Below are 57,671 nucleotides of genomic sequence, written 5' to 3'. Positions count from 1 at the left end.
ATGAATGCAATAACAGAATTAATGGATAACAAAAAATTTGGAGATGCTGGAGAAAAGGTTGTTCTTGAAGAGTTTTTAGTTGGCTGGGAAGCCTCAATTCACATAATTACAGATGGAAATGATTATATTATTTTGCCAAGCGCAAAAGACCATAAAAAGATTTACGACGGAGAAAAAGGGCCAAACACAGGGGGAATGGGGGGCGGTATCTCCCTCACCTCAAATAAACGCAACAACGAAAGAAACAATTAAAAATAAAATTATAGAACCATTTATGGAAGGCTTGAAAAAGGAAGGAATTAATTTCAAAGGAACTGTATTCTTCGGTCTTATGCTTACAAAAAAAGGACCTTTTGTTCTTGAATTTAATGTAAGGTTTGGCGACCCTGAAACACAGGTAATACTGCCGCGAATTGAAAACGATATTGTGCCTTTGCTTTTGTCTGTTGCAAAGGGCAAGCTTGAAGGGAATATTAAAATATCAAGCAATGTGGCTGTTAATGTTGTTGCAGTCTCAAGGGGTTACCCTGGAAAATACGAAAAAGGCTTTGAGATAAACCTGCCTGAACCCACAAGTTCAAACATAATTGTATTTCACGCAGGAACAAAATTAAATGAAGAAGGGAAACTTGTAACAAATGGCGGAAGGGTTTTATCAGTAACAGCCCTTGCACCAGATGTTGAATCAGCAAGAAAAGAAGCGTACGGGTTTTTAAAGCAGATTAAATTTAAGGGAATGTTTTTCAGGAAAGATATAGCAGTAATATGAAAAAAGTAACTGCAGAAATAATAGCAATAGGGAGCGAATTGTTAGGGGCTTCAAAGGTTGACACAAACTCCCTTTTTATAACAAAACACCTGAACAAACTTGGAATTGAAGTCTCTTTCAAAACTGTTGTTGGAGACAATTGGGAGAGTTTAAAAAACGCATTTGAAACAGCAATAAACAGGGTTGATATAGTCATCTCAACAGGGGGATTGGGACCCACTGAAGACGATTTCACAAAAGAGGTGGTTGCTGAACTTTGCAAAGTGTCCCTTAAACTTGATGAAAAAATACTTGAAAATCTGAAGGAAAGGTTTAAAGTCAGGGGGATTGCATTTCCTGAAAACTCTAAAAAAATGGCTTTAATCCCTGAAAATGCTATTCCAATTCCAAACGGGCCCGGGGCTGCACCTGGAATATTTTTAGAATGCAATGGGAAAACAATTATTCTCCTTCCTGGAGTGCCAAGGGAAATGCAGTATATGATTGAAAACTTTGTCATTGAAAGACTTAATAAAAAATACAAATTGCCACAAAGATTTTCAATCTCAATGAACTTTGCATCAATCCCTGAAGCAATAATTGACAATACATTAAAGGAAATAGATTTTGAAGAAAATGGGATAACTTATGCAATTTTAGCGTCTTTAAGAAAGGTTCAGGTAATACTTTCTGGCTTTGACAAAGAAAAGGTGGAAGAATTTTCAAAAAAGGTAATATCAAAATTTCCTGACGTTTTTTTTGGATACGGAGACATATTCCTTGAAAATGCGGTTCTTGATTTGCTGATTGAAAAAAACAAAACTGTTGCCTTTGCTGAATCCTGTACAGGGGGATGGTTAGGCAAACTTATAACAGACATTCCCGGAAGTTCAAAGGCTTTTTTAGGCGGGATTGTAAGTTATTCAAATGAGGCAAAGATAAACATACTGAATGTTCCTGAAAAAACAATTGAAAAATTTGGCGCTGTATCTGCACAAACTGCATTTTTTATGGCAAACAATGTTAGAAAACTATTTAACTCTGACTTTGGAATAGGGATAACCGGAGTTGCCGGCCCCTCTCAATCAGAGAAAAAGCCTGCTGGTCTGGTCTATATTGCAGCATCTTCAAAAGAAAAAACTGTTGTAAAAAAATACAATTTCAGAGGCAATAGAGAAATGGTAAGGCAACAATCAACATCCCGCGCATTTGACTTATTGAGAAAGGAATTCTTAAAATGAAAAAAAGGCTATTTTTAGCCCTTGAACTTCCTGAAAACATTAAAAATGAACTGATTATTCAGCAAAACAACCTTGTAAAAAAATTAGGTGTAAAAGGAAAAACACATAGAGATGCATTGCATTTAACATTAAAGTTTATAGGGGATTTTGAGGAAGAAAAAATAGAAAGCCTTTCAAGTGAAATTGAAAGATTTACAGAAAAAATCCACCCCTTTACCCTTACACTTGAGAAACTATCCTGTTTCCCTGATTGTTTTAAACCAAGAATAGTATTTGTATCATCAATCCCCCTTCAACCTATAAAAGCAATAGCGGAAAGCCTTGACTCAATCTGCGAAAGATTTGGAGTTAAACCTGAAAAAAGGCAGTTTAAACCCCACATCACAATTTACAGGGTAAAAAAACAGGCAAAGATTGAAGAAAAAAAGGTTAATCCACTTCAATTTACTGTAAACTCTATAACCCTATTTGAATCCATCCTAAAACCAGACAGAGCGTATTACAAGGTTGTAAAATCTTTTAAACTATCTGGCGAATAAAGGAGAAAATCCCTTATTTAACTACAAATTACAAATTTAAAACACAAAACCAATTACACCTTAAACCTTTAAAACCACCTCAAATTATGATATTCTAATTAAAATTTAATTTGCGGGAGGGGTTATGAAAATAGCGGTAATTGGAGCTGGAAGCTGGGGAACCGCATTGGCATTATACCTTGCAGACATTGGTCATAGGGTAAGACTCTGGGTTTACAAGGAAGAAGGTGCTGAAGATATTATAAATAAAAGAGAAAATGTAATTTACCTTCCTGGATTTCCTTTTCCAGAAAACCTGACGCCATCATTTGACTTTGAATTCTGTCTTGATGAAGCAGAGGTGGTTTTAACTGTTGTTCCAACTCAAGTTTACAGGCATGTAATTCCACAATTCCTTCCATTTGTAAAAAAAGATATGATTTTTCTCTCTGCATCCAAGGGAATTGAAAATAACACATTAAAAAGGGTAACAGAAATCTTACATGAATTTTTAGACCCAGTTGGAGTTGAGCATATAGGGGTAATTTCAGGCCCTTCATTTGCCAAAGAGGTTGCAAAAAAATACCCAACAGCAGTTACAGTTGCATTTCCTGACGAAGAAACAGCAAAAGAGGTTCAACACGCTTTTGCAAGCGAATACTTTAGATTATATAGAACCACAGATGTTGCAGGCATTGAGGTTTGCGGTGCTTTAAAAAATGTAATAGCCCTTGCATCTGGTATGGTTGATGGATTGGGCTATGGTGCAAACACAAGGGCTGCCCTTATAACAAGGGGGCTTGTGGAAATAACAAGGATAGGGCTTGTTTTAGGAGGAGAGCCTGAAACCTTTCCCGGATTGGCAGGAATGGGAGACCTTGTATTAACCTGCACATCAACCCTTTCAAGAAACTTTTCAGTTGGCAGGGAATTAGGCAAAGGCAAGACAATTGAAGAGATAATGTCCCATATGAGAATGGTGGCAGAGGGTGTAAAAACCGCTATCTCAGTGAAGCAACTTGTTGAAAAAACAGGGGTTGAAATGCCAATATCAGAAAAGGTTTATGAAATTATTTATGACAAAAAAGACCCGAAATTAGGGGTAAAAGAGTTAATGACGAGGAGTTTAAAATCGGAAAAAGAGATATTTTAATTCTAACTTCAACAAAAAAAGAAAAAAAGTCACTTGCCTCTCATCAATTTACTAAAAGGTTAATAGAGGAAAAGAAAATTGAGATTATTGACATTGGAATAGGGGAAAATTGCATTGAAAACCTTGAGAAAATCCCTTTTGAAGATTTTAAATTTATTATTAATGCCGGGGTATGCGGAAGTGTAAATCCTGAACTCTCTCTCTTTGAAACAATTTTCCCTGCAAAAGTAACAGTATATTCTAAATTCAACACAGTAATCCCTCTTAAAAGCAATGAGCAATTTGCTTTAAAGAAAAATTTATCCCTTGCAACGGTTAGAAAACCTGTATTTAACAGAGAGGAAAAAAACTCTCTTTTTCAAGCAGGAATTGATTTAATTGATATGGAATGCTTTTACATTGCAAAGAAGACACCTGACTTAATAGCAATTAAAACAGTTACAGACACACTCAACACTGAAGAAAACCAAAAATCTCACTTTGAAAATATTCCAACAGGCCTTGAAATACTAAAAAACCGTCTTTCAGACCTTTTGAAAAAAATTCTGAAATAAAAAACAAAAACCTTTAATTATTTTTTCATAGTCTTAAACTAAATTACAAAAAAATAAGGGGGCTTAATGCCCCCTGCAAACTTTAAAATTACTCTTTTACAGTTCCTTTTTTGTACTCGTAAATATCGGTATAACCTTCAAGTGTTTCCTCAGGATTCATCAAATCAACCGCCTCTAAAAGCAATAATCCTGTTTCATTTACCGTGTTTACCCCAACAAAACCAGCCTTTTTGCAAATATTAAATGCCTCTGCGAAAACTTCTTCTGACAAACCACTTTTCTTAACAGCCTCTTTGTATTTTTTAGGTAAAATCCTTACCTTTTTCTCAGTTTGATAGAGAGAACCAACCTCTTTTAAAGCCTTAATCACCCTGTACATTACAGGGGTAACCGGTGTTGCAAAACCAGAGGCAACTCCACCTAATGCCTTATCCATTAATTTTCCCGCCTCTGTCTCAACAATATTGCCGTCAGGCAAGATTTCTATAAAATGCCTTGCCTCTAATTTTTCTAAAGCCCACTTTAATTTTCGTTTTTCATCATCATTTTTTGCTTTAGACAAAACTTCATCAACGGTTACTCCTTTTTCAGGAATCATTTTAAATATCTCGTGCTCATACTTTGTTAAATACGGTTTTCTTTCAATATTTTCAGCAAGGTAAGCATAAAAATACCCAGATTTTGTAGGTTCATTGCTTCCTATTAAGCCTTCTTCCTTTGCTTTTTCATACCACTCAATATTCGGAGAAGAGAATTCCTTTCTCGTCATTGTAATTGACTTAACAGAACTTGAACTAATCTCTCTTCTTTTAATCTTCTGGTCTTCAAGCACCTTTTCTCCATACTCTGTTAAAGAGAACAATTCCTTAAAATTATCGTTTGTCACTGTTTCAATCAAGTTAAAAGACTCAAGGGAAAACAGAGCAATCCTTAAATTAAAGTTATCGTCAAACCATTTTTCATAGTTTTTAGCCTCTGCAAACTCTTCAGCAATCTTTCTGTATTTTTCAGGCATTTCTTTAATCTTTTTACCATATTTATCAAGAAGCTTTTTATACTCTTTAATTTTTCTATCAACAAGTTCCTTTTTTATCTGTTCAAAAGTTGGGGCTATTTCGGGATTTTCTTTATTTTTCTTCCACAAAATTTCAATTACCTCAAGAACTGCAACCTCTTCCTCTTCCAGAGAAAAACTCCACAAATCAGTCCTTGCCTCTTTCTTCCACAGCCTGTAAGCCTCCATAGCCCATTCCCCTGCAGGTAGGAGATTCTTTTCAGAATCAACAAAGGCAAGTGCCTGCAACCAGGTTAAAGCCTTATCAGAAATCTCATTTCCATCAATTAACTCAGCAAGAGAAATGAGAATGTCTGGTGTTATCACATACCCTTCAGAAACAAACCCACCTGTTTCAAGGGCATTTTTAACAGCCTGGCCTAAAGCTGTAAAAGCAAAAATATCAGAAGATGGAACACTGTAAGCAATTAACCTCATTGCCTCTAAAAGGTGTTCATAATATTTATTCCCTGTTATTCTTGAAGAAAGTGTTGGTCCCGCAGGCAATTCTCTAATAAAATTTGCAAGCTCAGAAGAAATAACAAGCAGTGGACTTGCCTTTTTAAACAAATCTAAAATAACTTTTCCAGCCTCATTAACCTGATAAAACTCTTTCTTTGTTTTATCATCCTTTACCTTTTCAACAAAGCCTCTATCTTGTAAAGGCTTCAGGGATACATCTGTTACCTTTCCACCCTTTTGAGCGGAATCAAGCATTGCAATTACAGAAGAGCCAAGCCATTTCCAATCATCTTCCCACTTATCCACAGGAGACAATTTCCCACTCTCTATTAACTCATTTAAAAGAATGGCAATCCCCTCACCTGCATAGGTAAGCCTTGCGTTTAAATTAGAATCAAGGGATAATAGCCCTTCCCTTTCAAGAACCCTGATTACATTTTCATTTTTCTCTTCAAGAACAGTTAAATGCTCTCCCTTTTTTTTCTCATTTAAAAGTTTAAGCAACATCTCAGCGTGAACCTTTTTCACTATCATATAACCCTCCGTAATGTTTTCTCATTTAGAAATTAATTCCCGAGACTAAATATGTCAACAGTAAAATAAAATTATTTTATAACATCTTTATAAAATATATCCCACACAATCTACTCACAACAACTACCCCCCATCAATTTAAACACCTCAATACTGTCAATCTTTAACAATTCAAAAATCTAAAAAAAATTTTTAAAAATACTTGACAAGATTTTTATCAAGTTTTATATTAATACTGGATTTTGAAAACAAATCCTGTTAAAGGAGGTGGCTATGGCAATCACAAGGTACAATCCTTTCAGAGAATTAATGACATTATCTGAAAGACTCAACAAGATGTTTGATGAAGGATTGCTTCCAGCAACTGATGACGAATTCCTCACAGGTGCGTGGGTACCTGCTGTAGATATCTATGAAACAGAAAACGAAATTGTTATCAAGGCCGAAGTGCCTGGAATGAATGAAAAAGACATTGAAGTAACAGTTGAAAACAACATGCTAACAATCAAGGGCGAAAGAAAGTTTGAAGAAGAGGTTAAAAAGGAAAACTATCACAGAATTGAAAGGGCTTACGGTTCATTCCAGAGGTCATTCCAGTTGCCATCAACTGTTGATGTAAACAAGATTTCTGCAGAGCAGAAAAACGGAATTCTTACAATTAAACTTCCAAAGAAAGAAGAACAAAAGCCAAAGAAAATCAACATTAAGGTTAACAAATAATTTAGACACCCCCCTGAAACAAAAAAGCCCCGCTAAAAGCGGGGCTTTTTTTATAGTATAAACAAGAAATTAAATATAACTTAACCAATTATACCTATCTTCCTTTTCTCCCCTTAAAATAGAGAAAAGTTCAGACTGAATTTTCTCAGTAATAGGACCTCTTGAACCTTCTCCAACAGGGATTCTATCAACACTCTTAATTGGAGTAACCTCAGCAGCAGTACCTGTGAAAAACAACTCGTCTGCAATGTAAAGCCATTCCCTTGGAATACTTGTTTCTATAACCTTATAGCCAAAATCCTTTGCAATCTTAATAGCAGAATCCCTCGTAATCCCAGGCAAGATAGATGAAGAATAGGGAGTTGTATAAATCTTTCCATCTTTAATCAAGAATAAATTCTCACCACTGCCCTCTGCAACAAACCCCTGTGCATTTAAAAGAATACCCTCTTCATAACCATCAACAATTGCTTCCATTTTAGCCAACTGAGAATTCATATAATTTGCACCAGCCTTTGCCATTGCAGGCAAAGTGTTGGGAGCAATCTTGGTCCAGGTTGAAACTTTAACATCAACACCCTTGGTAATTGCATCCTCTCCCAAATAAGCACCCCACTCCCAGACAGCAATCATAACCTCAACTGGAGAATTAAAAGGGTTAACACCTAAAGCACCTAACCCTCTATACACGAGAGGCCTTATATAGCAAGCCTCAAGATTATTAATTTTAATAAGGTTAACAATTGCATCAATCAACTCATCACGGGTAAAGGGAATTTCAGTCCTGTAAATCTTCGCAGAATTGTAAAGCCTATCAACATGCTCTTTTAACCTGAAAATAGCAGTTCCCTTTTTTGTTTTATAAGCCCTGATTCCTTCAAAAAAAGAAGTCCCATAATGAAGTGCATGACAAAGCACACTAACCTTTGCTTCCTCAAAATCTATAATCTTCCCTTTCATCCAAACCTTCAATTTCTTACTAAACATAATCACCTCACTTTATTTTTTGAAAAAAAATTATTAACTTTCATTAAAATTTTAACATATCAATAAACTTTTCAGCAAAAAGTTTGAAAATAAAAAGAAAACTTACAACATTTTTAAATAAAAATGCGATTTTTGATTTTTCCTTTGTCAATGGTATAATCTTACAGAAAAAGATTTCAAGGAGATATTTTATATGAGCGAAAGTATTTACCTGTCTATCGTTATTCCTGTTTACAACGAAGAAGAGAATATTGTTCCTCAAACAGAGGAGATTGTTGAGGCATTGAAGGATTTTGATAAAAAGTATGAGATTGTTTTTGTTGACGACGGCTCAACAGACAATACCCTTCCCTTACTTGAACAAATGGTTGAAAAATTTCCTGATAAGGTGAGGTTTTTTTCATTTAAAGAAAATAGAGGGCAAACTGCAGCATTTTTAGCAGGCTTTGAGGAAGCAAGGGGAAAGCTTGTTGCGACACTTGACGGGGATATGCAAAATGACCCTCACGATTTGCCTAAAATGATTAAGCACCTTGAAGAGTCCGGCTTTGATATGGTTAACGGAATAAGGGCAAAGAGAAGGGACAATATAATAAGAAAGATATCCTCAAAAATAGGTAATGGCTTTAGAAACTGGATGACAAAGGAGAGTGTTTCAGATGTCGGTTGCTCTATCAGAGTTATGAAAAGGGAATGCGTTCAGAAATTACCCCCATTTAATGGAATGCACAGGTTTTTCCCAACCCTTGTTAGAATGAAGGGATATACAATTACAGAAATCCCTGTTAACCACAGGGAAAGGACAAGGGGGAAATCCAAATATGGTGTTTTAAACCGTGCATTTGTCGGATTTAACGATGTAATGGCTGTAAGGTGGATGCTGAAAAGGTATTTAAAGTGGGAATATAAAAAAACAAGCGATGACATTTTAAAAAAGGATGACAAATGAGTTTAGATAAATTTTTTCTTATCTGGGGATTTGCCGCACAGGGGATTTTTGCTGCAAGATTTATTGTACAGTGGATTGCAAGCGAGAGGGAAAAACGCAGCGTAATTCCCATGGCTTTCTGGTATTTAAGTTTAACAGGCGGTTTAATGCTTTTTATCTATGCACTTTACAGAAAAGACCCTGTGTTTATTTTAGGGCAGGCAAGCGGGCTTATTGTTTACATAAGGAATATTGTCTTTCGTTTAAGAGAGAAAAAGCAACTTGAACAGGCGGGAGAAAAACAGGAGTGAACAAAAAAACAGGGCTTATTTTATTTGCCTTACTTTTTTTTCTATTAAATTTTTTGCCTTCATTTAAAAGGGATTTGTGGGAGCCTGATGAACCGCGCTTTGTGCTTGTTGCAAAGGAGATGGTTGAATCAGGCAATTTTGTTATGCCCCACAGGAATAAAAGGCCATACCCTGACAAACCTCCGTTTTACTTCTGGACAATTGCCCTATCCTCAAAGTTAACAGGTGGATTTAATACACAGGCAGGGATTTTGCCTGTGGCTTTATCAGGGGCGTTTTCAATAATTTTAGTTTTCCTTATTGCATTAAAGTTAGGTTATTCAGAGGATATTGCCTTTGCCTCATCTTTGATTTTTGCATCATGCGTTAAAGTTTGGTGGCAGTCAAGCCATGCTCAAATTGATATGGTTCTATCCTTTCTGGTTTATCTCTCTGTTTATCTTGCACTACTTTATTTAAAAGATAAAAAAGAAAATATGCTTGTTTTATCATTCTTTATAATGGGAGTTGCCACATTAACCAAAGGCCCTGTCGGGCTTATTATCCCATTAGGCGCAATAATTACCTATCTTTTGTGGATAAATAAATGGCAAGAAACAAAACTTTTTTCTTTTAAAACAATATTTGCTTATTTATTCCCTGTCGGTTTGTGGCTTATTCTTTTAATCTATCAAAGTTTGTCAGGGGAACAAACAGCTTACCTTGAAAATATTTTATTTAAGCAAACAGTGGTTAGGTTTGCAAAATCGTGGCACCACTTTCAGCCTGTTTATTACTATGCAAAGGTTTTAATCTATGATTTCTTTCCGTGGAGTATCTTTCTTTACTATTTTTTATGGCATTTGTGGAAAAACAGGAAAGAGTTAAAACTTTCAGACAGTGAAAAATTTTTGCTTTCGTGGTTTTTATTTACAGTTGTTTTCTTTTCAATACCAAACGGGAAAAGAGGGCTTTACATTCTTCCAATGTACCCTGCAATATCAACTTTAACAGCAGAGTTTTTATTTAAGTTTAAAGAAAAAAAGTGGATAAAAACAACAGGTATTTTAGTATCAATCTTGTTTATATCAGGCTATTTATTTATTCTTTTTTACTCTATAAACAAGTCTTTTTTCAAAGACACCTCATTTGTAATTCTTGAAATTCCCATTTTAATTTCGCTTTTACTTATCCTTATTTTAAGGAAAGAAAAAGAAAAAACTTACTTTTCAAATATTATTAAGCCTGCCATTACATTCTTTTTTCTAACAGCGGCAATTTCAGGAATAATCTTCCCGCACCTAAATAAAAGAAACTCAATGAGATACTTTGTTAAAGAGTATCAAAGATTCTTAAACAAGGATTCAAAGATTGCAATAGCGCAATTCCGTTCAGCCCATGTTTTATACGGAGACAGGAATTTAGTTGAATTTCCCTATCAAAATGAAGAAGACAACATTGATTTGTTTGTAAAATACTTAAGAGAAACGCCTAACTCATTTGGAATTGTTAAAAAACTATGGTGCGAAAGGCTAAAACGAATGGGGATACCTGTTAAAGTCCTTGCTGAAAGAAAGGTTGGAAGCAAGGATTTGTGCTTTATCAAAATTGAGAAAAAGGAGAGGAATAATGGAAAAGATTAAAATAGCAATTGCGGAAAAAGACGGAAAGGTTGCAAACAGCCATTTCGGTGATTCTGAAAAAATCCTCTTTTACACAATTGATTTAGAAAACAACACAATAACATTTGAAAAGGAAATAAAAAACCCGCTTAAAGACTTCAAAGAAGAAAAGCACGGAAGTGAAGAAAAACTAAAAAATGCTTTGGAGATTTTAAAAGATAGAGAAGTTATTGCAAGCGGGAAGCCTTCGCCTAACTTTAAGAAACTTAAAGAAAAATTTGGGAAAATCCCTGTTGTAATACAATCAACAGACAACATAAACATATCCCTTGCAAGGATTGCAGACACAATAAAAGAGATAAAAGAAAATGGTGAGATAAAATTCAACAGGGGCTTTTACCTGCTGGTTTAAAAGCAAATAAAACCCCCTGTTTATAAAAACCCTTACAACAAATATTCAAAACCTGAAATTTTTACTTCACCCTCAACGCATTCATTGTCTTGTAACCCTTATCCCCCTGCACCTCAATAAATGAAACAGGCAAATCAGATGAAAAGCGCAGAGTATCACCCTTTTCAATCTGAAAAATATCACTTAAAACAAATTGCCTGTGTTCATAGGGAAGCAACTCAATAGCCCTCTCATCCTTCAATGTTCCATCTTTTGAATAAAGTTTCAAGGTTAGACTTATCCCTTTATTCAATGAATTGAAAACGGCAATCCCATTCCAGAGGTTATCCCCTTTAACAACAGGCATTGCACCTTCTGTTGATTTAGAAAAATCAAGGGGAAATCCAGCAATGCCGGCATCAAAAGTACCGTAAATTTCACACCCTGTCAAAGGCAATTCCCCTTCAACAACGCAGGAAACAACGCCTTCAGGCAAATCAGGGAATAAACCTGCAATTGTCCTTTTAAGTTTTTCATAAGGCTTTAAGGTGTAAGAGTAATCAATGTCTAATGGCATACCGTTTTTATAGTAAAAGTGGAACAGGATTTCATTATCCCTGTTAGAAAGGTTATCAATTACAATGCCTGTCCAGAATATATCCCTTTCATCAGGGATGTGGGGGATAATAAGAGTATTATTCCCTTCAGAGTTTAGAGAAAATCCAGCACCGTCACTATTGTTTTTTACAAAAAACTCAAAGCCAGCACCGTTTTCCTCATCACTTAAAGGATTGTTGCCAAAGAGATTTAACTTTCCCCACCCCTTTTGATAGTCGGCACAATCACCGCTTAACAAATCCTCAACATTCATTACATTTGAAAAGCCGTTGAAATCCTTTTTAGAACAACTGGTCTCAATCCTAAAATCCTCTTTCTTAAACGATGAAAATGCAACAATTGAATCCCAAAAATTGCTTTCCTCTGCAATGTGGGGAATTATTAAAGTTGAACCTAAACACCTGTCAGCAACGGCTGAACTCTTTTTGTTTTCCCCTTCAAGGTAAACATAAGCAGAGTAATTTCCCTCACCTGTAATCTCAATAAAGCCATCTGTTGCAGTAAAATCAAGGTCACACCTTCCCATTCCCCCAACTTCAACAGACCTGCTTTCTATTTCATTTCCACTTCCATCCTTTAAAGCAACATTAAGGTTAATTGCAGAATCTTCGTTGTTGATTAAAACTAGTTTAATTTTGTTATACCAGTTTCCAAAATTTAGAGGGATTGTGAGAGGCTTGTCTGAATACACGGTAATTGCAAGTTTCTCTGATTTTATCTCATTTCCGTCAGGAGTTTTAACTATAAGACACGGAGAATAATGCCCCTCTTTTAAATAGGTATAATCTGCAACAGGTGTTTGAGTTTGCAAATCAATTTCTCCATCTCCGTCAAAATCCCACTGAAAAACAGAATTTTCAGGATATGACTCAAGGTTTGCCTCAAAGTTTACTATTAAAGGAACAGCCCCCCTTGATTTATCTGAATTAAAGGAAGAGATTACAGGCTTATCACACTCTTTAACAACCCATATCCTTGTTGCGTGGACTAAATCAAATAGCAGGAATTTATCTCCAACCTTTTCAACATAATTTGTATCAACAGAATCGTTTAACTTTACGCTTCCAGCAGGATAAAACCTTCCCCCGTCAAAGTTGTAAAACCTCATAATATTTTTAAACACTGTAACAAGAGTATTCCCGTCAAAGTATGCATCGTCTGCTGAAAAATTATCAAATATGCAGTCAACCTTGTTTAATTCACCTTCGTTAAAAGAAAACAACTTAATCCCGTAACCACACAATAGCAGGTAATCTCCCCTTACCCTTAAAAATCCAAATCCCTCTCTCTTATAGGTGTTAACAAGGCTTAAATTCCCATTATTAAGTGTTTTTACAACATACAAATCCTCAAAAAAGTTGTTTAAAACAATGTAATTCCCCTTTTTAACCATGGAAATAAAAAAGTCATCCCTTCTATCGTTTAATTTTACACTCCCTTTTAAACTTAAATCGTAAGAATAATCCGCCTGATAGTGTTTTAGATAATATCCACCATCCTCTTTGACGACAACATAGAGGTCTCTTCCAAAAATTTCACTCTCTTCAATAAGAGAATTTTCAGGAACAGGCTTTTGTGAAACAAGGCTTAAATCGCTTTTTCTAAACACGGAAAACATCCAATTTTGCCCACCTCTCGTAAGCACATAAACATTGTTTGAATCCTGTCCCAAGGTTGACCTTGAATGCACCATACTAATGTCGTTGAATGGCAATATTGAAGCCCTCTTTTCCTCATCTATAGAATCCCCGTTAATCTTTAGTTTAACGACACTTTTGCTTGTAACATAAAAGACATTACCCCCGTCAATACAGTAATCTGAAATAAAATAGTCTGCATAAACTCTATCAAGGACAGGTAAATCTGACTCCCAGGCGTTTCTATCAATAAGGAAAAATTCTCCCCACGACTGTATAATTGACACAATGTAATCCCTGTTTAAAATCTCAATAAAATCTGAATAAGGTAAGGGAAGTTGTTTTACTATTTTAAAATTGTTTAAATCAGATATGTCAGCCTTTAAAATACTCACATCACAACCAATATAGGCATAATCCCCGTCAATATCAAAGTTGTAAATTCCGTTAAAAGAATAATTTGACAAATCTATCTCGTTTTCTCTAATTAATGTCCCGTCTGAATTCTGTTTAAACACATCTATTGCTGCATCACATCTTGCTAAAAGGAGTTTTCCCTTAACAAAGTCAAAGTAAACAGGGAAAAAGTTTAAATAGCCATCCTTTCTATTCAACTCTATTGTGTCAATTACAACAGGATTGTTTAAATCATCCATTGAAATAGTATAGAGGTATAATGTGTCAGGAGTGTTGTTTGGTTTAACCTCTTCAGTTACTATGTAAAGAAAATTGTTTTTATAGGCTATCCCTGAAATATACTTGTTTTTTTCAAAACTAATAGTTGATAATTTTACTGGATTTGACAGGTTGTAAACATCAAACACATCCACACCATAGTAATAATCCCCGTTTTCATCCTTATTAACACCTGGCACAAACAAGAGATTGTTGTATTTTGCACACAGGCTGTCCAGTACCCTAAAATTAAAATCAGTTTGCCCCTTGCCTAAATATTCAAATTTTGTTAAATCCTCATTTCCCTCAAAAACCTTAAAAAAGTAACCGCCATCACTGTATTCAAAACTATAAAAAATTCCATTCTTTACAAAAAACTGCTCAAATGGAATTTCTTTTACATCTGAAAAAGAATCCCCGTTAACCTTAACACCATAGGTTTTTTTTGTATCGTTTCTGAAAAATGTATCTCCGTCTCTCTTAATTGTTGACCGCAAAAAAGAGTAATCCCCTAAAACAGTTTTATCAACCATTACCTTGCGCCACTCAAAATCCTTCAAAAGGCAAAGGTCTAAAGAGTTGTTATAAGAATTCTCGTATATTAAATAACTATTAAATTCAGCAAAACAACCTGTCTTTTGAAAGACACTCCACTTAAGAGGGACATCTGGGATTGTTGAAAGGTCATAGCAGCGAAGAGTTCCATTTACATCCCCATAAGTTGAAACTAAAAGGTCTTGCCCGAAAATTCTCCAGAAAGTGCCGTGAATTTTCAACCTTTTAACAAAAACAGGATTTAAAGGATTGCTTATATCGTACAGGTAATCAGGGCCTTCCCCTGCAAAAAGATAGTTTCCATAAACAATTGCGCATCTTGTATCATCCCCTGTATCAAGCCTTGTAACAAAATGTGGATTTCCCTTATCCTGAACATTAAAAACCAAAACCCCCCTTTCAGGATTTTGAATAAATCTGCCTGAATAAGAGGTAACATAAAGGGCATCCCCCTTTAAGGCAATATCTAAAACAGCAGTTAAACTATAATTCTCGTAAACAATAGAGGGGTTTGATTTATCTGAAATATCAACTATTAAAAACCCATCCCCAACAGAAATGTAAAGGTAATTATCCCTGATAATCAAATCCATACTCTGGTGGCCATAGTCTATTTGAGAAACAAGGTATGGATTATTCTCATCTGAAATATTATAAATTAATGCCCTTCCTTTGGCATCTATTACATACAAATAACCGTCTTTATACCTGCACCTGACAAAAAGACCAATTGAGTCAATCTTTGAAACAGGGATAAACTTATCTTCATTAATCCTGTAGATCTGTACCCCGTTTTCCATATTTAAGGCAAAAACAAGGCCTCTCTCTCTATCAATTGCAAGGTAACTATAATCATCTACCCCTGACCATGAGTTTGCTTTATAGTTTAAGGTTGAAAAAACAGGGGAAGTGTAAGAGAGTTTAAAACTCATTTCATCTGAGGAATTAGATATATCTGTAAGTTTTACCCTGCTATCAACCCCGTTTGAAATATTTGAAGAGGGAATTGTGTCAGGAGTTAAACTTGTATTGTTTCCCTCAAAAAACAAATCTTCTCTCTTTCCTAAATCATACCAGCTTAACATATCCCCGCACCTTCTTGCAGAAATCAGGTCAACCTTTCTGTAAAAGTCCAGATTGTTGTTGTATGCCTTATCTATTATGTGCCAAACTGCAAGACCGCCTCCATCTTCACCGAAAAAGGCGTAAAGCCCCCTGTCAAAGCCCTTCTGCTGCCTGTTGGAGACAAGGAAGTACTCGCCACTTTCAGGAGTTAAAATCTTTTTAATATCTTGATTATCCTCAATTGAGTTGACAGTTACATCCCCGTAAAAAACTGTTTGCGGGGATAGAAAGCCGCAAAAAATCTTAGACCAAGCACAAAAGTGAACAGGTGTCTCCCCCGGAAAACTGTCGTCTTTAGCCATTCCCCAGGAGCCTGCACCCATAAGGCCAAAACAACCTATTCCCTGGCTTGAATAATCTGTATCGTACAAATCAATTATCCCGAACATATCGTGGGCAAGTTCGTGGCACATAATACCTATTGTTGCCTTATGCCCGTCATTTTCATTAGACTGCTGCCACTCTCCTATCTCCATGTATCCGCCTGTCTTTGCCCGGTTATCACTGTACTCCCCGACTAAAACCCCATCACAAAGAACACCAGGATAGCCGTATTCAGGATATAGTGCAGCCTTATGCCCCCATATTGAGGGGTGGTACTGGGGAGAGTAAGAACACTCATAGCCTGCAACAACTATAAAAATAGACAACTCATTAACAGAAATAACCCCATCCCAGTTTTTATCGTACTTTGAAAAATCAACATATTTGTCTGCCTTTTTTATTGCGTCTGACGCAATCCTTAAATTATCAAGTGTTATACTGTTTCCCGTATCCGGATGGTTGTAAGGAAGTGTAATCCAGCCAACAACCCCGTCGCTTTCCCCAAATGAATCTGATACAGGGACAATATTTACCTTTCCGTAAGACACCTCTTTATAATAGTTTTTAACCGTTTTCCCCTTATCTGAAAAAAAACTATTTGCCCAGTCAGACGGAGTTGTTGCAACATGGCTGAAATTTGAAAACTCAACAAGGATTACGAGAACAGGATGGTTAAAACTTCCCTTTGTATTTCCCTTGAAATTAGAACTTTCAAAAGAATAGCCCTTTTTCAAAAAATCGTTGTACATCCTTTTATAAATAAACTCTGACAGGCCCTTACCTTCCTTTTGATTTTTAAAATCATTAAAAACACGGGGGGAAGATGGCTTTTTACTTAATACATCTCTATAACTTCCCCTTTTCACCCAGAAACCCTTTTTATCCCTCTCAAGAATATTCCCGCTTTCATCAATCAGGTAATGCTTCCACTCATTTCCCACATAATGAACCTTAACAACTTTCCCATCAGGCTGCTTAACCTGTTTCAAAAAGGGATTTGCCACCATTGAAAAGGAGTTAAAGCAAACAGAAAGAGAAATCAAAAAAATTAATACATTTTTAACCATCTTCCCCCCTTTAAAAATTATTAGTAATGGACTAACTCAACAGTCCAGGTCAAGTAATCCGATTCAGGATAGTACTTTGTCACCTTTTCCCACAACATTCCAGTATAATTTTTTTACATTATACATCTAAAAGTTAACTTAAATCAAATTATAAGACGAAGGAAACAATAAAAAAGTTGGCAGAAAAATATTTTTTATTCCCCTTTCTTTTTCACTGTTCACAATAATCAGCAACAATTCCAATCCTTTTGGAAATTAACTTTTTTCAAATTTTCTCACAAATAAGAAGACAAAAAAAACACATCCATTCCTATTTATTATAAAATTTTCATACAATTTCTAAAATTTACTTAATCATTGAGATTTTTTGTAAAACATTTTTTAATTCCCTATGAATTTAAAAACTCTCTTTTGTCATCAAAGGATAAAAATGTTATATAATTTATTTATCAGTGCGAATTGTTTTAGGTTATCAACCGAAAAAATAGAGGGAGTGGGAGTATGGAATTAAAGAATCATATTCTGGAATTGATAAGGAGAGCGTCAACGGATTTGCCCCCTGATGTTGAGGAAAGGCTAAAAAGGGCTTATGAAGAGGCTGATGAAGGCTCAACTGAGAAAAGTGTGTTCAATGTTATCCTTGAAAATGTTAAGCTTGCAAGGGAAAATTCAACCCCTATTTGCCAGGATACGGGGCATGTTATTTTTTATGTAAATTACCCATACGGAATGAAGGAATGGGAAATTACTGAAGAGATTAAAAAGGCAACAATTGAGGCAACTGAAAAGAATTATTTAAGGCCAAATGCTGTTGACCCTGTTACAGGGAAGAATTCAGGCAACAATGTTGGTAAAAATGCACCTTACATAACCTATCATTGCTGGGACAAAGACTATATTGAGTTTAAACTTATGCTTAAAGGCGGCGGAAGCGAAAATGTTGGCGCCCAGTATAAACTTCCAAATGCAGAGTTAAAGGCTGGAAGGGATTTAGAGGGTGTTAGAAAGGTTATTATTGATGCCGTAACAAAGGCACAGGGCTTTGGATGTGCACCTGGAACAATAGGCGTTGGAATTGGCGGAGACAGAGGGGTTTCTTACCTTCTTTCAAAGAAAACCTTCTTTAGAAAAATGGGCTCAAATAATGAGAATCCTGTCCTTGCAGAATTTGAAGACAGGCTTGAAAAAGAGTTAAACGAATTGGGAATAGGCCCAATGGGGTTTGGCGGGAAAACAACTGTTTTAGATGTTTTTGTGGATGCTCAACATAGACACCCTGCAACATATTATGTTTCAGTTTCATATATGTGCTGGGCATTTAGAAGAAAAACCATGAGAATTATGTCAAACGGCGAGGTGGAATATGACGATTAAAATAAACCTTCCTGTTTCGGAAGAAGAGATAAGAAAACTTAAAATAGGCGACGAGGTTCTTTTAAGCGGCACAATGGTAACTGCAAGGGACCAGGCTCACAAACTTATGGTTGAAAAAAAGCCTGACTTTATAAGGCCATACCTTAAAGATAGCGTAATTTATCACTGCGGCCCTGTTGTAAAGAAGAACGAAAACGGAGAATGGGAATTTGTTGCAGCAGGCCCAACCACCTCATCAAGGGAAGAACCTTATCAGGCAGATGTTATTAGAGAGTATCAGGTGAGAGGTGTTATTGGTAAAGGCGGAATGGGAGAAAAGACTTTAAAAGGCTTGCAGGAAGTTGGCGCAGTTTACTTTCACGCAGTTGGGGGACTGGGAACATTGCTTGCCAAAAGAGTTGTTAAGGTAAAAGAAGTTTTCATGCTTGAAGAGTTTGGAACACCAGAGGCTTTCTGGGTAATTGAGGTAAAAGACTTCCCTGTTGTGGTAACAATGGATTCCCACGGAAATTCCCTTCACAAAACTGTACTTGAAAAATCACTTGAAAAGAGTAAAAAGCTTTTAGGGATAGATTAAATAAATTATTTCTTAATAGGAAAAAGAATAGGGGCTTTTATAAGCCCCTTTTTTTATTTTCTCCATGTCCAGCGTATTTTTACAGCAATCTGATTCCCGGTAAGCCTTGAATTAAAAAGAGACTCCCCGTCAAACCTCTGCCAGTTGTAATTCCATACAAAGAAAATGTCTTTTCCTGGCTCAATTGTATACCTTATCCTGTTATTCATTCCAATTTCACCACTTGAATAATTGTACTGGGTGTAACTTGAAATAACAAAATCAGGGTTGAAGGCATAAATTAGTTTCACCTGCCACAATCTCTCAATAAAGTTTCCCTCAGGCAAATAACCGTAATCATTTTCCGCTTCAACTGTAAGTTGAATTGAACCGTCTGTATTGCTCCACTGCATGTATGTTTCCCACTGGTTCAACCTTCCATTGTAAAAATCACCAAACCAGACTCTTCCACCAAATTGAAGTGATTTTGAGCGTGGCATGTTTATTTCAATCCTTTCCCTGTTAAACCGATAACCTCCTGCCGGGATAACAACCCCTTCGGCAATCTCAAAATCATCAGTTAAATATTCGTATTGAGGGGCATAGTTGAACTCAAAGTGGTAACCAGCAGGGGTAACCAGATTTATGGGAGCAGTAAAAATTCTCCAGCTTTCAATGTAGCCTTTTACATTTCTAACCTGCATTCCGAAAAATTCAAAGAAAAACTGCCTTACAAATTCGCCAAGCCTCCCCTTTGGTCTTGGCTGAATAGCAATTCCCCCGCTTAACTGCTTTGTCCCTGGCCTTGGAAGGAAACCTAATGCAGGGTTTAAATCTTTACCGAATTTTTTATAGCTAATGTTTGCGTCAATTAAATCGTTGGGGTAATCAATCTTAAACCCGTATCCGTCGGTGTCGTCTCCTGTGGTATCTCCAGAGGAATCCCCCCACCATCCTCCTATAAGAAAATTTTTCTTTTTGTGAAGGAAATTGGAAGTTCGCCAGACCGCATCAACACCTGTGAAGGTGTTATCACTTACCCCGTCAGGGTCTCCATCAGTTAAAAGAGCTCCTACCTTGAAATTATCGGTAATATCATAAGCAAGTCTTGATACAAAGAAATCGGTACCCGGCAAATTGTAAGAATCCCTTGTTTTAACATACAAACCAGCAACACTTACTTTGCCCTGTCTGCCTAAAACCTTTACTCCGTAATCAATAGGCACCTCATTCCCTTCGTAAAGCCCTATTCTCCTTGAATAAAAGGGGATAAAATCATGACCTAATCCTACGCCGAAATCAAACAAATTTGAGCCTTCAAGAAAAAACTCTCTCTTTTCAGGAAAAAATAGAGGGAATCTTGTTAAGTTTATCTGTTGAGTATCCACTTCGGTTTCAGCAAAATCAGTGTTCACTGTTAACATTGCAAAAATACCGGGGGTTATATTCCATCTTAAGTCAAAGCCCGCCTCTCCCTGCAATGTTGAATGTTTCCCATTTTCATAATTTTTGTTTATCTTTGTAACTGCATAGGGAGAAAAGGAAATCCCCTTACCCTGAGATAATCTATCAACACCTTTCATTGTGGCGGTAAGTTTAACATCGTATGGTTGAGCATCAAGGGTTGTTCCAACCCACCTGAAGGTAATTATATCTTTTGCTACAAAACAATAAAATTCAACATTGAAAAATGGATGGTGTTTTCTAAACTGCAAAGTTACCGCAGGAATTTTTATTTCAACAATCCATTTATTTTTATAAATCTTGCTCTTTGCCGTCCAGATTCCATCCCAATCTGTTGAAATATATTCAGGGTCTGATATAAGCCCGTCTCTCCTTGTACCTGCTGCATTTACCTGAAACATAAATCCTGTTTTACCGTCGCCAAAAGTATCCAGGATTAAAGCCACATAGTCGTCTCCCCTCATATTTCCGTCTCTTAGCATAGTATGGATGGTGATTGTATTTTCTGGCTGATAGCAAACAAAAGCAAAATAAAGGTTATTTTTATCGCAAAATGCTTTTACAACTGTTTTATAAGGGGTTTTTCCTCCGGGGACAGGCTCCTGCTGGGTTAAGTCATTGACTGTATAAGCATTCTCCCACTCACGCTCATTTAATTTCCCATCAATTTTAATATTTGCCTTTTCAACAAAGGGAATTTTAAAATCAAATGAAAATGAGTTAATAGCAAATAAAAAAAATAAAGAGAAAACACATAAAAATTTACTCCTGCTCACGCCCCCTCCGTTTTTTCTTTTTCAGATAATTATACTTAAAAAAAATAAAATTGTTTCTGAAAAAATCAAATTTTACAGAAAAAAGTAACTAAAAAGGGAACAAGAACACTTAAAACAATACCATGGTAAACAGAAATAATGGCAAATTCTTTGCCGGAATATCTTATTATCACAGGCAAAGTGGTATCCATTGAGGTTGCACCACCGCTTGAAATTAATGCAAACCTCCCAAATAGTGAATAAATTATAGGTGCAAAAAGGATGGTAAAAACTTCTCTTATAATATTTGCCACAAGGGCAACTGTTGCCAACCTATCACCTTTTAATCCAGCAATAATAACACTTGAGAGAGAATAGTATCCAAAGCCAGAGCCAACAGCCATTGCATCAAAATAAGAAAAATTAGTTTTAAATAAAACTATCCCCAGACTTCCGATTAAAGTGCCGACAACAGTTATTAAAGGGAAAAGAAGTGCTTTTTTCCCTATTTTTTTAATATTTTTTAAAACATTCCTGTCTGAACCTATTGAAAAACCAACAAAGAAAAGCAAAATGTACAATGTGGGAGTTATTAAATCATTTTTCTTTAAAAAATCTAAATCAGAATTCAGAAAAAAACCTGAAAAAATCCCTAAAACAAAAGAAAACGCAACATAGAGGCTTCCTGTAATAGAGATTTTATTTTCTTTGTTATTACCATTTACTTCATTTTTTATATCGTTTCTGTTGCAAACAAATCTTTCCCATAGAGAAGAAAAAACAAAACACCCTGTTAATGAAAAAACGGCAATAAGCAAAGCTTCAAAACCAATTGATGGAAAATCTGATATTAATTTTTTATTTGTTCCCGTACTAACGCCTAACAAAAAAAGTAGAAAATAAACAACTATGTTTACAGCCTTTTCAGAAATTGTTAATAGTTTTTCATTTTGGGAAAATAGCCCAGAAATTATGCCGAAAATAAAAAATAGAAAAATCCACCACATCTATCTCACCATAACAAAAGCATCAGTGCCGTCCTGATAGTATTTTTTTCTTAATCCTAATTCTTTAAATCCATTTTTTTTGTAAAAGTTAATTGCTGGGATATTGTTTACTCTCACTTCAAGGTAATAGAATTTTATCCCTGATTTTTCTCTCTCTTCAAAAAGTGCGTCAATCATTTTTTGAGCAATACCATTTTTTCTAAAATCAGGGTGCACAGCAACATTTAAAATATGGCATTCGTCAAGAACTGTGGAAAAACAGATATAGCCTACTATCTTGTTTTGATAATAAGCAAGGATAAACTTCTGGCCATATGACAAAAACATTGATTCAGACCAGGGGCATTTGAAACTTGCCCTTTCAATCTCCATAATTTCCTTCAATTGCTGCTGCGAAATGCTATTTTCTTTTCTTATCTCTATTGACTTCTGCATCTGATTTCCTGATATACAATGGCTCAATTGAAGGTTTTTCAAAATTTAACGGATTTAATATCTCCTCTGCAAGGGGTATTGCAAGGCATTCCTGAGATTGTTCATAGCTAAATTGAATTTTTAAACTTTCATCAATCACTTCTTTATACTTTAAATAGCCGTTACCGGTTATTACGATATCTTCAACCCCTGCTTCTAAAACAAGTCTTTCAATTTCATTCGGATAAATATTCTTATACCCGAATTTTTCTCCGTTACTTTTAAACAATGCAGCATAAACCTGCTTTTTTCTTGCATCAAGCAAAACAAGTGTGTCTTTGCCCTGTTTTAAAAACTGTCTTGCATGAAGGAATAACGAGGTATAGCCTTTCAACTCAATATTCGGATTTGCCGCATTTATTCCATAGGCGGTTGCAATACCTATTCTCAAGCCTGTAAAAGAACCAGGGCCTCTAACAAATCCAACAATATTTATTTCTTCAGGTTTAATATTTAATTTGTCAACAAGTATCTTTGCTGATGGAAGCAAGGTTTCATTGTGCCCGTAAATTTTGGAAAGCACTATACTCCCTGCAATTTTCCCGTCTTTTATTACTGCAACACATCCTTTTTCACCTGAAGTATCAAAACAGAGACAATTCATAAAAATCTCCCTAAAAAACAATCCATAAAAAAGTATAACTTAACAATATCAATTATCAACAAAAATAAAAAAATGGTTTAAAACTCACCAAAACCAAAACTCCGTTTTATTCAATAGAGTAAAAGTGGGGAAATAGTTTTTCTTTGAAAAACAAATTTGAAGCCTTCTGAATAGCATTTTCAATAGTTTTATTATCACAATTCAAAACCTCAACACAATTTTTCCTTGAATCAACCTGCAAAACCCTTGCCCCCGATTTTTCCAGCAATGCCACAAACCCTTTTATAAAATCTGAAACAGTTGCGTCAACGAGAAAAGAGATAAAACCCTCTCTATCCCTAATCTCTTTGTCTCTTCCTTCTTTATATTCTATGAGGTAATTTTTGGTATGTATTATCTTTCCGCTTGCTACCCTAACAGGCTTTCTCTCCGCAAGTAAAGAAAACATTTTTTTGTGCCACCTTATAATTCCCGGGATTTTATCCCTGAAGTCGTTTACAAGATGGGAGTATTCAGCCATTAAATCAGTGTCCCTCAATCCTATCGCCTTTAAAAGCAAAAAATCTCTCGTATTGAAAAAATCTTCACTTGAATAAAGCTCTACACTTTTAAAATCCCTTGCATTAGCATGGATAGCAGGCAATTCAAGGTTAAAAAATTTTACTATTTTCACCCCCTCAAAGTAGTCTTTTATCCCTTCACTGTAATTTCTCTGGTAAAAAAAACCGTTTGTATTCCACCTTGACCTGAATTGAGGGTAAAATCCTTTTTCTTTTAATTTAGTTAGAAAAAGGTACTCTTCCCTCTTTTCCTTTAACACCTGCGGAATTCTCTTTGCCTTTTCAATCTCTTTAAAATTTAATCCTCTGAAATAGTTTTCTTCTATCTCCTTCAGTGCTTTTTCAACCCTTTCACTTTCTGGGAAAAACCTCTCTGAAAAATTGAAGGCATCTATCCTTTGAATAGCGTTTTCAAGGTTAACTATTTTTCTTAACTTTTTTTTCTCAATATACTCTGATTGCACCCTGTATAGCCTTAAAAGTATTGAAGCATCCTTTGAAGCATAGGCAATTTGAGACTCTGTTAACTCTCCGCCCCAATCACTTTGTTGCTCTGTTTTATCAATTTCTTCTCCTAAAAACATTTTTGCAACATTTTTTAAACTATACTTTACATTAAGACCGCAACTTAAAACCTTTGTGCCGTTTAAGGTGCAAAAGGTGTTTTCAAAACGGCAACCATACTTTTTTATCAAATGAGACATATCAAAAAAGCCAAAGTGAAAAACCTTTGTTTTTTCTTTAGATTCAAAAACCTCTTTTAAATAATCAGGTAATGGCACCTTCAATAAATCAAACACATAAACCTCATCATCAACCGCAACCTGAACAAGCCTTATTGTCCCAAAGTCCTTTTTTTTGTAGTCAAAGGTTTCTATATCAACACCTAAAACATTGGCATTAAGGATTTTCTCTTTTGCCTTTTCAAGCTTGTAAATGGTATCGACTAAAATCATATCACCTCAAAAAAGAAAACCCCGCCTTTAAAGCGGGGCTTTCACCAATACTAATTTACTTTTTCTCTTTCAAAGCAGCCTGTGCCGCAGCAACTATTGCAACAGGCACTCTATAAGGTGAACAACTTACATAGTTAAGCCCAACCTTATGGCAGAATTCAACAGATTTCGGGTCTCCGCCGTGCTCTCCGCATATACCTAATTTCAAATTCGGGTTTGTCTTTCTTCCCTTTTCGCAGGCAATCCTTACCAGTTGACCGACACCGTCAACATCTATACTCTGGAATGGGTCGTGAGGAAGAATTTTTTTTCTCCATGTAAATCCTGATAAACTCCCCAGCATCGTCCCTTGAAAAGCCAAGTCCCATCTGGGTTAAATCGTTAGTTCCAAATGAGAAAAATTGAGCAATCTCTGCAATCTGGTCTGCTGTAATTGCAGCCCTTGGCACCTCAATCATTGTTCCCATAAGGTAATCTATTCTCTCTCCCTTTTCTTCAAATACCTTTTCTATCTCTTCAGTTAAAATATTTTTAAGGTATTCAAGTTCAGATTTAAAACCAATAAGTGGAATCATTATTTCAGGAAGCGGGTTCAAGCCTTTCTTTTTATTGTTTATTGCTGCTTCAATTATTGCCCTGACCTGCATTTTGTAGATTTCAGGATAGGTAATTCCAAGACGGCAACCCCTGTGTCCAAGCATTGGGTTCATTTCATGTAAAGACTCAACCCTTGACTTTAACTCCTCAAAAGTTACTCCTAATTCCTTTGCAAGTTCCCTGATGTCATCGTCTTCTTTAGGCAAGAATTCGTGTAAAGGAGGGTCTAAAAGCCTTACTGTAACAGGGAGTCCGTCCATTGCCTCAAAGATTCCCTCAAAGTCGCTTCTTTGCATTGGAAGTATTTTGGCAAGAGCCTTCTCCCTTTCCTCCGTTGTCTTTGCAACAATCATCTCCCTTACAGCCTTAATTCTGTCTTCTTCAAAGAACATATGCTCTGTTCTGCAAAGCCCTATACCCTTTGCCCCCAAACTTCTTGCAACTGCAGAGTCGTGTGGAGTGTCTGCGTTTGTTCTTACACCCAACTTCTTGAATTCCTCAGCCCAGGATATTATCTTTACATAATTTGAGCAGATTACAGAATCTTCAACCTTTCCTTTGCCGTGGATTAGTATTTGAATTACCTCAGAGGGCATTGTTTTTAATTTGCCTTCAATAACCTCTCCAGTTGTTCCGTCTATTGAAATGTAATCTCCCTCTTTTAAGGTTTTTCCCTTAACTGAAACTGTTTTTTTAGAGTAATCTATTTCAAGCTCACCAGCACCAACAACACATGGTTTACCCATCCCCCTTGCAACAACAGCAGCGTGAGAGGTCATTCCGCCCCTTGCTGTTAAAATACCTTCAGCAGCATCCATCCCTGCAAGGTCTTCAGGAGATGTTTCAATCCTAACAAGTATTACCTCGCCATCTTTAGCCATTTCAACAGCTTTTTCAGCGGAAAGGGCAATCCTACCGCTTGCTGCCCCAGGTCCTGCGTTTAATCCTTTTGTTAAGAGTCTTCCTTCCTTCAAAGCCTTCTCTTTGTCTTCCCTATCAAAAACAGGGGCAAGCAATTGAGTAACAGCTGCCGGGTCAATTCTCATTATTGCTTCATCCTTCGTAATCAAGCCTTCGTCAACCATATCAACTGCAATTCTTATTGAAGCAAAGCCTGTTCTCTTACCGTTTCTTGTCTGTAAAAGATATAGTTTCCCTCTTTCAATTGTAAACTCTAAATCCTGCATATCCCTGTAATGCTTTTCAAGCTTCTGGTAAACCTCAACAAGCTGCTTGAAAACTTCAGGCATTTCCTCTTCAAGAGAGGTTAATCCACTGTCTTTTGCCTGCTCTTTTGTTATTGGATGGGGAGTTCTAATACCTGCAACAACATCTTCTCCCTGCGCATTAATAAGGTATTCTCCGAAAAACCTCTTTTCTCCGGTCGCTGGGTCTCTTGTAAAGGCAACACCTGTTGCTGAATCTTCCCCTAAATTACCAAATACCATTGATTGAACATTTACCGCAGTTCCCCAATCGTCTGGAATTCCGTTTATCCTTCTGTAAATTTTTGCCCTTTCATTATCCCAGGATTCAAAAACAGCGTTTATTGCAATCCAGAGTTGCTCTTCCGGATTTTGAGGAAAATCCTTTCCTGTCTGCTCTTTATAGATTGCCTTAAACCTTTCCACAAGTTTTTTTAAATCTTCAGCATCTAAATCAGTGTCGTTTTCAACACCCTTTTCCTTTTTCATCTTTTCAAGCTCATGCTCAAAATGAGAGGAATCGATTTTCATTGCAACATTACCAAACATTTGAATAAACCTTCTGTAAGAGTCGTATGCAAATCTTTCATTTCCTGAAACCTTCGCAAGACCTTTAACAGCTTCATCTGTTAATCCTAAATTGAGTATTGTATCCATCATCCCGGGCATTGAAACCCTTGCCCCTGAACGGACAGATACTAATAGAGGATTTTCAGGGTCACCAAACTTTTTCCCAGTCTCTTCCTCAAGCCTTTTTTGGTTTTCCCTTACCTGTTCTTCAAGCCCTTCAGGGTATTTCCCCCCATTTTTGTAATAGTAAACGCAGGCTTCTGTTGTTATGGTAAACCCTGGGGGTACAGGAATCCCTATATTGCACATTTCAGCAAGGTTGGCTCCCTTACCGCCTAATAAATCCTTCATTTTTGCGTTGCCTTCCGCTCCGCCCTTAGTAAAATAATAAACATACTTTGTCATAAAACCTCCTTTAATCCCGATAAGTATTTATTCAAGATAATTATTAACTGCGATTTTTGAGAGTCTCTAAACGGCAGAGTAAATAATATCCGTTTCTCTGAATTTCTGATTCTTACAATAAACCTTGGCTTTTTCTCAACTGTTGTTTCTATCTTTTCAATCTGGTGAAATGGAATGTAAAAAGAATCTTTTTTCCCCAAAAAGGAAATCCCACCGGTTGTAAGAATAAAAGAACAGTGAAAGTTTTTTATTTGCTTTGTTCCTCCATCAATGTATTTAAAATTTGGAGAAAAGCCTTTAAAAGTTAATTTAGGCTTAACAAGCATTAAAGGCTCTTCGTTTGAAAACATATGCTTTACTTCTGATACATCTGTATATTTAGAAAAGTTTGTAATTATACTGTTTTTAAACTGTTTTAGCATATTCTTTGTCCCGCCATTATCACCAAATATATAGCCACACCCTTCACAGGATTTTCTTCCCACAGGGTTGTGAAATCCGCATTGAGGACACATTTTTAAAAGAAGATTACCACAAAAAGAGCAAAACATCTGGCCTTCAAGGTTTAACATTCCACAACTATCACACTTGTACATTTTCTGGTTTTCATCTTTATTAACAAGAGAATTGCAATTGGGACAGTAAACTAAATCTTTATCAATAAAAGTGTTGCAGAATGGGCATTTTATTTTTTCCTCTTCAAGCTTATCCACAGTTTCATCGTCAAGATATTTGAAGTAGTGATAACTTTCTCCCCCCTTATTCATGTCCCCTGCCGCCTGGGATATTTCCGCAAAATCAATCTTTTTAGAATACATTGAATGGCCTATAACAAGGGCAAGGTCTGCAATAGAAAGAATTACCCTTGGGGTACCTTCAGAAAAGTTGTAAATCCCCTTGTAAGCGGTTTCGGAAAATATTTTACTTGCATCTCCACCAGCCATTTTAATCCTGTGTTGAATTAGCCTTTTTGTGTCAGAGTAATCAAGGTTTCTCAAAAAAAACCTTACAGGAAGCCTTTGCCAGAATTCAGGCATATTCCTAATTGCAGGCTCAAGCGGCTTCTGGCCTGATAGTATAAAGCTTAAAAGAAACTCTCCCTCGTGAACAAGGTTCATTAAAATCCTTAACTCCTGAAGCATTTCAGGGTTGTTGGCAAGCATCTGTCCTTCGTCAATAATAACAACATTTTTGTATCCGTTATCTTTTAATTCTTTCAATTTTTGTTTCATTGAGTTTAAAATACTTATCTTATTTGTAACATCAATTCCCTCAACTCCAAACTGCCTTGCAATTTCAGCAAGCATTTCATTTACAGATAATGTTGGATGGTCTAAAAAGGCTATTTTAACCTCGGTTCCAACATCCTCTTTTATGGTTTCCATAAACTTTTTCAACAGTGTTGTTTTCCCATCCCCTGCATTTTCAGAGATTAAGAGAGCTCCTCCCTTGCCAGATACAACAGTAAATTTAAGGCGCAATAAGCATTCCTGATGCTGCCTGCTCATATACATCATGTCAGGATCTGGGGCAAGTGCAAAGGGATTTTTCTTTAACCCCCAATACCTGAGATATGCCGGAATTTTTTTCTCTTTATTCTCTACATTTTTATCCATAGTTCACCTGTAAATCTATTATACCAGTAAGCCTTTATTTTGAAAGGGTTTTATACTCTAAAAAAATAAAGGAGTTAAAAAGATTCGCTTGTTTTTCTATTAATCTTTTTTCAATTTATGATAATAATATCTAAAAGAACGAAAACTCATATTTAAAAGCTTTGCAGCATCTTTCATTTTCCCACCGGTTTTTTTCATTGCCTCTTCCATGTATTGAAGCCTTATACCGTCAAGGATTTTTTCAATATCAACTCCTTCTTCAGGGACTTCAAACTTTTCCTGCACAAAATTTTGAGAGGTTAAAATCTTTTCCGGCAAGTGCGATGGAAGTAAGGTATCCCCTTCCATTATTGTTAAAGCCCTTTCAACAATGTTTTCTAATTCCCTCACATTCCCCGGAAAATGGTAATTTTCAAGATAATTTAAAAATTCTTTTGAAACATTAGGCTTTTTTATCCCTAACTTTCTGGAAAATTTATCCACAAAATAATTTAAAAGGATAGGAATATCACTCCTCCTCTCCCTTAATGGTGGAATTGGAATATGAAAAACATTTATCCTGTAATACAGGTCCTCTCTAAATTTTCCCTCTTTTACTTCTTTTTCAATATCCCTGTTTGTAGCGCAAATTATTCTTACATCTACACTAATATCCTCTCTACCACCTAACCGTCTTATCTTGAAATCTTGTAAAACCCTTAAAAGCTTCGCCTGCATCTGTAAAGGCATTTCCCCTATTTCATCTAAAAACAAAGTACCTTTATTAGCCATTTCAAACAATCCCGGTTTATCTTTTTCAGCCCCTGTAAATGCCCCTTTTTCATAGCCAAACAATTCAGATTCAAGTAATGTTTCAGGCAGGGCTGCACAGTTTAAAGAAAGAAATTTATTGTCTTTTCTTAAACTGTTTAAATGAATTGCTTTTGCAACAAGCTCTTTCCCCACCCCGCTTTCTCCTGTTATCAAAACAGTGGCATCTGTAGGGGCAACCTTTTTTACAAGATTAACTACCTTTTTTATTTTTTCGCTTTCCCCGATTAATCCAATCTCTTTAACATCCTGAAAAACCTGAGTTTTAAGCAGTATGTTTTCTTTTTTTAATCTTCTAACATCAAGGGTTCGTTTAACAATTAGCCTCAATTCGTCAATGCTAAATGGTTTAATCAGGTAATCGCAAGCTCCCATCCTCAACGCTTCAATTGCCGTGTCTGTTGTGGCAAAAGCAGTCATAATTATAAACTCCGAGTCAATCCCCTTGTCCCTAACCCATTTAAGAAATTCAATCCCACTCATTCCCGGAAGCTTTATATCACAAATTATCAGGTCAAAATCTTTCTTTAAAACATATTCCTGAGCAATTGACGCGTTTGTTGCTGTCTCAACCTCACAATTTAAATTTGAAAGAGCTCTTTTCACCACAAGAAGTAAATTATGTTCGTCTTCAACTACAAGGATTCTACCTTCCATTTTCACCCTCTTTTAATAGATAAACTCTAAAAATAGAGCCTTTCCCCTCTTCAGAATCAAAATCAATTTTCCCATCCATCTCATCAATAAAAGTCTTTGAAAGTGCAAGCCCTATCCCAATTCCTTTGGAAAACCCCGAGTAATAAGGCTCAAAAATCTTTGACTTGTCTATGTCCTTTATTCCAACACCACTATCTTCCACTTCAAAAATTATATATTGTCTTTTTTCATATAATCTGACAACAATTTTCTTTTCCTCTGCTTGCTCAAGAGCTTTTAATGCATTCATTAAAAGATTAAAAAAAACCTTTTTAAGCCTTACTGATTCAAAGAAAACTTTTGTTTTTTCTCCTATTTCTTCAACATATTCAAACCTTATAGACTTATCAAGCCGAGTTTTAAAATCTTCAATAATTTCCCTTATAAGAGGGAGAATATAAGAATACTCAGGACTCTGATAATCCTTCCTTGCAAATCTCAAAAAATCATTTATCTCGTTAGACAACCTGTTTATTTCATTTTCAACAACTTGAATTAGTTCTGTATCCATCTCTTTACCCTCTTTTAACAGTTGAATCGCACCTTTTATAGATGCAAGGGAATTTCTAAACTCATGTGCAAAAGAGGCTGAAAGTTCACCTAACTCACTCATTTTGTCTTTAAACTGAGCCTTTTTTTCCATTTTTTTTATCTCGGTTAAATCCTGGAAAACCACAAGCAATCCGTTAAACTTATTATCTGAAAAAAGTTTAACAATACTGACTCCAAATAGTCTGTCTTTTATTTCAACCACATATCTATCGAGAAAATCAAGTCTATCAACAAAATCATGAACAGGGAACAATTCTTTTAAATTAATGCCTAAAATCTTCTTATCGGGATAAATCTTTTTTAGAAAATTTTCCCCCTGAGGATTTATGTAATTTATCTTTAAATTCTCGTCAGTAGTTATAATTCCGCTTGTAATTGTATCAACAATTTTATTTTTTAACCTTGTTACTTTCTCAATCTCTTTCTCTTTTTTAATTAATTCATACTTCAGTTTTTTAGCTCTTTTGTTTATCCTGGTAATGATTAAAGCAATTGCATATATTGCCACAAAATAAACTGCAACGGGATAAGAAATAGAGTAAAAACTGGATAATCCAAATTGATTTGAATGAATAAAAAAGGTTAAAGCAACAGTTAGCATAAAACAAATAACCGAAACAGTTGCCAGAAAATAAAGGTGAATTGTTTCCACATAAAATCCTGCAAAAACAATAAGAATTAAATAAAGGATATGAAAATTACTTTTTACCCCGCCAGTGAAAAACACAATTAATGAAATAAAGATTGCATCAAGAACAAGTATTGGAACAATTTTTTCCCTTAATTTTTTAATTCTATAATAAACAAAGTTGATAACTCCATAAAGTACAATAGCCAATGCTACAGGTAAAATACTCTTTCCCTGCTGTTCTTTAAATGCATTAAAAATAAAAATTACCAGGAAAAAAACAAGAAAAGTAAAAAGCCTTGATGTATAAAAGTTAATTAATCTTCTTTCAATCAATTTTTCATTCTCTCGTAAAAAAAGTTTGTAGCCTCAACAAATCCCTGGACACTTCCACAATCAAACCTTTTTCCCTTAAATTTATAGGCAAAAACTTTTCCCTTCTCAGCAAGTTTGAGCAAAGCATCAGTTAATTGAATTTCACCATTTTTCCCCGGTGGCAATGTTTCAAGAATGTCAAATATTTCAGGGATTAAAATATACCTCCCAATTACCGCAAGGTTTGACGGAGCTTCTTCTTTGGAAGGTTTTTCTACCATATATTCAACCTTAAAAATCCTCTCCTCCACCTCTTTCCCCTTTATTACTCCGTACTTTGAAATATCTTCCATATCTACTTCCTGGACTGCAACAACGCATACCCCATATTTTTCATAAACATCAACCATCTGCTTCAAAACAGCAGAATTATCACTGAAACACAAATCATCAGCAAGAATTACTGCAAATGGTTCATCTCCAATTAAAGGTTTTCCTGTTAAAACAGCATGTCCCAAACCCTTCATTTCAATCTGCCTTGTGTAGGTAAAGACACACCTATCAATTACTGCCTTTATATCTTCTAAAAGAGACTCTTTATCAGTACCCTTAATCTGGCTTTCTAACTCATAAGCAATATCAAAGTGGTCTTCAATAGCCCTTTTACCCCTGCCTGTTACAATTGCCATATTTGTAATTCCTGCCTCAAGCGCCTCTTCAACACCATACTGAATTAACGGTTTGTTAACTATAGGAAGCATTTCTTTAGGCATTGCCTTTGTTGCAGGAAGAAACCTCGTTCCATAACCTGCTGCAGGAAAAAGGCATTTATTTATCTTTTTTGTATCTTTAACAAAAACCTTTTTTAATTTCTCAGTAATAGCCATATAACCCCCTTTGTTTGGATAATTTATTGTATAAGGTTTTATGCTAAAATTTCAAGGGTAATAGATAGTATATTGTGCAATGCCCTAATTTATTCTTAATTACTTGCCATTTTTTTTTAAATACTTAAATTTTAAATAAGAGGTTTTTATGTTTGAGGCAAAATACTACGAAAAACTTGAAAATAAAAAAGTAAGGTGCACCCTATGCCCCCATTATTGCACTCTAAAAGAGGGGCAAACAGGAATATGCAGGGTCAGAAAGAATATTAACGGCATCCTTTATTCTCTTTCATACCAAAACATAATTGCAATGCACATAGACCCTATTGAAAAAAAACCTCTGTACCATTTTTCCCCCGGTGCAAGAACTCTCTCAATAGCAACACCAGGTTGCAACTTTCATTGCCTGAACTGTCAAAACCACACAATTTCCCAGATTGACGAAAGCATATTTGATTTTACAAGAAAAATCCCCCCAGAAGAGGTTGTAAAAATAGCAATTTCAGAAAATATTAAACATATTACTTTTACATATACAGAGCCAACAATCTTCTTTGAATATATGCTTGATACAGCAAAAATCGCTAAAAAAGAGGGGCTTTATTGCTCAATTGTTTCAAACGGATACATAACCAAAGAACCATTAAAGGAGTTAATACCCTTTATTGACGCTGCAAATATTGACTTTAAATTTCACGAAGATTCGCTGTATCGCAAAATTGCAGGAGGAAAAGCAAAACCTGTGCTTGAAACAATTAAAACCCTCTATCATTCCGGAGTAATAACAGAAGTTACAACCTTAATAATTCCTGAAGTTAATGATAATGATGAATATTTTTTAGAAACTGCAAAATCCCTTTTGCAGATATCCAATGAAATCCCATGGCATTTAAGTGCTTTTTACCCCACTTATAAAATGATTGATTATCAAAGCACCCGCCCTGAAACACTTGTAAAATTCAGAAAATTGGCTATTGATTTAGGGTTTAAGTTTGTATATACAGGAAATATCCTTGATTTAGAAGGTAGTACCACCTATTGCCCAAAGTGTGGTGAGGCTTTAATAAAAAGGCATTACTTTAACCTAACATTTTCTGAATTGAAAGAAAATAAATGCCCTAAATGCGGCGAATTTATTTACGGGAAATTTCAATAAAAAAAGCCCCGATTTCTCGGGGCTTTAATCTTTTATAAGTTAGCAAATTAGTACATTCCACCCATATCCATGCCACCTGCACCAGGCATTGGTTTCTCTTTTTCAGGAATTTCGGTAATTACACACTGGGTTGTAAGCATTACACTTGCAACTGATGCAGCATTGACAAGTGCATTCTTTGTAACCTTAACAGGATCAATTACCCCTGCCTTCATTAAATCTTCGTAAGTATCGGTTGCAGCGTTGTAACCAAATGAACCTTCACCTTTAAGCACTTCTTTTACAACAAGTGAGCCTTCCTGTCCAGCATTTGCCGCAATTGCCCTTAAAGGAGCTGACAATGCCTTCTTGATTATATCAACACCTAACTTCTGGTCACCTTTAACGTCAATTTTTTCAACTCTATCTAACTGCCTTAACAGAGCCACGCCACCGCCAGGAACAATACCTTCTTCAACAGCAGCCTTGGTTGCATGCATAGCATCTTCAACCCTTGCCTTTTTCTCTTTCATTTCGGTTTCAGTTGCAGCACCTACCTTAATTACTGCTACACCGCCAACTAATTTAGCAAGCCTTTCCTGTAATTTTTCCCTATCGTAATCTGAAGTTGTCTGTTCAATCTGAGCCTTAATCTGTTTTACTCTTGCCATAATAGCGTCTGAAGAACCACCGCCTTCAACAATTGTTGTGTTCTCTTTGTCAATTACAACCTTTTTAGCAGTACCTAACATGTCAAGGGTAACATTTTCAAGCTTAACACCTAAATCTTCTGTAATTGCCTGGCCACCTGTCAGGATAGCGATATCTTCAAGCATTGCCTTTCTTCTATCGCCAAAACCAGGAGCCTTAACAGCTGCAACATTTAACACACCTCTTAACTTGTTAACAACAAGTGTGGCAAGTGCTTCGCCTTCAATATCTTCTGCAATTATAAGCAATGGCTTTCCTGTTTTTACCACCTGCTCTAAAACAGGAAGCAATTCTTTCATATTTGAGATTTTCTTTTCGTGGATAAGGATATAAGGATTTTCAAAAACAACTTCCATCTTTTCAGCATCAGTCACAAAGTAAGGAGAGAGGAATCCTCTATCAAACTGCATACCTTCAACAACTTCAACAGTTGTTTCAAGGCCTTTTCCTTCTTCAACAGTGATAACACCGTCTCTTCCAACCTTTTCCATTGCTTCTGCAATCTTTTTACCAATTTCCTCATCGTTGTTTGCAGAAATGGTTCCTACCTTTGCAATATCTTCGCTTCCCCTTACTTCAATTGCCATTTCGTTAAGGCCTTTTACAACCTCTTCAACAGCCTTATCAATTCCCCTCTTTAAATCCATTGGGTTTGCACCTGCAACAATTGCTTTAATACCTTCTTTGTAAATTGCCCTTGCAAGAACAGTTGCAGTGGTTGTACCATCTCCTGCAACATCAGAGGTTTTGGAAGCAACTTCTTTAACAAGCTGAGCACCTACATTTTCCTGAGGGTCTTCAAGCTCTATTTCCTTTGCAACGGTTACACCATCTTTTGTTGAAAGAGGAGAACCGAATTTTTTCTCAATTAAAACATTCCTTCCCTTAGGACCTAAAGTTGCCTGAACAGCATCAGCAAGCTTTTCAACACCGGCTAAAACAGCATGTCTCGCTTCATCACCAAAAACTATCTTCTTTGCCATAACATTCCTCCTTTTATATTAATTTTTTACTTTTCAACTATCGCAAGTATTTCATCTTCCCTCATAATGAGGTATTCTTCGTCATCAATCTTAATTTCAGTACCAGCGTATTTACCGATTAAAACAGTGTCGCCTACCTTTACTGTTAAAGGAAATTTCTTTCCATCCTCATTTACCCTGCCATCACCAACAGCAATAACTTCAGCTTCAAGAGGTTTTTCTTTAGCGGTATCAGGAATAATAATGCCGCCTTTAATTTCTTCTTTCGGCTCTTTTCTCTTAACAAGCACCCTGTCATATAAAGGTTTAATTTTCATGTCTCTCCCTCCTTATTTATAGTTTTAAAATTAGCACTCAACACATTCAAGTGCTAATATATGCTTATTCTACTTTTTTGTCAAGATTTAAGTTATTCTATTTTCAAACAAAAAAAGATTTAAAAAAACAAAACACAAAGTTTTCTATAAAAATACTCAAAAAAAATCTAAATAAATTAAAAAAATAAAAATTTATTAAAAATTTCAAAAATTTGATAACAATGTTATAAAATTTCTTTATTAAATTTATTTCAAAGATTTGCGCTTTAAATAAATATCCTTATCTGTTATTGTAAATAAAAAATAAAGAGGTGATAAAATGAAAAAACTTTTTATGGAAAACATTGTCTTTATGGTTTTAACATCAATTACAATTATTGGAGGGTACTTTTTTTTAAGATATGCTTACAAAGTTACAGATCAAACACCTTTTACCCAGGAAATTGTACTTATCTTTTTAGGTACCATAGCCACCATTCTAATCACAGCCACATTGTTAAACAAACAGACAGAAGTAGAACTAAAAAAGGAACAGAGTATAAAATACCTTGATTTAAAGTCAAATACCTACCTGGATTTAATCAATTATATTGAATCTATTATTTTAAAAAGAAACCTTGAGCACAAAGACATTATTAAACTTCAATTTCTGACCCATAGACTTGCCACTGTTGCAAGCCCTAATGTACTTATTGAGTACACAAACTTTTTGAAGATTTTTGAAAAATCGTATACAGATAAAAAAATTGATGATAAAGACGAGGACGAACTTTCAAAAGCACTGGCAAAACTTACAATTAAAATTAGAGAGGATATGATTGGCGAACTTGACAAACAAAGTGGATACGACACTCAGGAGATAGAACAGAAAGTTATTGAAAACACCAACAGAACAATAAAATTATAAAAAAACGGAGGGGAAAACCCTCCGTCAAAAACAACATAAAATGTCGACTCTTTTAATAAGCTTCGTCAGACTCAAGATCCTTTTCTGTAACAGTATGGGAAAAGGTTTTGTATGCCCAGAATTGATAAAATAACACAAGAGGCACAAAAATTACCGCAACAACCGTCATTATCTTTAAAGTTAACTCTGATGAAGATGAATTGTAAATGGTAAGACTTGCATTTGGGTCAATGCTTGATGGAAAGAGGTTCGGGAACAATCCAGCAATGCTCCAGAATGTTGTAAAAAGGATTGTCAATGAAGAGGCAAACCAGCCTTTCCAGTTTTCTCCTTTAACAAGGTAAACCTTAACCATAATAAGTGCAATTACCGCTATTAAAGGAATTACAAAAAGCAAAGGATGCTTAAAGTAATTATCCCAGAGTTTTGTGGCTACATAAGAGTAGATAAGGAAAATAACGGCAAAAACCAGAACTGCATTCCAGAGTTTGTCTGCTATCTCTTTTGCCCTTTGAGCAAGGTCTCCCTCTGATTTAGCCCAGAGCCACAAACTTCCATGCATCATAAAAAGAAGCACAAACAAAATCCCACCGACAAGCCCGTAAGGATTTAAAAGTTTCAAAGTGTTTCCGTGATACATTCCGTTTGCATCAAAAGGGATTCCCTGAAAAATATTTGCAAAAGCAACTCCAAAAAGAAGAGCCGGGAGAAAGCTACCAAATACAAGACAATAATCCCAGATTTTTCTCCAGCCATCAGAATCGTGTTTGCTTCTAAATTCAAATGCAACCCCTCTTAAAATAAGCGCAAAAAGTATAAGAAGCAAAGGTGTATAGAGGCATGAAAACATAATTGCATATGTTTTTGGGAAAGCAGCAAATGTAGCACCACCTGCTGTTATAAGCCATACTTCATTTCCATCCCAGAAAGGCCCCATTGCATTATATATAATTCTCTTCTCATTTTCGTTTTTTGCCAGAACCGGCAACAGTGAGCCTAACCCTAAATCAAAACCATCAAGCGTAAAATATACTGCCCATAAAACAGCCCAGAGAATAAACCATATTACCTGCCAGATCATAACGCCACCTCCTTAAGCCTTAGGCCCTTGCTTGGCAGTTTTGAAAATTAGATAAAAATCTGCAATGCCAAGCAATGTATAAACAAGAGTAAAAGCAATCAAAGACACAAGAACCTGAGTTGAGGATATAGTTGGGGAAACTGCATCCTTAACCTTCATTAAACCGTAAACAATCCACGGTTGTCTTCCTACCTCAGCCAAAGTCCAGCCCAAAAGTATAGCTAAATATGTCAAAGGAACTGAATATAATATTATCTTTAAGAACAGCGGATGATTCTCTATCTCATCCCTCTTCCAGAAACCGTATAAAGTAAGTAGAATAAACAGGAAACCCAATCCCACCATAAGCCTGAAACTCAAAAAAGTAGGAAGAACAGGTGGCCTTTCATCCTTTGGAAAATCTTTTAAACCCTTAACCTCTGCCGAAGTTGAATGAAAGGCAAGCAAACTTAACATTCCGGGAATAGGCAATGCTTCCACAGCGTTTTTCTCATTATCCGCATCTGGCCACAATAGTAAATAGATAGGTGCATTAGTCTTTGTTTCCCATAACGATTCCATCGCAGCTAATTTTGTAGGCTGAGTTTTAGCAACTTCTGCTGCATGCTCATGACCTATAGCCACTACGAGAATTGAGGCAATTAACGCATAGGTTATAGCCATTTTAAAAGATTTTTTAAAAAAGGAAACATTGCTTCCTCTCATTAAGTGGTAAGCACTAACACCAGCAACAAAGAACCCTGCAAGAGTCATTGCAGCAGTAATCTGATGGGTAAATTTAAGCCAGACATAAGGTTGAAATACAACTGCTGCAAAGTCTGTTAACTCTGCCCTTCCATTTCTAATAACATATCCAACAGGATGCTGCATCCATGCATTTGCAGTCAAAATCCATATTGCGGAAACATTTGTACCAATTGCAACAAGCCAGATAGCAAGTGCATGCATCTTTTTGGACAATTTATCCCAGCCAAATACCCATACAGCAATAAAGGTTGATTCTAAAAAGAATGCTACTGTTGCTTCAATAGCAAGCAATGAGCCAAAAACATCTCCTACATACTGAGAGTAGCGTGACCAGTTTGTACCAAACTGAAATTCAAGAGTAATACCGGTTACTACCCCTATAGCAAAGTTAATTAAGTAAATCTTACCCCAGAACTTTGCCATTTTCTTGTACTCTTCATCCCCGGTTTTAACATACTTTGTTTCCATCCATACAAGCAACCAGACCAATCCTAAAGTTAAAGGGACAAAAAGAAAGTGAAAATACGTCGCGACTGCAAACTGCAATCTCGAAAGAATAGTTACATCCATAAAACCCTCCTCCTAAGATAATAAACATTTTCCTTTTAAAATTATTCTAACATAAATATATAGCTTAGAAACAATTTTTTCTAATTTTAAAATTAATAAAAAGTATTTTTTTTTGATAAAAATCAAAAAAATCTTCTCCCTTTTTTTTCTGATATAATTTAGTTGGGAAGGTGAAAATGACTGTAATTTATAAAAATATTCTAATTGACGGCTTGCCAAAAACAGGAAAAAAAGAGCTGGCAAGAAAGCTATCGGAAAGATTACACTACACATTAATATCAGATATTCAATCAATTCCCACTCATTTATTGGATTTTTTTTACAGGGATATTGAAAGAAATGCGCTATTAACAGAACTTTCCTTTTTAATTCAGAGGTATAAGCAATTAAATACAATTATGGTATCCGACCTGTATAGGCCTAATCGCTCTATCTTTACATTTTCAATTGAAAAATCAAAGATCTATGCCACCTATACATTAAACGACCAGGAACTTGTAGTTTTTGAAAAAATATATGAAATGCTATCAACCCCAATTCCTATCAATTATGATTTAATTGTCTTTCTATACTCCTCTCCAAAAAATATTCTTAAAAAAATCAAAGAAAATCCTAAAAACGGAGAGGAAAGAATTTCACTGGAATATATTGAAGGGCTTTTAAAGGTTTATTACAACCACTATTCAAAAATTAGAGGAATACCATTAATATTTTTTGAAATACAAAACATAAACAAAGGCTTTGATGATGAAACTTTAGATAGTATTGTAAATTTTATGGATAATGTAAGACCCGGTATTAACCTTTACAATCCGCCACATCCTTAAATTAAGGAGTGGCAGGCAAAAAAAGTTTTTAAAAAAGACTTTACTCCGAGCAAGGTAACTTGCAGGAGAGAAAGGAGAGAAAATGAAAAAGAAGATTACAGCCCCCAAAATTTATTCCATGAAAAACAAAGAAAAAATAGCAATGATTACATCCTACGATTGCCCCACAACAAAAATTGTGGAAAGTGCTGGAATTGATATTATCCTTGTTGGTGATTCTGTTGGAATGGTGCTTTTAGGTTACCCAACAACACTTGAGGTTACAGTTGACGATATAATCCACCATTCAAAAGCAGTTTCAAGATGCTCTCAATATGCCTTAAAGGTGGGAGATATGCCATTTATGTCTTACCAAACCTCTGTGGAAGAAGCGGTTAAAAATGCTGGAAGGATAATTCAAGAAGGGGGAATGGACGCGGTTAAATTGGAAGGGGGAGAAAATCATATAGACAAAATCAAAGCAATTTTAAATGCTGGGATCCCCGTAATGGGGCATGTAGGCTTAACCCCGCAGTCAGTTAACCTTTTCGGGGGGTTTAAGATTCAGGGAAAAACAGCTGAAAGCGCCAAACAAATTTTAAAAGATGCAATTCTTCTTGACCAGGCTGGCGTTTTTGCCATTGTCCTTGAAGGCATACCTGAAGAGTTGGCAAAGGTAATTACTGAATCAGTTTCCTGTCCAACAATAGGAATAGGGGCAGGGAGATTCTGTGACGGACAGGTGCTTGTCTTTCATGATATGTTGTCAATTCCTGAACCCTGCTACTTTAAATTTGTAAAGCAGTTTGAAAATGCCGGGGAAGTAATGAAAAATGGAGTAGAAAATTATGTTAAAGCTGTTAAAGAAAACGAATTTCCAGGCAAAGACAATGTAACCCATATTTCTGAAGAGATTTTAAAAGCCCTTAAAGACAAAGGAGGCCTTAAATGCATATAGCAAAAACAGTTGATGAGATGAAAAAACTTAGAAAAGAAATCCCCTCAAATAAAAAAGTTGGTTTTGTCCCCACAATGGGCTACCTTCACGAGGGACACCTTTCCCTTTTAAGAAAAGCAAGAGAAGAAAATGATATTGTCATATTAAGCATTTTTGTAAACCCTATTCAATTCGGCCCAAACGAAGATTTAGACAGGTATCCAAGAGATTTTGAGAGGGATGAGAAATTAGCAAAAGAGGTTGGAACAGACATAATTTTCTATCCCACCCCCGAAGAAATGTATCCAGAAAACTACTCTTCCTATGTTGTAACTGAAGGGCTTGACAAACACTTATGCGGAGCAAAGAGGCCTGGGCACTTTAAGGGAGTAATGACTGTTGTCCTTAAACTCTTCAATATAACCAAACCTGACAACACCTACTTTGGACAAAAAGATATACAGCAGGCAAGGATAATTGAACAGATGATTAAGGACTTTAACCTTGATATAAAAATGCATATATGCCCTATTGTGAGAGAGGAAGACGGTCTTGCAATGTCTTCAAGAAATGTTTACCTATCCCCTGAAGAAAGAAAACAGGCAATAGCACTCTATAAAGGAATTAAAAAGGGTGAAGAGTTATTTAAGCAGGGAGAAAGAGATGCAAAAACCATAAAAAAAGAGGTTGAAAAGGTTGTAAAATCTTTTAATCTGGCTAAAATTGACTATGTTGAGATTGTGGACTATACCACAATGTCTCCAATTGATAAGTTAGGGAAAAAGAGCGTGCTGGCACTTGCTGTTTATTTTGGAAAAACAAGGCTAATAGACAATACTATCCTGGAGTGAGGAATGGCATTTGATATAAGAAATGAGATAGAAAAACTAAAAAAAGAAAAAAATGCGGTAATTTTAGCCCACAACTATCAGGTAAAAGAGGTTCAGGAAATTGCCGACTTTGTTGGAGATTCCTTTGAACTTGCAAAGATAGGGAAAGAGGCTGACGCAGAAATAATAGTTTTTTGCGGTGTAAGGTTTATGGCTGAATCAGCAGCAATCCTCTCCCCTGAAAAGAAGGTTCTCCTTCCTGTTGAGGATGCAGGCTGCCCTCTTGCAGACACAATAAAGGCAGAAGATGTAAAGGCTTTAAAAAAAAGTTACCCTAGAATACCTGTTGTCACATATATCAACTCTTCCGTTGAGGTTAAGGCTGAGAGTGATTACTGCTGCACATCCTCAAACGCAGTTGATGTTGTAAATTCAATAGATTCAGACAAAGTTATATTTATTCCAGACTCAAACTTAGGCTCTTTTGTTCAGGAACATACAAACAAAAAACTTATTCTCTGGGATGGACACTGTACAGTTCACCACAGGGTAAATGTTGAAGATATTTTAAGAATAAAGGCAATTTACGATAACTCATTTGTTATTTGCCACCCTGAATGCAGGCCTGAAGTTGTGGAAGCCTGCGATATTGCCTGCTCAACATCAAAGATGATTGAAGAAGCAAAAAAAACCGATAAAAAAACTGTAATCTTAGTTACCGAAGAAGGAATGAGACATAGAATACAGAAAGAAGTTAAGGATAAACTAATAGTAATTGCTTCCCCTAAACTTATGTGTGTTAATATGAAAAAAACAAAATTGCAGCATGTTTACGAGGCACTGGCTTTAGAACAAACTGAAGTAAAGGTCAGCGAAGAAATAAGGGAAAAGGCTTTAATTCCTCTTAAAAGAATGTTACAAATAGGGAAAAGGCAAAAACAATTTATAGGAGCTTAAATGGAAAAACTAACCCCCAAAAACCTAAAATGGACTATCTCTTCTAAAAAACTAAACTTTAATACTACAGATGACATAACCCCAACAAGAGAAATAATTGGACAGCCTAAGGCAATGAAAGCCCTTGAATTTGGGCTTTCTATGGATGCCCCAGGGTACAACATATTTGTTACAGGCCTTTCAGGCACAGGGAAAATGACAACAATAAAAACATTTTTAGACAAATTCGCAACAGGAAAAAAAACGCCTCAAGATTTATGCTATGTGCAGAACTTTAAAAACAAACTTCAACCTAAGCTAATAAAGCTTCAGCCAGGAAAAGGGAAAAAGTTTGTTTCAGAAATGGAGAAATTTAAAAAAGAATTAGCTACAACCCTGCCTAAAATTTTTGAAAGCAATGAATACAAAGAAGGCTCTAAAAAAATTGTTTCAAAATGCAATGAATTAGAGAACAAACTTCTTCTTGAATTTGAAAAAGAGACTGCTAAAAAAGGGTTTAAAGTTGTAAAAATTGAAGGTGGGGTGAAAGCTGATGTATACCCTGTAATCAACAATAAAGTTTACCCTATTGACTCTGTTAGAAACCTTGTAGCTGAGGGAAAGTTAAAAGAAAAAGATTTACAAAAAATCTTAAAAGTAAGGGAAGAGTTAATTGATAAGCTTCAATATATTTATTCAAAAATAGAGGAGAATCAAGAAAAACTACATGCTGAACTTCTCAAATTTAACAAACAGGCCGTAATTCCCACTGTTGAAAAATTTCTTTTAAAGGTTATAGAAAAAGTTGGCAAAGAAATAGAGGAGTACACAAAAGACATTTTAAATTACTTTGAAAACAACTTCTATCAACTATTAGATTCAATTATGGATGAAGAAAAAGAAAATTTAAGCCTGAAATTAGAAGACTTTTCAGTAAACCTTATTGTTGACAACGGAAACCTTAACGGTGCTCCCATTGTTACTGAAATCTCTCCTTCAAAGCAAAATCTCTTTGGTACAATTGACTCACACTTAAGTTTTGGAAAAGAACAGGTTGTTAACTTTATGGATATCCGTCCGGGCTCAATACTTAAAGCAAACGGGGGATACCTTGTTCTCAACGCAAATGATATATTTCAGGAAGGGGTAGATGTCTGGGTAAAGCTTAAAAGAACATTAAAAAATAGCTTATTAGAAATTGAAAAAGCAGAGCAAACATTTTTACACACCGTTTCTTTAAAACCAGAACCAGTACCAATTTCATTAAAGGTAATTATTTTAGGGGATGAAAAGATTTACTATACACTTTACAAAATGGACGACGAATTTAAAAAAATCTTTAAAGTATTAAGCGAATTCTCTCCCGTAATTGACATCAATGATAAAAACCTTGAAGACTATTTAAGGGTTTTAAAAAAGATAATTGACGAAGAAAAGCTCCTGCCCTTTTCAAAAAAGGCTATTTTGCAAATACTAAACGAAAGTGTAAGGCTTTCAGGGGATAGAGAAAAGTTTACAGCAAGGTTTCACCTTATTGCAGACATTATGAGAGAGGCAAGCTTTGTCGCCAGAAGTAAAGATTCACAAATTGTAAATGAAAAGCATGTGGAAGAGGCAGTATTCAATAAAATTCACAGATACAACCTTTTTGAAGAAGAAATTCTTGAAGAAATAAACAATGGCTTCATTATGGTTGATACTGAAGGTGAAAAGGTGGGGGTTATTAACGGATTATCTGTTTATGATTATGAATTTCACTCATTTGGGAAACCAACAAGAATTACAGCGCAGGTTGCATTAGGAGATAATGGTATTGTAAACATTGAAAGAGAGGCTGAATTAAGCGGAAGCATTCACGATAAAGGTGTTTTAATACTGCAGGGATACCTTCAGGGCAAGTACGGAAAAGACTTCCCACTATCAATAAATGCGTCTATTACATTTGAACAATCTTATGGAGGGGTTGACGGAGATTCAGCATCTTCAACAGAATTATATGTTTTACTCTCCGCAATTGGGGACATTCCTCTAAAACAAAACATTGCTGTAACAGGCTCAATTAATCAGCACGGGGAAATACAGCCTGTAGGAGGGATTAACCAGAAGATAGAAGGGTTTTTCAAGGTCTGCCGGGAGAGGGGATTAACAGGAGACCAGGGAGTTATAATCCCCTATCAAAATGTCAGAAATTTAAACCTATGCCCAACTGTAATTAACGCTGTAAAAAAGGGGAAATTCCACATTTACGCAATAAAAACTGTTGACGAAGGGATTGAAATACTGACAGGACTAAAAGCAGGGGATATAAATAATCCAGACTCAGTGCACGGAATTGTTTACAATAAATTGAAAAACTTTGCTGAAAAGATGAAAAACTATAATTAGGAGAAGGTATGAAAATTCAGGTATTGGTGAGACTGAAAAATGGTGTACTTGACCCGCAAGGGAAAGCAGTTGAAAAATCTGCTTTAAAAATGGGATTTGAAGGATTTAAAAACTTTAGGATAGGGAAAATAATTGAATTTGAAAGTAATTTGCCAAAGAATAAAGCAATTGAAGAGGCAAAAAAACTTGCTGACAAACTTCTTTCAAACCCTGTAATTGAAAGTTATGAAGTAAAGGTTGAGGAGTAATATGGCTAAATTAAGATTTGGAATAATAGTTTTTCCCGGCAGTAATTGCGATTACGATGCATACCATGCAATAAACTCAGTAATGGGAGAAGAAGCATACTTTGTATGGCATGAAGATAAAGACCTTAAAAATCCAGACTGCATTATAATTCCAGGCGGGTTTTCTTATGGGGATTACTTAAGGTGCGGGGCAATGGCAAAATTCTCCCCTGCAATGGAAGAAACCGTAAACTTTGCTGAAAAAGGGGGAAAGGTAATAGGAATTTGCAACGGATTTCAGATATTAACAGAGGCAAATCTATTACCTGGTGCACTTTTAAGAAATACCAATTTGCACTTTATATGCAAAGAGGTTTACTTAAAGTGTGAAAACAGAGACCTTGTTTTTACAAATCAGATACCTGAAAGGCCTATAAAAATACCTATTGCCCATGCAGAAGGGAACTATTTTTGCGACCAGAAAACATTGAAAGAATTAAAAGAAAACAATCAAATTGTATTTAGATACTGCGACGAAAAAGGCAATGTTAACAAAGAATCAAACCCAAACGGCTCAATTGAAAACATTGCCGGAATTGTAAACAAAAATGGAAATGTTCTTGGTATGATGCCTCACCCAGAAAGGGCAATGGAAGAAATTTTAGGCAACACTGATGGTTTGTATTTCTTTAAATCCATTGTAAACAGTTTTGTAAACTAAAAGTTTTCAGGCTTCTTTTTAAAGAATAACCATAAAAGGCATTTCTTTTTAAAAGAAACTGGCGGAACTTTTTTTCTGTACTCAATATAGTCTCCATTGAATTTTTTAACACACTCCATTTCTTCAAAGGTAAAAACCATAATAATTACACTTAAGGCCTCAATTGGTGCAAGGTAGAAGATAAAATGTGGGCTTCCTAAAATAAGTGACCAGCCTATGGGAAGCAAAGCCAGACCAAATAGCATTGGATGCCTCATACAGGAATAAATTCCGGTTGTAACAAGTTTGTCTGTCTCAAGCCTTGGGGTACCCTCGCTTCTTCCTTTTTTTAATTCCCTTCCGCCAACAGATGCGGCATTAAATGCAAGCCTTATTAAAATCAAACCTACTGGAAAAGTAATAAGGTGAAAAATTGGAGAGAAAAACTGATTTTCTGATTTAACATCATGGTAAATTGAAAAAACAGCACCCCCAAATATCATTAAAAACCACCATAGAAGCCTTAACACGACTGAAACTGTGGTTTTAGGCATATCACATTCCCGTAGGTATTTCAAAAAACTTAACAGGCAAATTAAACTCTTCCTCTAAGATCTTTTCAAGCTCAAACAGGGAAAATCTCTCGGTTGCATAGTGTCCACAAAATGCAACATTCAGCTTCAACTCTTTTATTATGTGGTAAGCCACATGATTTGTTTCCCCTGTAATAAATAAGTCAATATTTTTATCCGCACATTCTTTTAAAATATCCTCAGTGGCCGCATCCCCTGAAACAACCCCCACTCTCTTTATACTTTCCTTTCCAAACTTAAAAATCCTTACCCCATAATCAAATAAATTTGAAAGCTTTTCTTTAACCTCTTCAATATTGAGTTCATTTTCAAACTCTCCAGAAAATCCAATATAATCCCCGTGATACTCTCCAAAGGGGGAAATATTTAAAAGATTAAGTCTGTTTGCAATTGTGGCATTATGCCCCAAAGTTGGATTTGCATCCATAGGCAAATGGCAGGCATAGAGGGACATATCGTTTTCAAGCAAAAACTTAAACCTCTCCTTCCAGAATGATGAAATAGGAAAAACCTTTCCCCAGAAAAAACCGTGATGAACCACAACAAAATTCATATTTTCTTTTTTTGCCTTTTCAAACAACTCTAAACATGCATCAACTCCCAAAGCAATTCCGCTTACTTCATCAGCCCCCTCAACCTGCAATCCATTCATTGAAGAGTCTTTCCACTCCTCAACCTTAAAAACAGAATTTAAAAAATCTATAACCTTATCTCTTTCAACACCCATAATAACCTCCTTTTGTTTTAAGGATAATAGATTTTTACAAATAAAAAAAGGGGGCTTTTAGCCCCCGTGCTTTTAAAGATTAACTTTAAAACTTTATTTCAACCTCACCGTAAATTGACTTATTATCTTTATCAAAAATTTTAATCTTTATTGTATCCCCTCTTTTAATTCCAGGATTCTTGAAATAAACCTTAGTTACAGCCCCTATTCTGTAACTTATACTTAAAAGATTACCTATTTTTAACCCTTCATTTCTTGCAGGGAAAAAATCAACATCTGTTTGAAACTGGTAAATACTCATCTCTGAAGGAAAAACATGCTCAGGCTCTCTGGAAAAAAGGGAAAGGTCATAGACATCTTCATTGTAATTCTTTCTCCACTCTTTATAAGAAGGCAAATGATAAATTCTCCCCTTATACTCCATTACAATAGAATTTCTGTCAATATTTGCAGTTACGCCTTTATCTGTCCCAAGATAAAGGATAAAAGGTAAATACTTCTTTTTGTTAAACTTTACCGCAACAACTGCATTTACTGCAACATTAATAGGACCATCTGTATTAATATAACTAAAGTCACCTAAATGCCTTGTTTTAGCAAAACCTGCAAATGTAAAAGCCACTGCAAGAATGATAATTAAAAGCTTTCTCATTCTGCACCTCCTTAAAATATTGGTCACCTAACATATAGCAAAATCAATGCCAATAAATTTGTAAATAAAATAAGACATAAATCACATTAATGTTTTTTACTTTTATTTTGTTATAAAATCAATTATAATTTTATAGATTTTAGTGCGTCTAATTAGTGGGTAGAAAAATGAAGATTAATCCCAAGGGAGGGAAAAATGAAAAAATTATTAGCATTGGTTGCAGTTTTGTTTACAGCAACATTTCTTTTTGCTGTAACACCTCCAACCAAAGTAACCATTGACGGTGCGAAACACAAGAAGCCTGCAGTTGAATTTCCGCACAAAGTTCACTCTGATCAGTACAAGTGTCAGGATTGCCACCACACATGGGACGGAAAGGGAACACCAGCAAAGTGCACAACATGCCACACATTAAAGGGCAAAGACAAGGCACCAAAGGCTTTTATTGCTTTTCACAGAGGGAACAAATCAAGGTCCTGCGTAATGTGCCACAAAGACCTTAAAAAGGCAGGCAAAAAGACTGGCCCAACAAAGTGCAGCGAATGCCACAAAAAGTAATTTAATTTTTTACTCAAATGTAAACCCCGAGTTTCTCGGGGTTTTTTTATTGCTATGAAAAATAGAAAAACATTAAAAATAGAGAAAATTGTATTTGGTGGGAAAGGCTTATCAAGAGTTGAAGGAAAAGTGGTTTTTGTTGATGGAGTTTTACCAGGTGAGGAAGTTGAAGTTGAACTAATTGACGGAAAGCATTTCTATACAGGAAAATTAATCTCAATTCTTACCCCTTCAAAATACAGAGTTAAAAATGACTGTCAATACACAGATTGTGGCGGTTGTGATTTTAGATTCTGTACATACAACTTTGAAATTGAATTAAAAAAACAGATGCTAATAGATACACTAAATAGAATAGGAAAAACAAAAGTAGATGAAAACAAAATAGAGTTAATTTATAAAGAAAGAAACGGTTACAGGATAAAAACAGGGTACAAGGTAAAAGGAGACAGGGTTGGCTTTTACAGAAAAAAAAGTCATAAAATTGTTGAAATTGAAAGATGTTTACAATCCCCTGAAATAGTCAACCAAACATTAAAAAAAACAAAAAATAGATTTAATGGCCATTTTTTCATAGAATGCCACCCTTTTAAAGAAGAGGTTTCTGTCTACAAAAAAGGGGAATTTGGAGAAATTTTTAAACTTAATTTCGGAAATTACATTCTCTTCCACAAAACAGGAAACTTTATTCAGGCAAATAGATTTCTTTTAAAGGATTTTGTAAAAAAAGTTTTAGAATATGCCGGCAATGGAGAAAGCCTTCTTGAATTGTATGCAGGAAGCGGGCTTTTCACAATCCCTCTATCTTTCAATTACGAAAAAGTATTTGCCTATGAAACATCAAAAGACGCTGTAAAGACAATGAATAAAAGCATTGTGGAAAATAACATTAAAAACATAAAAAGTTTTAAAACAAAATCAGAGGATTTTGAAACTAAAAACTATAATGCCGTTGTGGTTGACCCACCAAGAGAGGGGTTATCAAAAATTGTTGTTGAAAAGGTTTTAAAAATTAAGCCAGAAAAAATTATCTATATCTCATGCAATGCATCAACCTTTGCACGGGATTATTTTTATCTTTCAAAAGAATACACGCTTGAGAGAATTACCCTTATAGACAATTTCCCCGCAACAGCCCACTTTGAAATTGTGGCGCTGCTGCGGAGAATATAAAATCACTTTAAGAAAATAAGGTTATAACTATCTGAAGCAAGGGGGATTAAAAGTTTTCTCAAAGTTTCTAAATCCTTACCCTCATAAAAACCAGGCTTTAAATAAATTTCTCTTTTAACCTTTAAAACATCGCCGTTAACTGCGTAATCAATCTTACAAACCCCTGCTTTGTTTCTTACTTCCTTTGAACGGAAAACAGCGTTTACAGGTTTTGAAAACTTTATAGTGTAATTTTCAATAAATTCTATTGGATATGCAATTTCAACAAAGTTATAGTAAACAAAATAATTAAAATCAACAGGCAATGAGTTTAAAATCCATTTTGAAAATTTAATTTTATCCTCAATCTTACCGTCAACTTCACCCTCTTTAACAACAAAGCCATTTGTTTTTTCAACTATTCTGTCGGATTTTTTGTTTAAGCCAGATAAAGCAAAGTTAATCGACTCGTTACCTTCAAAATAATACTTTCCTGAAAATCCATTATCATCCTGCTCTGCATTAACAGACAACTTTGCCTTTAATGTTTTGGAAAATACCTTTTGCCTGTCAAGGTTGTAAAAAGGCATTGCCCCTCTTCTAAAAGGCCATATAATTCCATCAATTTTTACACCTAAATCCTGTACATTTAATAGAGTTTTCTCAAAAACAAACCCTGAAATTAAAAATTCTGGATTTAATCCCCTGTTTTTCAATAACCAGTAAACAAGCACAGGTTTTTCAAAATTAGTTGCATAGCCTGATTTAACAATCTCCTCAAAATCTCTGCATTTATAATTTTGAGTAGTACCACTAAGGGGAATTGTATTCAGTCTGTTTTCAACAAAATCAAATACTGAGTACATAAACCTCTTTCCTGACAGGTTTTCAACTCCCATTAACTTAATTACATTATCAAAGTTAGAATTATCAAGAGAACTAAGATAGCCTTTCATATATTTAAATGGGTCCCTAATAATTATTGCAATATAGGGAGTGTGTTCATAATAACCCTCTCCTGTTTCATTTGTATGAATAGGAACAATATTTTTAACAACAAAATTTCCTTCCCCATTTAAACTTAATTTGTTTGAAAACAACGCACAATGCCTGTTATCAACAATACTTACTTCAAGTCTTTTAACAGGAAACCTATCTCTCAAATCCTTGAAAACAACAAGCCTGTGAGGAATTTTGTCCCTTATTTCATACTCAAATTCTACAACACAATTAGGCTCAAGCCCTGTGTGAGAGACAATCTTTTCCCTTATGTGAGAAAAATCAGGTGCATTTTCAACTGAATAGGGAGAAAAGTCTAAAATTGCGTTTTCAGGTGATGGAATAACCTTTCCCTCTGAGTTATGAGTTACAGATTTTAAGACTTTAACCTCTGTATATTCAGGATTGTAGGTAAAAAACCACTCTCCTGCCCTTCTCATTCCAGTAAAGCCGTTTATTTTAATCTTTTCATAAACATGTTCAATCACTCTTCCATCTTTTAAAACGTGTATATCAATTTTTTTATTAACAATTTCAACCTGAGAGGCAAAGAGAGTAAACCCGAAAAAAAGTATTATTAAAATCCCTATCCTTTTCATTACTTACCTCCCTCAACTTCAATAAAACCCTTGCCTAACTTCTGGACTTCTCCTACAACTGTTTTTAAATCCTTCCATGCTTTTGCAGGATAAACCCTTTTTTTAAGTGAAACTGTCATTGTCTGGTAAATAGTATTATTTTCAGCTTTAAAATTAATTGATGCATCCGCAAACTTCCCTTTATATTCAAAGTGTTCAGGAATTTTTGATTTATCTTTATCAATTTTAACTGGTAGGTATATCTCTTCATCCACCTTTATTAATTTTGTGCATCTTGTGTGAACAGGATATTTCCTTTCCTTTGCAGAAACATCCAAGTGAGCAAGGTAATAATTGGCAAAATCGTTTAAAAGGTATGAAAGTGCAGGTGATTTTAAAATATACCTATCACCTTTAACAAAGGCAAAATCAGGTACTTCAAAAACAAGCTCAATTTTCATGTGCTTTGAGATATCGTAGGGGTTTTGAAATTTAACCTTTTTAATAATAGCTTGCGGGAAAGATCTAAAAACAATCCTTTTTATATAATTTTCTCCGCTATTGTCCTCAACACCCTGCATATACCTTCTAAGTCTGGCATCAGTCTGGCCTTCAGCCTCTAACTTAATTGAAACCACACATTTTCCCTTTTTATCAATCCTTGCCTTTGATGAGAGTTTGTAATAGTGTTTTTCCGGGGGAGAATAAGGGGTTGTTCTCAATGACTGTCCTTCTTTGTAGCCTATCAAATACTGCTGCTCCTGCTCTGCTGATGACCACTCTTCCCTCACCCATGGAACCCAGGTTGGGTCAAGCATCCTGAACTTTCCATCCTTCTCCCTTAAAGCAACAACACAGTGGTTAAAAAAATCTGCCGGGAAATCTTCAATCCTCGCCCCTGCCATTGTCATAGCAGGATAGGCATCAAAACCTGCTGCCCTTAAAAAGGTTATAAGCATTCCAGCTTTGTCCTTGCATACTCCCTGCCTGTCCCTGAAAGTCATCTCTGAAGGGTGAAGGGTATATCCTTCGCCCTTACCCATTGATAGCCCTGAATACCTAATGTAATGGGCAACCCAGTGGTTAAGTCTGTCTATCTTTTCTTCATCTGTCTTTGCTCCCTTAATTATCTCATCAACCTTTTTCTTTATTTCAGGGGTAACATGAAAAGCAAAATTCTCATTTATCTTGTAAAACCATTCAGACTTGTCTTTCCAGGAATGTGTGGTTGAAATAAGCAACTTTTGGCAAACATCAGAAATTTCGCCCATATAAGGTTCTCTTTTTATTGGTTCAATATCAGATTTTTTAAAAGTGTACTTCATTCCGTAGTCTGTAAACTCTGCAATAGGGGTCACCTCACCTTTAAAATACTTAAATTGAATATTCTTTTTCTCAGGCAACTCAATTGAATACTCCTTTTCAAGGATAGGAACAAATCCCTGAAAATTTACTATATCGTAAAACTCTCCCTTCATAGGCGGTTCAAACTTAGAGGAACTTCCCTTTACTTTGTTCTCTAATAAAGCATAGGAAAAACCCTGCCTCTGGATTTTGTAAACAACAATATCTCCAGGGTTTAACAATCCAAAGGGTATTGAAACCCTTGTGTTTGGCCAGTAAATCCATCTTGCAGGCTGAGGATATTGAACCACCTTTTTTAAATCAATACTCTTCTTTTTCCCATCTTTTCTCAATATGTAAGCATCTAAAACCTTAATCTCTGAGGTAAGAGGATCAAAAAACATTGACACAGTATAGAATTTTTTAGCCCCCTTCTCGCTTAAAACCTTTACTGCCTTTTCTTCATTAACGGTTGATGCCCCGCTTTGTTTTACCTTTACATATGTTTTTTGAATGAGAAAAACATAATCGTACTTTCCCTTATACTTGTCAGCCTTCTTTGATAGCTCTACCACATTGTCTGCCATAACAGGTAGCAGAAAAAACATTAGCAACAAAACAAAAACTCTTTTCATACAAATTCCCCCTATTAATATTTTCAATTTATTTTTACCTTAAAAAGAAACAATTGTTTCAAATTTATCAGGATGTTTTATCAACTTTACAAATTCTTCCCCTGTTTCTTCTGGACTTTTAAGAACACTTGCTTTTTGAAAATTAATAAACTCCTCAATTAGAGGGAAATCACTTTCAGGGGTTGAGCGTATGTCCTTTTGCATATCTGTTTCAACAATACCTGGCGCAACAGAAAAAACATATACATTTGAGTTTTCCTCTTTTAAAACCTTTGCAAACATATCCATTCCCGCCTTTGATGTACAGTATGCACTCCAGCAAACAATAGGCATTCTTCCCGCACCGGAAGAATTGTTTATTACAAATTTTTTACAATCTAATCTTCCGAAAACTTTTAAAAAAGAATTGGTTAAAAGCATTGCTGAAATCAAATTAACATTCAGGTTTTTTATTATTTCTTCAGGATTTAAACTTCCCAAAAAGCCAATAGGCTTAATAATCCCTGCATTGTTTATAAGAACACACCTGTCAAAATCCTTGTCCAATCGGGTTAGCTCTTCCTCAAAAACAGCAACTACTTTGTCTAAATCGGCTAAATCAAGGGCAAGGCTTAAAACATCACCTTTTAAGCTTTTTTTCACTTCATCAAGTTTATCTTTACTTCTTGCAATTAACAAAAAGGTATTATCTTCATTAATGAAATGTTTGTTTAAAGCACAGGCAATTGACTTCCCTATTCCCCTTGAAGCGCCTGTAATTATAAACAGGTTTTTCATAAACCCTCCTTTGCAGCATTTGTAATTATTTTACAATTTTTACAAAATAATACTTCATTTTTTATTGAAATCATTTATATTTAATTGAGAAAAGGGATTATTATGAGTGAAAAAATAAGAGTAATTTATGCAGGGAATTATTCAAAAGGGGAAGGTTACCCCAGGGCAAATGTATTAATTGAGGGTTTAAGTGCACTTTCAAACTTTAAAGAGATAAGATATCTCTTATGGCAGGAAAAAGAAGACAAAGAGAAAGAGATAAAAAAACCTCTAAAAAAAGTTTTGCCCTTCCTTAAATCAATCTTTTTCTTTTTTAAAAATATTGAGGAATTTAAGAATTCTCAAATTGTTGTAGTTGGATTTCCTGGATATGTTGAGATTTTTTTGTTTAAACTTTTACAGATTTTAACTGGAAGTACATTTAAAACATTTTTTGATTACTTTTTTTCAGTGTACGAATCCCTTGTTTTTGAAAGAAAGGTTATAAAAGAAAAATCGTTGATTGCAAAACTTCTTTTTTTTGTGGACAAAACAGGGCTTTTAATTGCAGACAGAGTGCTTATAGACACTGAAGAACACAGGGATTTTATTTGCAAAATGTTTAATTTAAAAAAGGAAAAATTTATTGTAATTCCTGTCGGGGAAAACGAAAAATACTTTTCATTCCTACCTTATCCAGAGGAGAAAACTCCCTTCACAGTACTTTTCTTCGGCACTTTTTTAAATTTACATGGCATAGACAAAATTAAAGATGCAGTAAAATTACTTGAAAATAACAAAGAAGTACAATTTATACTCATCGGCAAAGGAAAAAATGATTACATTTTTAAGAAAGAAAAATTTAATAACCTTCAATTTGTAAATGAGTTTATACCACCTGAAGAATTAAAAAAGTATATTGAAAAATCCCATATAATTTTAGGGATTTTCGGAGAAAATGAGAGGGCAAACATTGTAATCCCGTGTAAAATCTATGATGCACTGGCATCAGGAAGGCCTGTTATAACTGGAAAAACAAAATCATCTTTAAAATTGTTTAACAACAAAGAATTTGTAATATTATGTAAAAATACCCCTGATGAAATTGCAAAGGCAATAGAAAAACTCTATAATTTAGATAACAAATCACTTAAAGAACTTGGGAAAAAAGCTTATCAATTTTATAAACAAAACTTCTCGCCTGAGGCTATTGGAAAAAAATTTATTCTGGAGGCTGAACTTGAAATACAAAGATGACTACGATATGAACATTCTCAAAAGAGGAATTTCATTTCTCTATACAAGAATATACAACCTTTTTCATTCTTTTGAAAAGGAAGAAATCGAGCCTCAAGACAATTTTGAAAGAGAGATTTTAAAAAGAAGCAGAAAGAGGACTGACATAAATGACCATCTTCTAACAATTTACAGGGAAAGCATAGCAATAAAGCCAGATTTAATAGTTGAATTAGGAATAAGGGGTGGAGAATCAACCTTTGTTTTTGAAAGGGTTGCAAAAAAGTTTAATTCAGTACTTATTAGCGTTGATATAGAGGATTGTTCAAATGCAAGCCAATATGAAAAATGGCTATTTGTTCAATATGATGATATTGAATTTGCTAAAATCTTTGAGAAATGGTGCAAAGAAAGGGGAATAAAGCCAGAGATAGATATTCTTTTCATAGACACCTCTCATTTTTATTCCCACACTAAAGAAGAGATAAAATTGTGGTTTCCATATCTCTCAAGTAAAGCAAAGGTCTTTTTTCACGATACAAACATAGATTTTATTATTAAAAGAAAAGATGGTTCTCTTGAAAACGGATGGGACAACAAAAGAGGGGTTATTAGAGCAATTGAAGAGTTTTGCGGAAAAGACTTTAACGAAAAAATAGAGTTTGAAGATGAATGCGGCGAATTCGGGATAAAACATTTTCCTTTTTGCTCTGGATTAACAATATTGACCAAAAAAAGTGTATAATTTTAGTATGTGGAGAAAGATTAATTTACCAACCTATCTTACAATTTTCAGAATTTTTATGGTGCCTATCCTTGTTGTAGTTTTACTTACAAGGATTGAGGGAAAGGAAATCATAGGCATATTTGTTTTCTGGCTTGCATCCATAACAGATTTTTTTGACGGATACCTTGCAAGAAAAAGAAAACAGATTACTGCTTTAGGGCAACTGTTAGACCCATTAGCAGATAAACTTCTCATTGCAGGGGCATTTATTTCACTTGTTGAATTAAAGCTTGCACCTGCCTGGATGGTGGTAATTATTATAGGAAGAGAGTTCGCAGTTAACGGGTTAAGACAGATAGCAACCACCTACAAAATTGTAATCCCGGCATCATTCTGGGGAAAATTAAAGACAGTTATGCAGATGGCTGCCATTTCTTTTCTGATATTAGGTGAAAAATACATAATTTTAAAAAAAATAGGAATTATATCCCTGTGGATTGTTCTTTTTGTTGCAATCGCATCAGGAATTGACTACTTCTACAAATTCTGGCAGAGAGCTGGAGATAGTTTATTTGAGGAGAAGGGGGAATAAAAATGAATTTTGAAGGATTTATTTCCCAATATAATCCTGTAATGCAGGCATTATTTGCAACCCTGTTTACCTGGTTTGTTACAGCCTTAGGTGCTGCAATGGTTTTCTTTTTCAAAGAAATAAAAAAGAAAGTGCTTGATATTATGTTAGGCTTTGCAGCGGGAGTTATGATTGCAGCAAGCTTCTGGTCACTTTTAGCTCCTGCTATAGAAATGTCAGAGAAGTTAGGAAAAAATCCATGGTTAACTGCTGCAGCAGGTTTTTTAACAGGGGGAATCTTTCTTTTTGCTGTTGATAAAATCATGCCACATTTACACTTAGGGCTTGATATTTCAAAGGCTGAAGGAATACATACATCATTAAAGAGAAGCATTCTCCTTGTACTTGCCATTACCCTTCACAATATCCCAGAAGGGCTTGCAGTAGGAGTTGCATTTGGAGCCGCTGCTATTAACCAAACAAATGCAACAATAGGTGGTGCAATAGCACTTGCTATAGGAATTGGGCTTCAAAACTTTCCTGAAGGGGCTGCTGTTTCTATTCCTCTGAGAAGAGAAAACCTTTCAAGGTTTAAAGCTTTTATGTATGGACAGGCTTCGGGAATTGTTGAGCCTAT

The 57,671-nt window shown here is 35.3% G+C and carries 51 protein-coding genes and 1 pseudogene (2 of these 52 cut by a window edge); 28 read left to right on the top strand and 24 right to left on the bottom strand.

All coding sequences use genetic code 11. The features are described 5' to 3' along the window. From purD to TTHT_RS01815, 5 genes are all read left to right on the top strand, one after another. Nucleotides 1–252: the final stretch of a phosphoribosylamine--glycine ligase gene (gene purD / locus TTHT_RS10805; protein WP_236578196.1), read on the top strand. Its footprint begins 492 nt before the window's first position; the window shows 252 of its 744 coding nt (coding positions 493–744); the start codon falls outside the window, past its left edge; it ends in the stop codon at nt 250–252. Further along, the gene (locus TTHT_RS01830) at nt 152–769 is read left to right on the top strand and encodes a phosphoribosylamine--glycine ligase (RefSeq protein ID WP_236578204.1); all 618 of its coding nucleotides are present in this window, start codon (nt 152–154) and stop codon (nt 767–769) included. The genes purD and TTHT_RS01830 overlap by 101 nt, the downstream gene beginning before the upstream one ends. Beyond that, the gene (locus TTHT_RS01825; RefSeq protein ID WP_201328337.1) at nt 766–1,989 is read left to right on the top strand and encodes a competence/damage-inducible protein A; all 1,224 of its coding nucleotides are present in this window, start codon (nt 766–768) and stop codon (nt 1,987–1,989) included. The genes TTHT_RS01830 and TTHT_RS01825 overlap by 4 nt, the downstream gene beginning before the upstream one ends. Then, nucleotides 1,986–2,528 carry an RNA 2',3'-cyclic phosphodiesterase gene (gene thpR, locus TTHT_RS01820; RefSeq protein ID WP_201328336.1) on the top strand — a complete coding sequence of 181 codons (543 nt, stop codon included), beginning with the start codon at nt 1,986–1,988 and terminating at the stop codon, nt 2,526–2,528. Before TTHT_RS01825 ends, thpR begins: the two co-directional genes overlap by 4 nt. Before the next feature lie 124 nt (nt 2,529–2,652). Then, complete coding sequence (locus TTHT_RS01815) at nt 2,653–3,660, top strand: NAD(P)H-dependent glycerol-3-phosphate dehydrogenase (RefSeq protein ID WP_201328335.1); 1,008 nt, start codon at nt 2,653–2,655, stop codon at nt 3,658–3,660. Between the two features lie 43 nt (nt 3,661–3,703). On the opposite strand, the gene TTHT_RS01810 is transcribed toward TTHT_RS01815, so the two are convergent. Next, a complete protein-coding gene (locus TTHT_RS01810; protein WP_201328334.1) occupies nt 3,704–3,913 on the bottom strand; it encodes a hypothetical protein in 210 nt (69 codons plus the stop codon). 130 nt (nt 3,914–4,043) lie between these two features. Here TTHT_RS01810 and TTHT_RS01805 point away from each other — a divergent pair, with 130 nt between their 5' ends. Beyond that, entirely contained in the window at nt 4,044–4,214 is a 171-nt protein-coding gene (locus TTHT_RS01805; protein WP_201328333.1) for a hypothetical protein, read from the top strand. A gap of 88 nt (nt 4,215–4,302) precedes the next feature. Here the strand turns inward: TTHT_RS01805 and TTHT_RS01800 are convergent, their stop codons facing one another. Beyond that, nucleotides 4,303–6,264: a DUF505 domain-containing protein gene (locus TTHT_RS01800; RefSeq protein ID WP_201328332.1), complete on the bottom strand. Its 1,962-nt coding sequence runs from the start codon at nt 6,262–6,264 to the stop codon at nt 4,303–4,305. Between the two features lie 273 nt (nt 6,265–6,537). Here TTHT_RS01800 and TTHT_RS01795 point away from each other — a divergent pair, with 273 nt between their 5' ends. Further along, nucleotides 6,538–6,984 (top strand): Hsp20/alpha crystallin family protein, encoded by a 447-nt coding sequence (locus tag TTHT_RS01795; protein ID WP_201328331.1) that lies wholly within the window; start codon nt 6,538–6,540, stop codon nt 6,982–6,984. A 69-nt stretch (nt 6,985–7,053) separates the two neighbouring features. On the opposite strand, the gene TTHT_RS01790 is transcribed toward TTHT_RS01795, so the two are convergent. Continuing rightward, complete coding sequence (locus TTHT_RS01790) at nt 7,054–7,971, bottom strand: branched-chain amino acid transaminase (RefSeq protein WP_201328330.1); 918 nt, start codon at nt 7,969–7,971, stop codon at nt 7,054–7,056. A 193-nt stretch (nt 7,972–8,164) separates the two neighbouring features. On the opposite strand from TTHT_RS01790, the gene TTHT_RS01785 reads away from it, so the two are divergent. Genes TTHT_RS01785 through TTHT_RS01770 form a run of 4 tightly spaced genes read left to right on the top strand, consistent with a single transcriptional unit; the run spans nt 8,165 to nt 11,223 of the window. Then, nucleotides 8,165–8,920 (top strand): glycosyltransferase family 2 protein, encoded by a 756-nt coding sequence (locus TTHT_RS01785; protein ID WP_201328329.1) that lies wholly within the window; start codon nt 8,165–8,167, stop codon nt 8,918–8,920. Then, the gene (locus TTHT_RS01780; RefSeq protein ID WP_201328328.1) at nt 8,917–9,210 is read left to right on the top strand and encodes a lipid-A-disaccharide synthase N-terminal domain-containing protein; all 294 of its coding nucleotides are present in this window, start codon (nt 8,917–8,919) and stop codon (nt 9,208–9,210) included. The genes TTHT_RS01785 and TTHT_RS01780 overlap by 4 nt, the downstream gene beginning before the upstream one ends. Continuing rightward, complete coding sequence (locus TTHT_RS01775; RefSeq protein WP_201328327.1) at nt 9,207–10,832, top strand: ArnT family glycosyltransferase; 1,626 nt, start codon at nt 9,207–9,209, stop codon at nt 10,830–10,832. Before TTHT_RS01780 ends, TTHT_RS01775 begins: the two co-directional genes overlap by 4 nt. Next, a complete protein-coding gene (locus tag TTHT_RS01770) occupies nt 10,819–11,223 on the top strand; it encodes a NifB/NifX family molybdenum-iron cluster-binding protein (RefSeq protein WP_201328326.1) in 405 nt (134 codons plus the stop codon). Before TTHT_RS01775 ends, TTHT_RS01770 begins: the two co-directional genes overlap by 14 nt. Before the next feature lie 61 nt (nt 11,224–11,284). Here the strand turns inward: TTHT_RS01770 and TTHT_RS01765 are convergent, their stop codons facing one another. Beyond that, nucleotides 11,285–17,203, bottom strand: a complete 5,919-nt coding sequence (locus TTHT_RS01765; protein WP_201328325.1) for a M6 family metalloprotease domain-containing protein — start codon at nt 17,201–17,203, stop codon at nt 11,285–11,287. Between the two features lie 501 nt (nt 17,204–17,704). Between TTHT_RS01765 and TTHT_RS01760 the strand changes: the two genes are divergently transcribed. After that, the gene (locus TTHT_RS01760) at nt 17,705–18,577 is read left to right on the top strand and encodes a fumarate hydratase (RefSeq protein ID WP_201328324.1); all 873 of its coding nucleotides are present in this window, start codon (nt 17,705–17,707) and stop codon (nt 18,575–18,577) included. Next, nucleotides 18,567–19,154: a FumA C-terminus/TtdB family hydratase beta subunit gene (locus TTHT_RS01755; protein WP_201328323.1), complete on the top strand. Its 588-nt coding sequence runs from the start codon at nt 18,567–18,569 to the stop codon at nt 19,152–19,154. Before TTHT_RS01760 ends, TTHT_RS01755 begins: the two co-directional genes overlap by 11 nt. A gap of 53 nt (nt 19,155–19,207) precedes the next feature. On the opposite strand, the gene TTHT_RS01750 is transcribed toward TTHT_RS01755, so the two are convergent. The 10 genes and pseudogenes from TTHT_RS01750 to galU form a co-directional block, all read right to left on the bottom strand. Then, nucleotides 19,208–21,373, bottom strand: coding sequence for a carbohydrate binding family 9 domain-containing protein (locus tag TTHT_RS01750; RefSeq protein ID WP_201328322.1), 2,166 nt, complete (start codon nt 21,371–21,373; stop codon nt 19,208–19,210). Nucleotides 21,374–21,438: 65 nt separating this feature from the next. Then, nucleotides 21,439–22,359, bottom strand: coding sequence for a lysine exporter LysO family protein (locus TTHT_RS01745; RefSeq protein WP_201328321.1), 921 nt, complete (start codon nt 22,357–22,359; stop codon nt 21,439–21,441). Continuing rightward, on the bottom strand, nt 22,360–22,794 hold the full coding sequence (gene rimI, locus TTHT_RS01740) for a ribosomal protein S18-alanine N-acetyltransferase (RefSeq protein ID WP_201328320.1): 435 nt from the start codon (nt 22,792–22,794) through the stop codon (nt 22,360–22,362). It lies immediately after the preceding gene. Beyond that, nucleotides 22,760–23,437: a tRNA (adenosine(37)-N6)-threonylcarbamoyltransferase complex dimerization subunit type 1 TsaB gene (gene tsaB / locus TTHT_RS01735; protein WP_201328319.1), complete on the bottom strand. Its 678-nt coding sequence runs from the start codon at nt 23,435–23,437 to the stop codon at nt 22,760–22,762. The genes rimI and tsaB overlap by 35 nt, the downstream gene beginning before the upstream one ends. A 106-nt stretch (nt 23,438–23,543) precedes the next feature. After that, nucleotides 23,544–24,953: a 3'-5' exonuclease family protein gene (locus tag TTHT_RS01730; protein ID WP_201328318.1), complete on the bottom strand. Its 1,410-nt coding sequence runs from the start codon at nt 24,951–24,953 to the stop codon at nt 23,544–23,546. A 55-nt stretch (nt 24,954–25,008) separates the two neighbouring features. Next, nucleotides 25,009–27,730, bottom strand: a pseudogene (gene ppdK / locus TTHT_RS01725) (pyruvate, phosphate dikinase). Continuing rightward, nucleotides 27,727–29,346 (bottom strand): AAA family ATPase, encoded by a 1,620-nt coding sequence (locus TTHT_RS01720; protein ID WP_201328317.1) that lies wholly within the window; start codon nt 29,344–29,346, stop codon nt 27,727–27,729. Before TTHT_RS01720 ends, ppdK begins: the two are co-directional and overlap by 4 nt. A 99-nt stretch (nt 29,347–29,445) precedes the next feature. Beyond that, nucleotides 29,446–30,813 (bottom strand): sigma-54-dependent transcriptional regulator, encoded by a 1,368-nt coding sequence (locus TTHT_RS01715; RefSeq protein WP_201328316.1) that lies wholly within the window; start codon nt 30,811–30,813, stop codon nt 29,446–29,448. After that, nucleotides 30,803–32,368, bottom strand: a complete 1,566-nt coding sequence (locus tag TTHT_RS01710; RefSeq protein WP_201328315.1) for a two-component system sensor histidine kinase NtrB — start codon at nt 32,366–32,368, stop codon at nt 30,803–30,805. Before TTHT_RS01710 ends, TTHT_RS01715 begins: the two co-directional genes overlap by 11 nt. Next, the gene (gene galU / locus TTHT_RS01705; protein ID WP_201328314.1) at nt 32,365–33,234 is read right to left on the bottom strand and encodes a UTP--glucose-1-phosphate uridylyltransferase GalU; all 870 of its coding nucleotides are present in this window, start codon (nt 33,232–33,234) and stop codon (nt 32,365–32,367) included. Before galU ends, TTHT_RS01710 begins: the two co-directional genes overlap by 4 nt. 148 nt (nt 33,235–33,382) lie before the next feature. On the opposite strand from galU, the gene amrS reads away from it, so the two are divergent. After that, nucleotides 33,383–34,390, top strand: a complete 1,008-nt coding sequence (gene amrS, locus TTHT_RS01700) for an AmmeMemoRadiSam system radical SAM enzyme (protein ID WP_201328313.1) — start codon at nt 33,383–33,385, stop codon at nt 34,388–34,390. A gap of 47 nt (nt 34,391–34,437) precedes the next feature. Here the strand turns inward: amrS and groL are convergent, their stop codons facing one another. Together groL and groES are read right to left on the bottom strand one after the other, a co-directional pair. Continuing rightward, entirely contained in the window at nt 34,438–36,063 is a 1,626-nt protein-coding gene (gene groL, locus TTHT_RS01695; protein WP_201328312.1) for a chaperonin GroEL, read from the bottom strand. A 26-nt stretch (nt 36,064–36,089) separates the two neighbouring features. Continuing rightward, nucleotides 36,090–36,380 carry a co-chaperone GroES gene (gene groES, locus TTHT_RS01690; RefSeq protein ID WP_201328311.1) on the bottom strand — a complete coding sequence of 97 codons (291 nt, stop codon included), beginning with the start codon at nt 36,378–36,380 and terminating at the stop codon, nt 36,090–36,092. Between the two features lie 319 nt (nt 36,381–36,699). Here groES and TTHT_RS01685 point away from each other — a divergent pair, with 319 nt between their 5' ends. Continuing rightward, a complete protein-coding gene (locus TTHT_RS01685; RefSeq protein WP_201328310.1) occupies nt 36,700–37,287 on the top strand; it encodes a hypothetical protein in 588 nt (195 codons plus the stop codon). Between the two features lie 52 nt (nt 37,288–37,339). On the opposite strand, the gene cydB is transcribed toward TTHT_RS01685, so the two are convergent. After that, nucleotides 37,340–38,368 carry a cytochrome d ubiquinol oxidase subunit II gene (gene cydB / locus TTHT_RS01680; RefSeq protein WP_201328309.1) on the bottom strand — a complete coding sequence of 343 codons (1,029 nt, stop codon included), beginning with the start codon at nt 38,366–38,368 and terminating at the stop codon, nt 37,340–37,342. A gap of 12 nt (nt 38,369–38,380) precedes the next feature. Then, nucleotides 38,381–39,685 (bottom strand): cytochrome ubiquinol oxidase subunit I, encoded by a 1,305-nt coding sequence (locus tag TTHT_RS01675; RefSeq protein WP_201328308.1) that lies wholly within the window; start codon nt 39,683–39,685, stop codon nt 38,381–38,383. Nucleotides 39,686–39,861: 176 nt separating this feature from the next. On the opposite strand from TTHT_RS01675, the gene TTHT_RS01670 reads away from it, so the two are divergent. The 7 genes from TTHT_RS01670 (at nt 39,862) to purQ (ending at nt 46,527) form a co-directional block, all read left to right on the top strand. Next, nucleotides 39,862–40,512: a deoxynucleoside kinase gene (locus TTHT_RS01670; RefSeq protein WP_201328307.1), complete on the top strand. Its 651-nt coding sequence runs from the start codon at nt 39,862–39,864 to the stop codon at nt 40,510–40,512. Nucleotides 40,513–40,594: 82 nt separating this feature from the next. Beyond that, nucleotides 40,595–41,449, top strand: a complete 855-nt coding sequence (panB, locus tag TTHT_RS01665) for a 3-methyl-2-oxobutanoate hydroxymethyltransferase (RefSeq protein WP_201328306.1) — start codon at nt 40,595–40,597, stop codon at nt 41,447–41,449. Continuing rightward, entirely contained in the window at nt 41,440–42,279 is an 840-nt protein-coding gene (gene panC / locus TTHT_RS01660; RefSeq protein ID WP_201328305.1) for a pantoate--beta-alanine ligase, read from the top strand. Before panB ends, panC begins: the two co-directional genes overlap by 10 nt. Nucleotides 42,280–42,282: 3 nt before the next feature. Continuing rightward, on the top strand, nt 42,283–43,215 hold the full coding sequence (nadA, locus tag TTHT_RS01655) for a quinolinate synthase NadA (protein ID WP_201328304.1): 933 nt from the start codon (nt 42,283–42,285) through the stop codon (nt 43,213–43,215). Further along, nucleotides 43,216–45,579: a Lon protease family protein gene (locus TTHT_RS01650; RefSeq protein WP_201328303.1), complete on the top strand. Its 2,364-nt coding sequence runs from the start codon at nt 43,216–43,218 to the stop codon at nt 45,577–45,579. Nucleotides 45,580–45,587: 8 nt separating this feature from the next. After that, complete coding sequence (gene purS / locus TTHT_RS01645) at nt 45,588–45,827, top strand: phosphoribosylformylglycinamidine synthase subunit PurS (protein WP_201328302.1); 240 nt, start codon at nt 45,588–45,590, stop codon at nt 45,825–45,827. A 1-nt stretch (nt 45,828) separates the two neighbouring features. Next, nucleotides 45,829–46,527 carry a phosphoribosylformylglycinamidine synthase subunit PurQ gene (gene purQ, locus TTHT_RS01640; protein ID WP_201328301.1) on the top strand — a complete coding sequence of 233 codons (699 nt, stop codon included), beginning with the start codon at nt 45,829–45,831 and terminating at the stop codon, nt 46,525–46,527. On the opposite strand, the gene TTHT_RS01635 is transcribed toward purQ, so the two are convergent. The 3 genes from TTHT_RS01635 to TTHT_RS01625 all read right to left on the bottom strand — a co-directional run bounded on the left by TTHT_RS01635 (nt 46,524) and on the right by TTHT_RS01625 (nt 48,478). Next, nucleotides 46,524–47,060 (bottom strand): methyltransferase family protein, encoded by a 537-nt coding sequence (locus tag TTHT_RS01635; RefSeq protein ID WP_201328300.1) that lies wholly within the window; start codon nt 47,058–47,060, stop codon nt 46,524–46,526. The two genes, purQ and TTHT_RS01635, sit on opposite strands and share 4 nt — an antisense overlap. Before the next feature lies 1 nt (nt 47,061). Beyond that, on the bottom strand, nt 47,062–47,826 hold the full coding sequence (locus tag TTHT_RS01630) for a Nif3-like dinuclear metal center hexameric protein (RefSeq protein WP_201328299.1): 765 nt from the start codon (nt 47,824–47,826) through the stop codon (nt 47,062–47,064). Nucleotides 47,827–47,911: 85 nt separating this feature from the next. Continuing rightward, on the bottom strand, nt 47,912–48,478 hold the full coding sequence (locus TTHT_RS01625) for a hypothetical protein (RefSeq protein ID WP_201328298.1): 567 nt from the start codon (nt 48,476–48,478) through the stop codon (nt 47,912–47,914). 195 nt (nt 48,479–48,673) lie between these two features. On the opposite strand from TTHT_RS01625, the gene TTHT_RS01620 reads away from it, so the two are divergent. Together TTHT_RS01620 and TTHT_RS01615 are read left to right on the top strand one after the other, a co-directional pair. Continuing rightward, complete coding sequence (locus TTHT_RS01620) at nt 48,674–49,036, top strand: cytochrome c3 family protein (protein WP_201328297.1); 363 nt, start codon at nt 48,674–48,676, stop codon at nt 49,034–49,036. A gap of 54 nt (nt 49,037–49,090) precedes the next feature. After that, the gene (locus tag TTHT_RS01615; RefSeq protein ID WP_201328296.1) at nt 49,091–50,209 is read left to right on the top strand and encodes a class I SAM-dependent RNA methyltransferase; all 1,119 of its coding nucleotides are present in this window, start codon (nt 49,091–49,093) and stop codon (nt 50,207–50,209) included. Nucleotides 50,210–50,211: 2 nt separating this feature from the next. Here the strand turns inward: TTHT_RS01615 and TTHT_RS01610 are convergent, their stop codons facing one another. Genes TTHT_RS01610 through TTHT_RS01600 form a run of 3 tightly spaced genes read right to left on the bottom strand, consistent with a single transcriptional unit; the run spans nt 50,212 to nt 54,521 of the window. Beyond that, nucleotides 50,212–51,786 carry a DUF3857 domain-containing protein gene (locus TTHT_RS01610; protein ID WP_201328295.1) on the bottom strand — a complete coding sequence of 525 codons (1,575 nt, stop codon included), beginning with the start codon at nt 51,784–51,786 and terminating at the stop codon, nt 50,212–50,214. Continuing rightward, complete coding sequence (locus TTHT_RS01605; protein WP_201328294.1) at nt 51,786–53,744, bottom strand: DUF3857 domain-containing transglutaminase family protein; 1,959 nt, start codon at nt 53,742–53,744, stop codon at nt 51,786–51,788. The genes TTHT_RS01610 and TTHT_RS01605 overlap by 1 nt, the downstream gene beginning before the upstream one ends. A gap of 39 nt (nt 53,745–53,783) precedes the next feature. Further along, a complete protein-coding gene (locus TTHT_RS01600; protein ID WP_201328293.1) occupies nt 53,784–54,521 on the bottom strand; it encodes an SDR family NAD(P)-dependent oxidoreductase in 738 nt (245 codons plus the stop codon). A 102-nt stretch (nt 54,522–54,623) separates the two neighbouring features. Here TTHT_RS01600 and TTHT_RS01595 point away from each other — a divergent pair, with 102 nt between their 5' ends. The 4 genes in view from TTHT_RS01595 to TTHT_RS01580 are tightly spaced (at most 7 nt apart) and all read left to right on the top strand, a layout consistent with a single transcriptional unit that may run on beyond the window. Continuing rightward, nucleotides 54,624–55,757 (top strand): glycosyltransferase, encoded by a 1,134-nt coding sequence (locus TTHT_RS01595; RefSeq protein ID WP_201328292.1) that lies wholly within the window; start codon nt 54,624–54,626, stop codon nt 55,755–55,757. Next, nucleotides 55,741–56,481, top strand: a complete 741-nt coding sequence (locus TTHT_RS01590) for a class I SAM-dependent methyltransferase (RefSeq protein WP_201328291.1) — start codon at nt 55,741–55,743, stop codon at nt 56,479–56,481. The genes TTHT_RS01595 and TTHT_RS01590 overlap by 17 nt, the downstream gene beginning before the upstream one ends. 7 nt (nt 56,482–56,488) lie before the next feature. Further along, nucleotides 56,489–57,055, top strand: a complete 567-nt coding sequence (gene pgsA / locus TTHT_RS01585; protein ID WP_201328290.1) for a CDP-diacylglycerol--glycerol-3-phosphate 3-phosphatidyltransferase — start codon at nt 56,489–56,491, stop codon at nt 57,053–57,055. Between the two features lie 2 nt (nt 57,056–57,057). After that, on the top strand, nt 57,058–57,671 hold the 5' portion of the coding sequence (locus tag TTHT_RS01580) for a ZIP family metal transporter (RefSeq protein WP_201328289.1). 205 nt of this gene lie beyond the right edge of the window; the window shows 614 of its 819 coding nt (coding positions 1–614); the start codon lies at nt 57,058–57,060; its stop codon lies beyond the right edge, outside the window.

Source organism: Thermotomaculum hydrothermale, from assembly GCF_016592575.1.
GTDB lineage: Bacteria > Acidobacteriota > Holophagae > Thermotomaculales > Thermotomaculaceae > Thermotomaculum > Thermotomaculum hydrothermale.
The sequence above is the reverse complement of the archived record's forward strand: the minus strand, read 5'-3'. Positions and strand labels throughout refer to the sequence as shown.

Coding starts and splice junctions, on each gene's coding strand:
- TTHT_RS01825 (WP_201328337.1), top strand. CDS start 766: ATGAAAAAAGTAACTGCAGAAATAATAGCAATAGGGAGCGAATTGTTA.
- thpR (WP_201328336.1), top strand. CDS start 1,986: ATGAAAAAAAGGCTATTTTTAGCCCTTGAACTTCCTGAAAACATTAAA.
- TTHT_RS01815 (WP_201328335.1), top strand. CDS start 2,653: ATGAAAATAGCGGTAATTGGAGCTGGAAGCTGGGGAACCGCATTGGCA.
- TTHT_RS01805 (WP_201328333.1), top strand. CDS start 4,044: ATGGAATGCTTTTACATTGCAAAGAAGACACCTGACTTAATAGCAATT.
- TTHT_RS01800 (WP_201328332.1), bottom strand. CDS start 6,264: ATGATAGTGAAAAAGGTTCACGCTGAGATGTTGCTTAAACTTTTAAAT.
- TTHT_RS01795 (WP_201328331.1), top strand. CDS start 6,538: ATGGCAATCACAAGGTACAATCCTTTCAGAGAATTAATGACATTATCT.
- TTHT_RS01790 (WP_201328330.1), bottom strand. CDS start 7,971: ATGTTTAGTAAGAAATTGAAGGTTTGGATGAAAGGGAAGATTATAGAT.
- TTHT_RS01785 (WP_201328329.1), top strand. CDS start 8,165: ATGAGCGAAAGTATTTACCTGTCTATCGTTATTCCTGTTTACAACGAA.
- TTHT_RS01780 (WP_201328328.1), top strand. CDS start 8,917: ATGAGTTTAGATAAATTTTTTCTTATCTGGGGATTTGCCGCACAGGGG.
- TTHT_RS01770 (WP_201328326.1), top strand. CDS start 10,819: ATGGAAAAGATTAAAATAGCAATTGCGGAAAAAGACGGAAAGGTTGCA.
- TTHT_RS01765 (WP_201328325.1), bottom strand. CDS start 17,203: ATGGTTAAAAATGTATTAATTTTTTTGATTTCTCTTTCTGTTTGCTTT.
- TTHT_RS01760 (WP_201328324.1), top strand. CDS start 17,705: ATGGAATTAAAGAATCATATTCTGGAATTGATAAGGAGAGCGTCAACG.
- TTHT_RS01755 (WP_201328323.1), top strand. CDS start 18,567: ATGACGATTAAAATAAACCTTCCTGTTTCGGAAGAAGAGATAAGAAAA.
- TTHT_RS01745 (WP_201328321.1), bottom strand. CDS start 22,359: ATGTGGTGGATTTTTCTATTTTTTATTTTCGGCATAATTTCTGGGCTA.
- rimI (WP_201328320.1), bottom strand. CDS start 22,794: ATGCAGAAGTCAATAGAGATAAGAAAAGAAAATAGCATTTCGCAGCAG.
- tsaB (WP_201328319.1), bottom strand. CDS start 23,437: ATGAATTGTCTCTGTTTTGATACTTCAGGTGAAAAAGGATGTGTTGCA.
- TTHT_RS01730 (WP_201328318.1), bottom strand. CDS start 24,953: ATGATTTTAGTCGATACCATTTACAAGCTTGAAAAGGCAAAAGAGAAA.
- TTHT_RS01720 (WP_201328317.1), bottom strand. CDS start 29,346: ATGGATAAAAATGTAGAGAATAAAGAGAAAAAAATTCCGGCATATCTC.
- TTHT_RS01715 (WP_201328316.1), bottom strand. CDS start 30,813: ATGGAAGGTAGAATCCTTGTAGTTGAAGACGAACATAATTTACTTCTT.
- galU (WP_201328314.1), bottom strand. CDS start 33,234: ATGGCTATTACTGAGAAATTAAAAAAGGTTTTTGTTAAAGATACAAAA.
- amrS (WP_201328313.1), top strand. CDS start 33,383: ATGTTTGAGGCAAAATACTACGAAAAACTTGAAAATAAAAAAGTAAGG.
- groL (WP_201328312.1), bottom strand. CDS start 36,063: ATGGCAAAGAAGATAGTTTTTGGTGATGAAGCGAGACATGCTGTTTTA.
- groES (WP_201328311.1), bottom strand. CDS start 36,380: ATGAAAATTAAACCTTTATATGACAGGGTGCTTGTTAAGAGAAAAGAG.
- TTHT_RS01685 (WP_201328310.1), top strand. CDS start 36,700: ATGAAAAAACTTTTTATGGAAAACATTGTCTTTATGGTTTTAACATCA.
- cydB (WP_201328309.1), bottom strand. CDS start 38,368: ATGATCTGGCAGGTAATATGGTTTATTCTCTGGGCTGTTTTATGGGCA.
- TTHT_RS01675 (WP_201328308.1), bottom strand. CDS start 39,685: ATGGATGTAACTATTCTTTCGAGATTGCAGTTTGCAGTCGCGACGTAT.
- TTHT_RS01670 (WP_201328307.1), top strand. CDS start 39,862: ATGACTGTAATTTATAAAAATATTCTAATTGACGGCTTGCCAAAAACA.
- panB (WP_201328306.1), top strand. CDS start 40,595: ATGAAAAAGAAGATTACAGCCCCCAAAATTTATTCCATGAAAAACAAA.
- panC (WP_201328305.1), top strand. CDS start 41,440: ATGCATATAGCAAAAACAGTTGATGAGATGAAAAAACTTAGAAAAGAA.
- nadA (WP_201328304.1), top strand. CDS start 42,283: ATGGCATTTGATATAAGAAATGAGATAGAAAAACTAAAAAAAGAAAAA.
- TTHT_RS01650 (WP_201328303.1), top strand. CDS start 43,216: ATGGAAAAACTAACCCCCAAAAACCTAAAATGGACTATCTCTTCTAAA.
- purS (WP_201328302.1), top strand. CDS start 45,588: ATGAAAATTCAGGTATTGGTGAGACTGAAAAATGGTGTACTTGACCCG.
- purQ (WP_201328301.1), top strand. CDS start 45,829: ATGGCTAAATTAAGATTTGGAATAATAGTTTTTCCCGGCAGTAATTGC.
- TTHT_RS01635 (WP_201328300.1), bottom strand. CDS start 47,060: ATGCCTAAAACCACAGTTTCAGTCGTGTTAAGGCTTCTATGGTGGTTT.
- TTHT_RS01630 (WP_201328299.1), bottom strand. CDS start 47,826: ATGGGTGTTGAAAGAGATAAGGTTATAGATTTTTTAAATTCTGTTTTT.
- TTHT_RS01625 (WP_201328298.1), bottom strand. CDS start 48,478: ATGAGAAAGCTTTTAATTATCATTCTTGCAGTGGCTTTTACATTTGCA.
- TTHT_RS01620 (WP_201328297.1), top strand. CDS start 48,674: ATGAAAAAATTATTAGCATTGGTTGCAGTTTTGTTTACAGCAACATTT.
- TTHT_RS01615 (WP_201328296.1), top strand. CDS start 49,091: ATGAAAAATAGAAAAACATTAAAAATAGAGAAAATTGTATTTGGTGGG.
- TTHT_RS01610 (WP_201328295.1), bottom strand. CDS start 51,786: ATGAAAAGGATAGGGATTTTAATAATACTTTTTTTCGGGTTTACTCTC.
- TTHT_RS01605 (WP_201328294.1), bottom strand. CDS start 53,744: ATGAAAAGAGTTTTTGTTTTGTTGCTAATGTTTTTTCTGCTACCTGTT.
- TTHT_RS01600 (WP_201328293.1), bottom strand. CDS start 54,521: ATGAAAAACCTGTTTATAATTACAGGCGCTTCAAGGGGAATAGGGAAG.
- TTHT_RS01595 (WP_201328292.1), top strand. CDS start 54,624: ATGAGTGAAAAAATAAGAGTAATTTATGCAGGGAATTATTCAAAAGGG.
- pgsA (WP_201328290.1), top strand. CDS start 56,489: ATGTGGAGAAAGATTAATTTACCAACCTATCTTACAATTTTCAGAATT.